The 57,671-nt window shown below is 71.9% G+C and carries 47 protein-coding genes (2 of these 47 only partly in view); 14 read left to right on the top strand and 33 right to left on the bottom strand.

Going from position 1 to position 57,671, the window contains the following annotated elements; all coding sequences use genetic code 11:
- The 4 genes in view from ADK67_RS13335 to ADK67_RS13320 are tightly spaced (at most 42 nt apart) and all read right to left on the bottom strand, a layout consistent with a single transcriptional unit that may run on beyond the window.
- Positions 1 to 391 carry the 5' end (the start) of an MFS transporter gene (locus ADK67_RS13335; RefSeq protein ID WP_231648164.1) on the bottom strand. 854 nt of this gene lie to the left of the window's left edge, so the window shows 391 of its 1,245 coding nt (coding positions 1-391); its start codon is at positions 389 to 391; its stop codon lies beyond the left edge, outside the window.
- Positions 388 to 1,734, bottom strand: a complete 1,347-nt coding sequence (locus tag ADK67_RS13330) for an opine metallophore biosynthesis dehydrogenase (protein WP_053716720.1) — start codon at positions 1,732 to 1,734, stop codon at positions 388 to 390. The genes ADK67_RS13335 and ADK67_RS13330 overlap by 4 nt, the downstream gene beginning before the upstream one ends.
- Before the next feature lie 28 nt (positions 1,735 to 1,762).
- Positions 1,763 to 2,545 (bottom strand): SAM-dependent methyltransferase, encoded by a 783-nt coding sequence (locus ADK67_RS13325; protein ID WP_231648163.1) that lies wholly within the window; start codon positions 2,543 to 2,545, stop codon positions 1,763 to 1,765.
- A 42-nt stretch (positions 2,546 to 2,587) separates the two neighbouring features.
- Positions 2,588 to 3,427 (bottom strand): hypothetical protein, encoded by an 840-nt coding sequence (locus ADK67_RS13320; protein WP_197289424.1) that lies wholly within the window; start codon positions 3,425 to 3,427, stop codon positions 2,588 to 2,590.
- Between the two features lie 301 nt (positions 3,428 to 3,728).
- On the opposite strand from ADK67_RS13320, the gene sigC reads away from it, so the two are divergent.
- Positions 3,729 to 4,280, top strand: a complete 552-nt coding sequence (gene sigC / locus ADK67_RS13315; RefSeq protein WP_231648162.1) for an RNA polymerase sigma factor SigC — start codon at positions 3,729 to 3,731, stop codon at positions 4,278 to 4,280.
- Between the two features lie 356 nt (positions 4,281 to 4,636).
- The gene (locus ADK67_RS13310) at positions 4,637 to 5,011 is read left to right on the top strand and encodes a hypothetical protein (RefSeq protein WP_053716719.1); all 375 of its coding nucleotides are present in this window, start codon (positions 4,637 to 4,639) and stop codon (positions 5,009 to 5,011) included.
- Positions 5,012 to 5,135: 124 nt separating this feature from the next.
- Here the strand turns inward: ADK67_RS13310 and ADK67_RS13305 are convergent, their stop codons facing one another.
- The 3 genes from ADK67_RS13305 to ADK67_RS53575 form a co-directional block, all read right to left on the bottom strand.
- The gene (locus ADK67_RS13305; protein ID WP_053716718.1) at positions 5,136 to 5,885 is read right to left on the bottom strand and encodes a zf-HC2 domain-containing protein; all 750 of its coding nucleotides are present in this window, start codon (positions 5,883 to 5,885) and stop codon (positions 5,136 to 5,138) included.
- A gap of 195 nt (positions 5,886 to 6,080) precedes the next feature.
- On the bottom strand, positions 6,081 to 7,115 hold the full coding sequence (locus ADK67_RS53580) for an RICIN domain-containing protein (protein WP_053716717.1): 1,035 nt from the start codon (positions 7,113 to 7,115) through the stop codon (positions 6,081 to 6,083).
- Positions 7,112 to 7,864 carry a beta-L-arabinofuranosidase domain-containing protein gene (locus ADK67_RS53575; RefSeq protein ID WP_231648161.1) on the bottom strand — a complete coding sequence of 251 codons (753 nt, stop codon included), beginning with the start codon at positions 7,862 to 7,864 and terminating at the stop codon, positions 7,112 to 7,114. The genes ADK67_RS53580 and ADK67_RS53575 overlap by 4 nt, the downstream gene beginning before the upstream one ends.
- Here ADK67_RS53575 and ADK67_RS55065 point away from each other — a divergent pair.
- On the top strand, positions 7,757 to 8,011 hold the full coding sequence (locus ADK67_RS55065) for a VOC family protein (protein WP_331459285.1): 255 nt from the start codon (positions 7,757 to 7,759) through the stop codon (positions 8,009 to 8,011). The two genes, ADK67_RS53575 and ADK67_RS55065, sit on opposite strands and share 108 nt — an antisense overlap.
- 210 nt (positions 8,012 to 8,221) lie before the next feature.
- On the opposite strand, the gene ADK67_RS13290 is transcribed toward ADK67_RS55065, so the two are convergent.
- Entirely contained in the window at positions 8,222 to 8,920 is a 699-nt protein-coding gene (locus ADK67_RS13290; protein ID WP_053716715.1) for a Clp protease N-terminal domain-containing protein, read from the bottom strand.
- 162 nt (positions 8,921 to 9,082) lie between these two features.
- Here ADK67_RS13290 and ADK67_RS13285 point away from each other — a divergent pair, with 162 nt between their 5' ends.
- Both ADK67_RS13285 and ADK67_RS13280 read left to right on the top strand, forming a co-directional pair.
- A complete protein-coding gene (locus tag ADK67_RS13285) occupies positions 9,083 to 9,586 on the top strand; it encodes a SigE family RNA polymerase sigma factor (RefSeq protein WP_053716714.1) in 504 nt (167 codons plus the stop codon).
- The gene (locus ADK67_RS13280; RefSeq protein ID WP_053716713.1) at positions 9,583 to 10,665 is read left to right on the top strand and encodes an LCP family protein; all 1,083 of its coding nucleotides are present in this window, start codon (positions 9,583 to 9,585) and stop codon (positions 10,663 to 10,665) included. The genes ADK67_RS13285 and ADK67_RS13280 overlap by 4 nt, the downstream gene beginning before the upstream one ends.
- On the opposite strand, the gene ADK67_RS13275 is transcribed toward ADK67_RS13280, so the two are convergent.
- The 10 genes from ADK67_RS13275 to sbnB all read right to left on the bottom strand — a co-directional run bounded on the left by ADK67_RS13275 (position 10,666) and on the right by sbnB (position 33,482).
- Positions 10,666 to 11,259, bottom strand: a complete 594-nt coding sequence (locus tag ADK67_RS13275; protein WP_053716712.1) for a hypothetical protein — start codon at positions 11,257 to 11,259, stop codon at positions 10,666 to 10,668.
- Positions 11,260 to 11,343: 84 nt separating this feature from the next.
- Positions 11,344 to 11,853 (bottom strand): flavin reductase family protein, encoded by a 510-nt coding sequence (locus ADK67_RS13270; RefSeq protein ID WP_053716711.1) that lies wholly within the window; start codon positions 11,851 to 11,853, stop codon positions 11,344 to 11,346.
- A complete protein-coding gene (locus tag ADK67_RS13265; protein WP_053716710.1) occupies positions 11,850 to 13,100 on the bottom strand; it encodes a cation:proton antiporter in 1,251 nt (416 codons plus the stop codon). The genes ADK67_RS13270 and ADK67_RS13265 overlap by 4 nt, the downstream gene beginning before the upstream one ends.
- Before the next feature lie 163 nt (positions 13,101 to 13,263).
- Positions 13,264 to 14,208 (bottom strand): ATP-binding cassette domain-containing protein, encoded by a 945-nt coding sequence (locus ADK67_RS13260; RefSeq protein ID WP_053716709.1) that lies wholly within the window; start codon positions 14,206 to 14,208, stop codon positions 13,264 to 13,266.
- A complete protein-coding gene (locus ADK67_RS13255; protein ID WP_053716708.1) occupies positions 14,208 to 14,432 on the bottom strand; it encodes an MbtH family protein in 225 nt (74 codons plus the stop codon). The genes ADK67_RS13260 and ADK67_RS13255 overlap by 1 nt, the downstream gene beginning before the upstream one ends.
- A 96-nt stretch (positions 14,433 to 14,528) precedes the next feature.
- Positions 14,529 to 15,734: a cytochrome P450 gene (locus tag ADK67_RS13250; RefSeq protein ID WP_053716707.1), complete on the bottom strand. Its 1,206-nt coding sequence runs from the start codon at positions 15,732 to 15,734 to the stop codon at positions 14,529 to 14,531.
- 17 nt (positions 15,735 to 15,751) lie between these two features.
- Entirely contained in the window at positions 15,752 to 16,567 is an 816-nt protein-coding gene (locus ADK67_RS13245) for an ABC transporter permease (RefSeq protein WP_053716706.1), read from the bottom strand.
- Entirely contained in the window at positions 16,564 to 31,425 is a 14,862-nt protein-coding gene (locus tag ADK67_RS13240; RefSeq protein ID WP_053716705.1) for a non-ribosomal peptide synthetase, read from the bottom strand. The genes ADK67_RS13245 and ADK67_RS13240 overlap by 4 nt, the downstream gene beginning before the upstream one ends.
- Entirely contained in the window at positions 31,422 to 32,423 is a 1,002-nt protein-coding gene (sbnA, locus tag ADK67_RS13235) for a 2,3-diaminopropionate biosynthesis protein SbnA (protein ID WP_053716704.1), read from the bottom strand. Before sbnA ends, ADK67_RS13240 begins: the two co-directional genes overlap by 4 nt.
- A gap of 36 nt (positions 32,424 to 32,459) precedes the next feature.
- Entirely contained in the window at positions 32,460 to 33,482 is a 1,023-nt protein-coding gene (sbnB, locus tag ADK67_RS13230) for a 2,3-diaminopropionate biosynthesis protein SbnB (RefSeq protein ID WP_053716703.1), read from the bottom strand.
- A 260-nt stretch (positions 33,483 to 33,742) separates the two neighbouring features.
- Between sbnB and ADK67_RS13225 the strand changes: the two genes are divergently transcribed.
- From ADK67_RS13225 to ADK67_RS13195, 7 genes are all read left to right on the top strand, one after another.
- The gene (locus ADK67_RS13225; RefSeq protein ID WP_053716702.1) at positions 33,743 to 35,335 is read left to right on the top strand and encodes a tryptophan halogenase family protein; all 1,593 of its coding nucleotides are present in this window, start codon (positions 33,743 to 33,745) and stop codon (positions 35,333 to 35,335) included.
- A gap of 183 nt (positions 35,336 to 35,518) precedes the next feature.
- Positions 35,519 to 37,018, top strand: a complete 1,500-nt coding sequence (locus ADK67_RS13220) for a hypothetical protein (protein WP_053716701.1) — start codon at positions 35,519 to 35,521, stop codon at positions 37,016 to 37,018.
- Entirely contained in the window at positions 36,978 to 37,781 is an 804-nt protein-coding gene (locus tag ADK67_RS13215) for an RCC1 domain-containing protein (protein WP_053716700.1), read from the top strand. The genes ADK67_RS13220 and ADK67_RS13215 overlap by 41 nt, the downstream gene beginning before the upstream one ends.
- 160 nt (positions 37,782 to 37,941) lie before the next feature.
- Positions 37,942 to 39,411 (top strand): hypothetical protein, encoded by a 1,470-nt coding sequence (locus ADK67_RS13210; protein ID WP_053716699.1) that lies wholly within the window; start codon positions 37,942 to 37,944, stop codon positions 39,409 to 39,411.
- Positions 39,371 to 40,168, top strand: coding sequence for an RCC1 domain-containing protein (locus tag ADK67_RS13205; protein WP_053716698.1), 798 nt, complete (start codon positions 39,371 to 39,373; stop codon positions 40,166 to 40,168). The genes ADK67_RS13210 and ADK67_RS13205 overlap by 41 nt, the downstream gene beginning before the upstream one ends.
- 46 nt (positions 40,169 to 40,214) lie before the next feature.
- Positions 40,215 to 40,766, top strand: coding sequence for a hypothetical protein (locus tag ADK67_RS13200; RefSeq protein WP_053716697.1), 552 nt, complete (start codon positions 40,215 to 40,217; stop codon positions 40,764 to 40,766).
- Between the two features lie 62 nt (positions 40,767 to 40,828).
- Complete coding sequence (locus ADK67_RS13195; RefSeq protein WP_063797589.1) at positions 40,829 to 41,401, top strand: hypothetical protein; 573 nt, start codon at positions 40,829 to 40,831, stop codon at positions 41,399 to 41,401.
- On the opposite strand, the gene ADK67_RS13190 is transcribed toward ADK67_RS13195, so the two are convergent.
- From ADK67_RS13190 to ADK67_RS13155, 8 genes are all read right to left on the bottom strand, one after another.
- On the bottom strand, positions 41,343 to 42,530 hold the full coding sequence (locus tag ADK67_RS13190) for an acyl-CoA dehydrogenase family protein (RefSeq protein ID WP_053716696.1): 1,188 nt from the start codon (positions 42,528 to 42,530) through the stop codon (positions 41,343 to 41,345). The two genes, ADK67_RS13195 and ADK67_RS13190, sit on opposite strands and share 59 nt — an antisense overlap.
- Positions 42,527 to 43,585 (bottom strand): hypothetical protein, encoded by a 1,059-nt coding sequence (locus ADK67_RS13185; protein ID WP_053716695.1) that lies wholly within the window; start codon positions 43,583 to 43,585, stop codon positions 42,527 to 42,529. Before ADK67_RS13185 ends, ADK67_RS13190 begins: the two co-directional genes overlap by 4 nt.
- The gene (locus ADK67_RS13180) at positions 43,582 to 44,406 is read right to left on the bottom strand and encodes a hypothetical protein (protein ID WP_053716694.1); all 825 of its coding nucleotides are present in this window, start codon (positions 44,404 to 44,406) and stop codon (positions 43,582 to 43,584) included. Before ADK67_RS13180 ends, ADK67_RS13185 begins: the two co-directional genes overlap by 4 nt.
- A gap of 2 nt (positions 44,407 to 44,408) precedes the next feature.
- Entirely contained in the window at positions 44,409 to 44,681 is a 273-nt protein-coding gene (locus tag ADK67_RS13175; RefSeq protein WP_053716693.1) for an acyl carrier protein, read from the bottom strand.
- A complete protein-coding gene (locus ADK67_RS13170; protein WP_053716692.1) occupies positions 44,678 to 45,979 on the bottom strand; it encodes a type III PLP-dependent enzyme in 1,302 nt (433 codons plus the stop codon). Before ADK67_RS13170 ends, ADK67_RS13175 begins: the two co-directional genes overlap by 4 nt.
- Positions 45,976 to 47,334: an ATP-grasp domain-containing protein gene (locus ADK67_RS13165; protein ID WP_053716691.1), complete on the bottom strand. Its 1,359-nt coding sequence runs from the start codon at positions 47,332 to 47,334 to the stop codon at positions 45,976 to 45,978. Before ADK67_RS13165 ends, ADK67_RS13170 begins: the two co-directional genes overlap by 4 nt.
- Before the next feature lie 19 nt (positions 47,335 to 47,353).
- Positions 47,354 to 48,280 carry a 3-oxoacyl-[acyl-carrier-protein] synthase III C-terminal domain-containing protein gene (locus ADK67_RS13160; RefSeq protein ID WP_053716690.1) on the bottom strand — a complete coding sequence of 309 codons (927 nt, stop codon included), beginning with the start codon at positions 48,278 to 48,280 and terminating at the stop codon, positions 47,354 to 47,356.
- A gap of 378 nt (positions 48,281 to 48,658) precedes the next feature.
- Entirely contained in the window at positions 48,659 to 49,693 is a 1,035-nt protein-coding gene (locus ADK67_RS13155) for a LysR family transcriptional regulator (RefSeq protein ID WP_053716689.1), read from the bottom strand.
- Positions 49,694 to 50,066: 373 nt separating this feature from the next.
- Here ADK67_RS13155 and ADK67_RS13150 point away from each other — a divergent pair, with 373 nt between their 5' ends.
- Positions 50,067 to 50,858 carry an ABC transporter ATP-binding protein gene (locus ADK67_RS13150; RefSeq protein WP_053716753.1) on the top strand — a complete coding sequence of 264 codons (792 nt, stop codon included), beginning with the start codon at positions 50,067 to 50,069 and terminating at the stop codon, positions 50,856 to 50,858.
- Complete coding sequence (locus tag ADK67_RS13145; protein ID WP_053716688.1) at positions 50,858 to 53,296, top strand: FtsX-like permease family protein; 2,439 nt, start codon at positions 50,858 to 50,860, stop codon at positions 53,294 to 53,296. The genes ADK67_RS13150 and ADK67_RS13145 overlap by 1 nt, the downstream gene beginning before the upstream one ends.
- Positions 53,297 to 53,300: 4 nt before the next feature.
- Here the strand turns inward: ADK67_RS13145 and ADK67_RS13140 are convergent, their stop codons facing one another.
- From ADK67_RS13140 to ADK67_RS13110, 7 genes are all read right to left on the bottom strand, one after another.
- Positions 53,301 to 54,287, bottom strand: a complete 987-nt coding sequence (locus tag ADK67_RS13140; protein WP_063797588.1) for a Gfo/Idh/MocA family protein — start codon at positions 54,285 to 54,287, stop codon at positions 53,301 to 53,303.
- Positions 54,288 to 54,429: 142 nt separating this feature from the next.
- Positions 54,430 to 55,128, bottom strand: a complete 699-nt coding sequence (locus ADK67_RS13135; protein WP_053716687.1) for a 2-hydroxychromene-2-carboxylate isomerase — start codon at positions 55,126 to 55,128, stop codon at positions 54,430 to 54,432.
- 1 nt (position 55,129) lies between these two features.
- Positions 55,130 to 55,864 carry a 3-oxoacyl-[acyl-carrier-protein] reductase gene (gene fabG, locus ADK67_RS13130; protein WP_053716686.1) on the bottom strand — a complete coding sequence of 245 codons (735 nt, stop codon included), beginning with the start codon at positions 55,862 to 55,864 and terminating at the stop codon, positions 55,130 to 55,132.
- Positions 55,861 to 56,313, bottom strand: coding sequence for a 3-hydroxyacyl-ACP dehydratase FabZ family protein (locus ADK67_RS13125; RefSeq protein WP_053716685.1), 453 nt, complete (start codon positions 56,311 to 56,313; stop codon positions 55,861 to 55,863). Before ADK67_RS13125 ends, fabG begins: the two co-directional genes overlap by 4 nt.
- On the bottom strand, positions 56,310 to 56,594 hold the full coding sequence (locus tag ADK67_RS13120) for a 3-hydroxyacyl-ACP dehydratase FabZ family protein (RefSeq protein ID WP_053716684.1): 285 nt from the start codon (positions 56,592 to 56,594) through the stop codon (positions 56,310 to 56,312). The genes ADK67_RS13125 and ADK67_RS13120 overlap by 4 nt, the downstream gene beginning before the upstream one ends.
- Positions 56,591 to 57,625, bottom strand: coding sequence for a beta-ketoacyl synthase N-terminal-like domain-containing protein (locus ADK67_RS13115; RefSeq protein WP_197289423.1), 1,035 nt, complete (start codon positions 57,623 to 57,625; stop codon positions 56,591 to 56,593). Before ADK67_RS13115 ends, ADK67_RS13120 begins: the two co-directional genes overlap by 4 nt.
- Positions 57,622 to 57,671 carry the end of a thioesterase family protein gene (locus ADK67_RS13110; RefSeq protein WP_053716683.1) on the bottom strand. The gene runs 913 nt beyond the window's last position, so 50 of the gene's 963 nt are visible here — the last part of the coding sequence; the start codon falls outside the window, past its right edge; its stop codon occupies positions 57,622 to 57,624. The genes ADK67_RS13115 and ADK67_RS13110 overlap by 4 nt, the downstream gene beginning before the upstream one ends.

Below are 57,671 nucleotides of genomic sequence, written 5' to 3'. Positions count from 1 at the left end.
CACCGATCAACAGGCAGAACGCGGCCAGGGCGGGCAACCAGGCAACCGTCCCGACCAGGGACGCCCCGGCGAGCAGCAACAACCCCCAGGCCGCGACCCGGCCCGGGGCGATCCTCCCGATCAGCGGTGCCACGGCCACGCCGACCAGCACGGCGCCGATCCCGCCCAGACCGCGCAACGCGCCCACCGTCGCATCGCTGTCCCCGGCGGCATCGGCGATCGGCACCAGGAACGTGCTGTACACGGTGAAGGGCAACAGCCCGAGCACCGAGGCGAGCAGGGTCGGCATCACCGCCCTGCTGATGCGCCAATCGCCCTGCGGCTCGTCGGTCACGGGCGCGGCGGCGCCGGTCCGCTCCGCCTGGTTGGCGTTGTCGGCTGTCGAACTCACGTAGTCGGGCTCCCCTGTCCTCGAACGTCCGGGTGGTCCGCGCTCACCGCGCCCTTCGTGATCTCTTCGCAGATCATGTCCAAGTCCTCGCGGAAGTCCCGCACCACGAAGGCGTCCGACAGCGGCTGGTCCGCGCGTACCCGGGCCGCTTCCCCCAACGCGCGCTCGTAGCGGGCGAGGAACTCGTCGATGGTCGGGCAGTCCACGCCGAGGTGCCGGGCGACGCCCTGGATCACCTTCGTCCGGTAGTAGTCCTCCTTCGGCATCCTCGGCACGTCCCACCGCCCCTCGCCGTCGACGAAGACGCGGCGGATGGGCACCGCCGAGAAGTCGAAGTACCTGCCGTCGGCGTCGGGTTCGGAGAACGGGTCGACCAGCAGTGAGGCGTAGCGGACGTACACCAGGTACTCCTGGTGCACGGGCGGCAACTGCTCGAACCGCTCGACGTCCTGGCGGGAGATGCTCTCCGGGCGGACCGGGTAGCTGTCGTCGACCATGAACCGGAGCAGGTTGACGCTTTTGATCCCCATATTCCCGACGATGGTGGTCACTTCTCTCCACTGGTTCACCATCTCGTTGACCAGGGAAGGCGTGATCGGTCCTTCGGGAACCAGCTTGTACACGTACTTGGTCGGTTCCGACTCGGAGAACACGGCGTTCAGCGAGATCTCGTTCATGAACAACGCCGGGTGGACGTACAGGGAGATGTTCCTCGTCTCCGCCTCCATCGGACCGTCCATGACACCCGTGGTCACGCCCAGCTGCCGATGGACGTCGCACAGCAGGTCGAGGTTCTCCGACCTTCCTCGGCTGGAGCCGATGTACAGCTTCTTCTTCACCGCCGCCGTCAGGACGTGGTGCGACGGACTCCCGTCCACCCACCGGGTGTCACCCAGGTAACTGGAGAAGCTGATCACCTCGGCGTCCACGTCGCAGCCCCGGAGGTAGTTCCGCACGAGGCTGTTCGAGCCGAAGGTGGGTGACACCAGGACGACGCAACGGATCCGGCTCAGGACTCGGCGGTCGATCCGGCGCAGAACCGGGGTGTACGCGTCCGCGGTCACCGCCAGGACGAGCGTGTGCCACTCGCCGGTGACCGTTTCGTACTCCCGGTAGAGCTCGTCGACCAGGCATTCACCGGCCGCCGCGCGGTGCTTGTCGTTCTGGACGTCGACCCGGGCGGTCCGGCCGCTCCGCTCCAGGTCCGAGAAGAACGCGGTCGAGCGGACGGACTCCCGACCCGCGATGCCGACCACGCAACCCAGCCGATTCTTCACCATGACGGCGAGCTGCACGGAGGTCGGTCCGGTGCCCGCGATCAAGACCCGCCCGAGGTCGCTCATCCATGCCCCGATCTGCGCGTTGGAACAGTCAAACCTTCACGTACAGCGCCACGTCGAAGATGTGCTCCGGACGAAGGACTTGTTCGACCAACGTCCACTTCCGGTGGTCGACCTCCTCCATCGGGTAGTTGAACAGCGATTTCAGGTGGTCGCCGTACCTCATGACCACGACCACGTCGTCGCGAGTGGACGAGTGGATCGCGTCCAAGAGCGCGTACTTCACCGCCACGGTGGAGCTGAAGATGATGTGGGTCGCTTCTCCGGTGAACGCCAGGTCTTCCACCGACATCCGCTCCAGCCGGATGTCCAGGCCGTGTCCCAGGGTCTTCACGACTCGTTGGCCGAGTTCGACGGCTTCGGCGTCGATGTCCACACCGACCACACCGGCGCCGGTGCGCGCGGCGATGTACAGCGGGGTCATCGGGAACGACCCCGAGCCGACCAGCAACACCTTGGACGAGGACGTCAACCGGAAGGCGCCGAACTCCACCTCGATACCGGACTCGATGTTGTCGAAGTACCCGGCCGACTCGGTGCGGCCGTCGAGGAGGTTCAGCGCGCGGTACTTCTCCATGATCGCCGCGCAGCGCGCGGACTGCGACCTCAACTCGGCCACGAGTCGCGCGAAGTCGGGCGAGCCTTCCCGTGCGAGCGCGGCCCAGGACTCGTGGTGGCGCGCGTCCGTCACGAAAGCGGAGTAGTCCCCCACGACCTGTTCCATTTCCAGGCTGTGACGGGCGGTCCCGTCGTACCGCCCTGCCGATTCCCGGAGCTTGCGCAAGTGCTCGCCCATCAGCAGCCGGAGCTCCACGATGCCATTCCCCTCCCTTGCCGACCGTTGACTGGACCGGAGTCAGGCTGCCTGCTGCAAGTACGCTGTTCCCTCGGCCACGATCCTGACGGCTCCTTCGACCCTGATCCCGGTCAGGCCGTCTCGCGCGTAGTCCGCCGTCACCTTCATCGTTCCCCCGGGTTGGATCACGCTCGTCGCGACGGACGCGTTGTTCTTCCAAGCCAGATAAGCCCCGAGCGAGGCCGTGCCCGAGCCGCAGCCCCTCTCCCAGACCATGCTGCCCAAGGGCGGCACGTGGACGAGTGGGGTCAAGTAGTTGGAGCCCGGGTCGTACAACATCACGCCGATCAGGGACACGTCCCAGGTCTCCCCGAGCCGTTCCGCCAACAACTGCGCCTTCTTCCTGGTGGCGCGGTCGAGCCGTTCGGTCTCGATCACCACGTGCAGCGAGTCGTCGTACCGCACGAACGCGGAACGGCCGCCGACGTCGCCGGCCGACGCGCCGTGCTCCACCACCCGTGGAACCGGCATCGCGAGTTCGCACACGTACCCGGCGCTCCGCCTCACGACCTGGCACCGGACGAGGCCTTCGGTTCCCGACGCTTCCAGCACGACGTCCATGGGGCGGCCGGTGTCCAGGCCCTCGTCGGCCGCCGTGAGAGCCGCCAGGGCCATGCACGCGTTGCCGCAGAACTCGCCCCCGGCCATGTGCAGGCTGATGTCCGCGTCGGGTGATTCCGGCTTCTGCACGAAGCCCACCTGCTCGGCGTGGACGTGCTCGTAAGCCATGATCTGCCGGGCTATGTCCCGGTACTCCTCCTCCGGGTGCTCCGTCCTGACGAGGAGGGTCATGTTCTGCGTCGGGCTCAGCTTCACGAAGTCGATCTCACGACTGATCAATGACCGCTCCCGGTGACGGAACCGGTAACCAGGGCGGCGAATCCTCAGCCGACAGGTCGGTGTGCGAGCGAGCGAGACCGTTCCCCACCGGACCCTCCCGAATCTCGTCGTTGGCTCAGTGCCGTTACGTCAGAGGAGTCGGGCGGCTGAACGAGGAAGTTCCCCTCCCACAATGACTGTGACCTGCATCACATAGGCGCTATGCCGGAATGGGTCTTCCTGGAGCGCCTTCCGCCGGCCACCAGTAGTCGCTCCATTCGGCTCACCGGTTCGCGACACCGTGTGGCTACGATCCGGAATCGTGAAAGCTTCCGACGACGAGGTGACGGGCTGGGCGCTCGACGCGCGTTCCGGCGACCGCGACGCCCTGGAGCGGTTCGTCCGCGCCACCCAGCGCGACGTGTGGCGCTTCGTCGCCCACCTGGCCGACGTCGGACTGGCCGACGACCTCGCGCAGGAGACCTACGCCCGTGCATTGCCGAGCCTGCGCCGCTTCGCCGGCCGTTCGTCCGCGCGCACCTGGCTGCTGGTCATCGCCCGCCGCGTGGTGATCGACCACATCCGCAGGGCGCAGGCGCGCCCCCGGTCGTCCTCGGGCGAGGAGTGGACGCAGGAGGCCGACCGCAAGGCGGCCGACACCGGCTTCGAGGACATCGTCGAACTCAACATGCTGCTCGACGCACTGGATCCCGACCGCCGCGAGGCCCTGGTGCTCACGCAGGTGCTGGGTCTGACCTACGCCGAAGCCGCCGACGTCGCCGGCTGCCCCGTCGGCACCATCCGCTCCCGCGTCGCACGTGCCCGCGACGACCTGCTGCGCGCCACCGGCGACGAGGCCACCGAAGCGGGGTGACACCCGTGCGGCCACGATGTGCCGTTTCACCGGACCGGTGTTGTCGTGAGGGTCGACGAGGCCGTTCTGCTCGCGGTGCCGCTCTCGGCGGGTGACACCTCGGGCCGGCCGCCGGGCGCGGTGTGGGGTCCTGGTGAGGCGGTCCAAGAGCCGAAGTTCGTGGTTGTGCGTGGCAGTGACTGCGACCGTGGTCGCCGACCCCCTGAAGCGGTCGATCACCGCCGGGAACCTGAACGCACCACCGCCCGACCACTGGAGTGTCGGCTCCCCGTTGGGAACGGCCAACGCCGCCCGCGTCCACGCAGGTGGCGACAGCCCGCTCGACGAAGGCACCGCGACCAGGCCGAAGGAGAACCATGTCCGACGGGCACCCGCGCGTCACCCTGTGCCGCACCTGCTGCTGCGGCACCACCCGCAAGCACTCCGACGTCGACCACGACCGGCAACTTCGCACCCTGCGCGCGGCCTTGGACGGACACCTCGACGTCCGCCAGTCCGACTGCCTGGGCGCCTGCGACCACTCCAACGTCTTCGTCATCCAACCCTCCCCCTCCGCGCGCGCCGCGGGCGCCAAACCCGTCTGGCTGGGTCGTGTGCTGGACGAGAAGGACTTGGAGGACGTGGTCGGCTGGCTTCGGGCCGGCGGTCCCGGCACCACCCCGCCGCCTTCGGTCAAGGACAAGACGATCACCCCGCCGAACGTGCGCACCCCACCGCACAGCACGACCTGAACGACAACCCGGCCACGCCCGTACGTCCCGTCTCCGAGCGAGAACAGCGGTATGCCACAGCCCGCGTGCGATCAGCGGTCACCGGGACGACGACCGCGCCCACCAGGCGGCGTGTCGTGATCGTTCAGGCGGCCCGTTTCCGGCTCACCGGTCGCAGGTGCCGCCACCCGCCGCCCGCGTCGGGGCGTTGCTCCGGCCGGGTCTCGGAGTCATCGTCGCCGTCGACCCGCGGACCGTCGGGAACGGCCGTGGCGGGGGTGCCGTCCTCGGGGGCTCGGTGCGTGCGATGAACGGCCACCAGCAACACCAGGCCGAGCACGAGAAAGGCGTGTGAGGTGATCCGCGAGAGCGGAGCCGCACCCGACACGAAGTCGTTCACGGAGAACGGCACGAGCACCGCGACGAACGCCGCCGTCACCGGCAGCAACCCCGAAGTCGCCCTCGGGCGCAGCGCGGTCCACAGCATGCCCAGACCGAGCGCGAGGTTCCACGCGGTGCTCTCGTTGAAGAGGTGCGTCGACACCTGCTCCCCACCGACATGCCCTGGATCGGCGTGGACGGTACCCACACCGAGCACCTGCGCCAACCCGAGAGCGAGCTGAGCGACCGCGACCCCGGCCAACCCCATCCGCCAGTACCACCCGCGCGTGACCGGCGGCGGGGGAGGTGCGGCGGCCAGCACGTCAGCGGTGAGGTCCGGCACATCGACCGCAGGTCGCAGGCGCACGCTCCGGGTGAGCGCCGCCGCGTCCTGCTGCCACTGCCGACAAGCGGCACAGGTGTCGAGGTGCGAGTCGGTCTCGTCGGCGGGCACGGGCCCGGCCTCGCCGTCCAGGCGTGCCGAGACGGCTTCGCGGCAGGTGTCGCAGTCCACAGCGAGATTGTCGCCCGCGGACGGAAGAAAGTTCCCGCCGGCGGGTGACTTGCCCTCGAACGGTTCATCCAGCCCGCCCTGTCGGACACCAACGTCGGCTGGAATTCCAGCCGGTGAAGCCCACAGAGCGTAGCCATTGTTACTTATTGTGACGCTGCCGGGGTTGAACGCCTGACGCCGTCATCGGCCGGGGCGTCACGCGGGCAGGAACCTCCACAGGTGGTCGGGGGTCCCGCTGTCGCTGAACTGCACGACCTGGGCCGAGTCCTCGAGCGACATGCCGTCGACGGCGAGGACCTTGCCCGAGTTCTTGTTCTGCACGCGCCACAGGCCGCCGGTGCTCGCCCGCAACCGCCACTGGTGATCGGCCGTCCCCGTGTCGGCGAACTGCACGACGATCGCCGAATCCGCGGTCGACATGTGGTCCACCCCCAGCACCTTGCCGGAGTTCATGTTGCGGATGCGGAAGCACCCGTCCGCGTCGGGCACGAACTGCCAGCGGTGGTCTGCCGTGCCGACGTCGGAGAACTGCACCACCCGCGCGGAGTCCTCGGTCGACATCCGATCGACGGCGAGCACCTTCGTGGAGTTGAGGTTCTGGATCTTCACGATGCCGTCCGGGATCACCCGCCACAGGTGGTCCTCGGTGCCGTTGTCGTCGAACTGGACCACACGCGCCGAGTCCGCGGTCGACATCCTGTCGACGGCGAGCACCTTGCCCGAGTTGACGTTGCGCAGCCGGAACCAGCCGTCGCCGTTGTCCAGCAGCTCCCACAAGTGGTCGCGGGTGCCGTTGTCGTCGAACTGGACGACCTGCGCGGAATCGGCGGTGGACATGCCGTCGATGCCGAGGACCTTGCCGGAGTTCTCGTTGCGCAGCTTCACGCGGCCGTTGCCGACGTCCAGCAGACGCCACTTGTGATCGGCCGTGCCGACGTCGGAGAACTGCACCACCAGCGCGGAATCGGCGGTCGACATGCCGTCGATGCCGAGCACCTTGCCGGAGTTCTTGTTCTGCACGCGCAGCACGACCCCCGCCGAGCCCCAACCACGCGTGCCGCCGGTCTGCGGGAACGCGGTGCTGGAGACGGGGCTGTCGTTGAGCGTGCCGACGACCTTCTCGCCGTCCGCCGTCCAGTCGGGGATCTCCTGCCCCTTGGCCGTGATCCGCAGCGGCGCGTCGGCCGGGGTGAACGGGTCGTCGACGTTGCCGCCGGTCGCCGCGCTCATCGGCTGTCCGGGCGCCAGCCCGACGTTCCAGCCAGACGCCGGTGTGACTTCGCACTCGGACCGTAGTTGTGGGGACAGCACCGGTAATCGCCGATGCCGGGCTTGTAGGCCGGCATCGCGAAGCCGTTCTGGAACTGGCGGCGGCGCTTGGGCGCGTTGTCCGGCTGCACGCTGTTGGCGCTGGTCACGTAGTGCGCGACCCGGCCCGCCTGGTCCAACGACACGGGCAGCAGGTTGAACGCGAGCTCTTCGGTGCGGTCGGCCCACACGGCGTCCCCGGTCAACCGGGTGAGCAGCTCGTGGCTGCCCATGAACTCCACGATCCCCCACGTCTCGAAACCCTGGCGCGGATCGCCGAAGCCGGGGCGGGCGTTCTCGTCCCCGACAAACCCTCCGCCTGGGAACTGTCCGTACTGGCGCATCACCGCATCGTAGTTGCGGCAGGCGGCCGCCCGGTGGTTGTCGTCGGCGGACAGCACTGAGAACTGGGCGGGTTCGCGGAAGCCCTGGGTGATGTTGCCGTTGTGCAACGTCGGCACGCCCGTCGTCCAGTCGGCCGAGTACCGGTGGGTGCGCCGGGTCAGGTCCAGCAGCGCGGTGTCGACCCGGGTGTCGCCGAGCACTCGGGCGTCACCGGTGACGTGACCGCGGTCGCCGTAGCCGCGCAACCAGTACGGCACCTCCTCCCCACCACCCCCGTCCGGGCGCACCCACCTGGTGGAGTCGAGAACCGTCCGCGACGGCCTCATCCACGCCGTCTTCAGATCGCCACCGAGGACGCGGGAGCGTTGTGGAAGCGGGCGACCGACGCCGGAACCGAGGTGTTCCGCCCGCTCGCCGACGTGTTCCGGGGTGAGCGGCACGGGCAGGTGATCGACCCGTTCGGCCACCGCTAGGGCGTCTCGCAGTGCCTGCGCGACGTCAGCCCGGAAGAGATCGAGCGCGAGGCCGCCAAGGCTTTCGGCGCCTGACCGCATCCTCCGACTCGCAGGGACCGCTATCTCGCTGCACGACGGCAACGACCCACGCGAGGACAACGGTTACGAGATCGCGGGCGTGTGGTGGGCCGACGGGGCAATGCGTGGAACTCCGGAGACTGCCCCACCTCAGGTGCGTTCCAGGCGCTCGATCCGCTCGACCAGTGGTTGGAGTTCCCGGCGGACCACGGCGGTGATGACGGCGGTCGGGTCGGGTTGGGCGGTGGTGGTGGCTTGGAGGTGGGCGAGGCCGCTCAGGGCCGCCACCACGGCTTGGCGGGTCGAGCGGGCGTCGGCGCCGAGGGTGCGGAGCACCTCGCCCGCTGTGCCGTCGGGTTCGGTGACGAGGCCGATCAGCAGGTGTTCGCAGCCGACGTAGTTGTGGCCGAGGGTGAGTGCCTCGGTGACGGCCAGTTCCAGCGCGGCGGCGGCGGTCGGGCTGTAGGCGGTCGGGGTGGCGTCGCCGGAGCGTTCGGGCAGGGTGACGCGGTCCGGGTCGACGTCCATCGCCCGCAGCACCCGCAGCGCGAGGTTCGCGCCCTCCGCCAGCACGCCGGCGAGCAGGTGCTCGGTGTCCACGGTCGCCGAACCGTCCGCGCGGGCCCGGTCCGCGGCCAGTCGCAGCGCGGTGCGCAGCCGGTCGGTGAACTTCGACTGGCGGGCCGCCGCGTCCTGTGACGCCGGCTCGTCCAGCCTGATCGCCCTGATCGTGCCGATCCGCCGCACGGCCTGCTCCAGCGCGCGCTGGCACACGGCCGACACCGGCACGCCCGCCTCCCTGACCTGCTCGGCGAGGTCGTCCGGCAGGTACACGTTGATCTTCGGCATGAACGCCTCTCCCCGGCCGACTGCAACTAACCCCATGTATACCCACAGAAGGGGTTATAGGCAACACGTGTCGGAGGTCACACCCGAGTGGTTCAACGTGAGACGTCCTCTGAAGGGTTTCCCGACCGCATACGGAAACCGACAGCGGCAGAAGGGGGCGACGTGCCGGCCGACTACGACCAGTTCGTCACCGATCGTCTCGATCGACTACTGCGGTACGCCACGGCGCTGACGTGCGACAAGCACCTGGCCCAGGACATCGTCCAGGACGTGCTGCTGCGCGCGCGGCAGAAGTGGGCGCGCATCGGCGCGGTCGACGTGCCCTACCTGTACGTCAAGCGGATGGTGACGAACGACTACCTGTCGTGGCGCCGCCGCCGGGCGGCCCGGGACGTGTCCTCGACCCACCTCGCGCTCGACGACCTGGCCCCCGCGGTCGCCGACCCGGCGGTGCGGCACGCCGAACGGGACGCGATGCGGGCCCGGATCGCCGTGCTGCCGCGCAAGCAGCGGGCCGCGCTCGTGCTGCGCTACTACGAGGACAGCACCGACGCCGAGATCGCCGGAATCCTGGGCTGCACGGAGGGAACCGTCCGCAGCCACATCTCCCGCGCGCTGCACACGTTGCGGGTCAACGAGAACACGCCGTCGGAGGTGCTGCGATGACCGACACCCGGCAAGAAGCTCTCATCCGCGACGCGATCGCGGCCGAGGCGGACCAGGCCGTCGACTACCGGGCCGTGCTGGCGAACCTGCACGGCAGGCAGCCCCGGCGGCGGCCGTTCGCGTTGTTCGCGGCGGCCGGGCTGACCGTCGCCGCCGCGGTCGTCGCGGTGGTCGTGCCGCTGGCCGTGGACCGGAGCGCGGCGCCGTCGGCGGTCGACCCGGCCGCGCCGCCCGGGACGACGACCGCGCGGACCGTGCTGCTGATCGGGCTGGACGGGTCGACGAACACCGACTCCGTCGTGCTGGCACGGGTCGGCGTGGACGGCGCGGTCAGCGCGGCGTCGCTGCCCCGCGACGCGCTGGTCGACATCCCCGGCGTCGGCCAGGGCAAGCTGAACTCGGCGTACGCGCGGGCCTACGCGGCGGCGGAGGCCGAGGGGCGCGACGGCGACGCGGCGGGCGTGGAGTCGCTCGCCCAGACCGTCGAGGCGCTGACCGGCGTGCGGGTCGACCACTACGCGGCGGTCGACATGGCGGCGTTCAGCACGCTGTCCGAGGCGGTCGGCGGGGTGGAGGTCTGCCTCAAGAGCGCGTCGCGCGACGAGTTCTCGGGCGTCGACCTGCCCTCCGGGCGGCAGTCGCTCTCGGGGCCGCAGGCTCTCGCGTTCCTGCGGCAGCGCCACGGGCTCGCGAACGGCGAACTGGACCGGGTCGTGCGGCAGCAGACGTTCCTGCGCGCACTGGCGGCGAAGGTGGCCGGGAGCGAGCCGGCGAAGCTGGCCGAGCTGGCGCGGCTGGCGGGGCGGCACCTGCGCGCCGACCCGGCGTTGAACCTGGTGGAGTTCGTCGGCCGGCTCACCCCGACCGTGCGGACCGCGATCATCCCGCTCGGCGAGGTGGTCGACTCGGAGAACGGCCAGGCGCTGTCGGTCGACCCGGTGGCGGTGCGCGCGTTCATGGCGGGGTTCTTCGCCGACGGCGCCACCGGCGTGCCCACCGGCGGGTTCTCCGTCCCGCTGCCCGCCACGGAGACCGAGAAGCCCGGCCGGACGCCGCGGCACGACGACTGCGTGCGCTAGCTACAGCGGCAGCGGCTCGGTGATCTGCAGGCCGGCGTCCACGCTCGCGACCAGGAGTTCCGCCTGGTGCGGTGAGTGGACGCCGGCCCAGCTGCGCAGCGGGCCGAGGAAGTCGACCAGGTCGCGCTGCGCGGCGCGCAGCATCGCGGGCAACGCGGTCCGGGGCACGTCCACGTGCGGCACGTCGCGCCCCGCGGCCACCCACACGCGCACCACGTCGTCGCCGACGTGCTCGACCCACGGCGCCGGCGGGTGACCGAGGTCGACCGGCGCCCGGTGTAACGCGTGCAGCCAGGTGCGCCACTCGAACAGGTCCGTCCCGCCGGGTTCGGCGCGCACGCCGTCGCCGCCGTCGAGCAGCAGCCCGCCGCGCCCGTACAGGGTGTCGAAGCCGATCAGCTCGTGCACCGCCGCGGCGGCGGTCCGGGCGTCCCGGCCTCCGCTGTGCAGGTACATCGTGCAGAGCACCGCGCCGACGTCGTCCTCGTCCACCGTCCCGTCCAGGTGCAGCCAGGCGCCGTTGCCGCCGGACACCGGCCACAGGTCGAAGTTCTCGGGCGCGTACCTGGTGATGACTGGCGAGAACCGGGCCACGTTCCCGAGGCTAGTGCGCGATCGCCCCGGCGACAGGGGCCGCCGGGGCGATCGTGGGTTCTCCAACTGCCGGTAGGGCTGGCCCTACCCCTGGTCGGCCCGCCAGACCTGGTATTCGCGCATCCCGTAGAGCAGCGGCAGGTGGCCGTGCTCCTGCTCGACCTGGAACGCCTGGCCGAACACCACCGTGTGGTCGCCGACGGCCTCCGTCCGGGTGACCTGGCAGTCGGCCACCGCGTGCGCGTCCTCCACCAGGTGCGGTCCGCCCGCGCGCGGTGGCAGGCGCCACGGGATCAGGTCGAAGCGGTCCGGCGCGCCGGAGGCGAACAGCTCCGCCACGGGCTTGGCGTTGCCGTGCAGGAAGTTCACCGCGAACGTGCCGCTGGCCAGCACGGCGTCCAGGGTCGGGCTGCCGTTGCGCAGGCAGACCAGCAGCGTCGGCGGCGACAACGTCACGCTGCACACCGAGGAGACGGTCATGCCGCGCGGCGCGTCGTCCTCGCCGGTGGTGGTGATGATGGCGACGCCGGTCGGGAAGTGCGACATCAGGGTGCGGAACTCCGCGATCTCGATCGCGGGCAGCGACTGGGTCATGACCTGCTCCCGGGCAACTCGGGTACCGGCACGGACTTCGGCGCGCGGGTGCGTTCGATGAGGGACAGCAGCGGACCGGTCATGCCGGTGGTCGCCAACGCCATCACCACGAGGGCCAGGAACAGCTGCACGGACAGCAGCCCGGCGCTGTACCCGGCTTGCAGCACGACGATCTCGGTCAGGCCGCGGGTGTTCACCAGCACGCCGACCGTCATCGCGGTGCGGCGGTCCTGACCGGCCAGCCGACCGCCGAGGTAGCCGCCGCCGACCTTGCCGACGATGGCCAGCGCGATGGCGATCGCGATGGCGGTCCACGGCACCGAGCCGCGCGGCGCGTTCGCCACGCCCATGCCCGCCACCACGAAGAACACCGGCACGAGGAGCCGGCCGAAGGCCATGACCGGCCGCACGGCCTTCTCCCACGCGCCGCCGGGGATCGCGAGGCCGACCGCGAACGCGCCGAACACGGCGGTCAGGCCCCAGTGCTCGAACTGGAACGCCACCAGCAGCGCCAGCCCGGCGACGGCGGCGCCGGTGGCGCGGGGGAAGCGCTCGGCGGCCGACATGGGCACGCGGCCGCGCAGCAGGATGCGGCCGACGACGGTCACCGTGACGCCGAGGGCGACCAGGACCAGGGACACCACGAGGCCGCCGGAGATGCCGACGGCCACCACGAGCAGCACCCACGCCGCCGAGTCGGTGACCACGGCGGCGGCCATGGCGAGCTTGCCCGCCGGGCTGTCCACCATGCCGCGGTCTTCCAGCACGCGGGCCAGCACGGGCACGGCGGTCACGCTCAGCGCGACCGCGATCATCAGCACCAGCGCGGGAGCCGGCGCGTCGCCGCGCAGCTCCGGGTCGGCCACCCAGAACACCCAGGCGGCCATCACCAGGCCGGTGAGCAGGGCGGGCACGAACGAGCCCGCGGTCACCCAGCCGACCGCGCGGGCGCCGAGGCCGGAGCCGCCGTGCCGCAGTTCGTGGGCCACGCCGACCAGGAACAGCACCAGGCCGACCTGGCCGATCACCTTCAGCGGGCTGACCACGTCGGTGGGCAGCACCGCGGCGAGGGTCGGCGCTCCGCCGACCGCGAGGACCGCGGGCACCACCAGGATGCCCGCCAGGATCTCGCCGATGACCTCGGGTTGCCGGGCGGCACGTGCCGCGACCCGACCCAAGTACGCCGCGACCAGCACGACCGCCAGGACGACGGCGACGTGCCCCGCGCTCAGCAGGACGTCGGTCATGGTCGCGCCTCCGGCGACCCGAGGACGTCCTGCCTGGTCATCGACAGCGCGCGGCTGCCCGCGAAGTTGGGGATGCGAAGGTGCACGGCCAGATCCCTTCCGATCGGTGGGTGGCGCCTCGGCGGTCCACGCCTCGGCGGTCGATGCGTCGGCGAACGGCGGGTCAACCCTGGGGCTGGCGCCCGACGAGGTTGAAGAACACGTCGTCGAGGGTCGGGCGGCGCAGCGCGAAGTCCGCGACGTCCACCCCCGCGTCCCGGAGCGCGACGGCGGCGGCCGCGATGCCGTCCATGCCGTCGCGCAGTTGCAGCTTCACCAGGCCCTTGACGGGGTCGGTGCTCGGTTCGTCCACGGCGAGCGGCGCGAGCACCGCCACCGCGGCGGCCACCCGGTCGGGCAGCGCGACGGCCACTTCCAGCCACTCCTGGCCGACCTTGCGCTTGAGCTCGTCCGGTGTGCCGTCGGCGATCACCTGGCCGGCGGCGATGACCACGATCTGGTCGGCCAGGTAGTCGGCTTCCTCCAGGTACTGGGTGGTCAGCAGCACGGTCATGCCGTCGGCGACGAGGCCGCGCACGGTGTTCCACAGCGACTGCCTGCTGGCCGGGTCGAGCCCGGTGGTCGGCTCGTCCAGGAACAGCACCTGCGGGTGGCCGACCAGGCAGCTGGCCAGGTCGAGCCGGCGGCGCATGCCGCCGGAGTAGGTGCCGACCGGCCGGTCGCCCGCCGCGACGAGGTCGAAGCGCTCCAGCAGCTCCTGCGCACGACGGCGCGCGCCCGCGCCGCCCAGGTGCAGCAGCCGGCCGAGCAGCACCAGGTTCTCCCGGCCCGTCAGCAGCTCGTCCACGGCCGCGTTCTGCCCGGCCAGGCCGATCCGGCGGCGCACCTCGCGCGGCTGCGCGACCACGTCGAACCCGGCGACCTTGGCCTGCCCGCCGTCCGGCACGAGCAGCGTGGCCAGCGCGCGCACCGCGGTGGTCTTGCCCGCCCCGTTGGGGCCGAGCAGCCCGAGCACCGAACCCGTGCGCACGGACAGGTCGATGCCGCGCAGCGCCTCGGTCTTGTCGTAGGTCTTGCGCAGCCCGGTGACTTCGATGGCGAGGTCCATCAGCTCGCCCTGCTCTCACCGGCGGAGGACTCGCGCAGGCTGCGGGGCCGCATGTCGGTCCAGTTGTCCTCCACGTACGACAACGCGACCTCGCGCGTCGACTCCTCGAGCGCCACGGCCCACCCCGCGGGGACCTCGGCGAACGCGGGCCAGAGGCAGTGCTGGCCTTCGTCGTTCACCAGCACGAGGAACCTGCCGTCCTGATCGTCGAAGGGGTTCGTCATTCGGTTCTCCGTACCCTCGGGCGGATGGGGGACCCCAGTTGGTCAATGCTTTCGGCCCGCGCTGACCGGGCGCTGACAGATCGGTGATGCGTCCCGCTACGCCGGCGTCAGCCGCACGCGCAGGCTGCTGTAGCCGTGGACGAAGTTGGAGTACAGGCGGGTCGGCGGTGCTTCGACGTGGATCTCCGACACCAGGTCCCGCAGCCCTTCCAGCACGGAGGACACGTGCGAGCGGCCCAGGTAGGCGCCGAGGCAGAAGTGCGGGCCGAAGCCGAACGCGATGTGGCGGTTGGGCGTGCGCCCCAGGTCGAACCGCGCCGGGTCGTCGAACACGTCCTCGTCGAAGTTCGCCGAGCTGTTCCACATCGTGACCACGTCGCCGTCGCGGATCAGCTGCCCGCCCAGCTCCACGTCGGTCACCGCGCGGCGGCCGAAGTGCATCGCGGGCGTGGTCCAGCGCAGGACTTCCTCGGTGGCCGTGGCGATGGAGACGTCGCCGTTCTTCAACGCCCGCCACTGGTCGGGGTTCTCGGCGAGGGCGAGGATCGCGCCGATGGACGACATCCGGCTCGACTCGTCCGCGCCCAGGATCAGGCTGTAGGAGTTGAACACCACCTCGTCCTCGGGCAGCGGCGCGCCGTCGACCAGGCCGTTCGCCAACGCGCTGAGCACGTCGTCGCCGGGGTTGCGGCGGCGCTGCGCGGCGAGGTCGGTGAAGTACAGCAGGATCTCGTTGCGGGCCAGCCACTCGTCCAGCTGGCTGTCCTCGGAGCTGATGCGGCTCAACGTGCGGTTGTTCCAGTCGACGAGCTTCGCGCGGTCCGCGGCGGGCACGTCCATCAGGTCGCCGATGGTGTTGATCGGGATGTGGTCGGCCACGTCGGTGGCGAAGTCGCACGACCCGCGCGCGATCACCTCCGACAGCAACGTCGTCGTGCGCTTGCGGACCTGCTCGGCCACGGATTCGAGGAACCGCGGCGAAAAGGACTTGAGCATCAGGTTCCGCACCGCGCGGTGGTGCTCGCCGTCGGTGACGGCCAGCATCTTGCCCGACGCGGAGTCGTGCCCCTGCAACAACGTGGTGAGCACGTTGCCGCGCTCGGACGTGAGCCGCTTGTTGTCCTTGTAGCCGGCCACGCAGTCGGCGTGGCGGGTCACCACCCAGAAGCCGGGGTTGTCGCCGCGCGGCTCGTTCCAGTGCACGGGGCTCTCCGCGCGCAGGTGGCGCCACAGCTCCGGCAGGTCGACGTCCAGGAACGTCTGCGGGTCGGCGAGGTCGAGGGTGGCCGGATCGGCGATCATCGCGCGGTGCCGTCCCTTCAGGCGTTGCGGTAGCGGCGGACGCTGAGCACGGACGTGACCAGGAACAGCAGCCCGAGCGACACGAGGATCACCAGGCTGGGGTTCTCGGCCGGGAACCCGGTGCCGGTCGGCGCGCCGTTGCCCCACAGGTCACGGCAGGCGCTGATCACGGAGCTGACCGGGTTCCACTGGGCGATGGGCTGGATCCAGCCGGGCAGCTTGTCCACGGACAGGAAACCGGTGGACAGGAACGAGAACACGACGGCGACCAGGCCGCCGACGGACTCGATGGTCTCCAGGTTGCTCATCGCCATGCCCAGCAGCACGCCGACCCACAGCACGGTGAAGGTGAACACCACGACGAGCCCGAACCCGGCCAGCGTCGGCAGCACGCCGTTGTGCGGGCGCCAGCCGAACAGCAGGCCGAACGCGACCACGACGACCAGCCCGATCATGCTGATCAGCAGGTCGGCGATGACGTGCCCGATGAGCACCGCGGACCGCGAGATGGGCAGCGACCGGAACCGGTCGACCAGCCCGCCCTGCACGTCGAGCGCCACCGCGATGGCGGTCGGCCCGACGGCGGCCAGGGCGCCCTGCATGACCACGCCCGCGAAGATGAACTCGATGTAGTTGGTGCTGCCCGGGATCTGGATGGCGCTGGAGAACAGGTAGCCCAGCGCGACCATGGTGATCAGCGGGTTGAGCGTGATGCCGACCAGCCGGCCGGGGTTGCGGCGCAGCCGCCGCAACCGCCTGCCCGCGATGGCCAGGACCTCGGTCACGGACGCCAGCGGCGGTGCCGCCGACGGCGGGATGTCCAACGTGGTCACGGTCGTGCCTCCCCGGTGTGGTTGCCCTGCACCCGGCGGAGCTCGTCCGCGATCGCCGCGCCGATCAGCGCCTGCGGTTCGGGGTGCATCATGTACTCGTGCCCGCACGGAACGCGGCGCACGCGAACCTGTCCGTCCACGTAGGACTTCCAGGCGTCGGCCAGCTCGGTGATCTCGTCCTCGGTCCGGTCCGCGGTCGCGGAGAACAGCACCAGGTCGCCGCGCAGGGTGGACGGCGTGAAGCTCTCCATGATCCGGCCGTGGTTGCGCACCACGGCGAGCATGGCCAGCAGGCGCTGCTCACCCAGCTCGGCCAACGGGTGCCGGTCGCGGCGCAGCACCTCGACCACGTCACCCGGCTTCAACTCGCGGCCCGCGAACTCGCGCCGGTCGTGCCCGATCTGCTCCATGACGCGCAGCAGCAGCTCGTCGTGGTCGAGTTCTTCGTCCTCGGTCCCAGTCCGGTGCGGGTAGCCGTCGAGGTTGGCGACGAGCGCCACCTCGTCGCCCTGCGCTTGCAGCCGCACGGCCATCTCGTGCGCCAGCACGCCGCCGAACGACCAGCCGAGCAGGTGGTAGGGCCCCTCGGGCTGGACGGACTTGAGGTGCGGGATGTACTCGGCGGCCACGTCCTCGATCGAGGACGGCAGCGGCGCCAACCGGCCGACGCTGGGCGACTGGATGCCGTAGATCGGCACGTCCGGGTCCAGCGACCGGGCCAGGCCCACGTACGGCAGGCTCGACCCCAGACCGCTGTGCAGCACGAACAGCGGCGGCTTCGACCCCGACGGCCGGATCGGCAGCACGACCGCGAACGGGTCGAGCGTGTCGTCACCGGTGTCCAGCGCGCGCACCTCGTCGAACACCCTGGCCACCGCCGAGGCGCCCGCCGACGGCACGTCCTGCTCCTCGGCGATCGACGCGAGCCCGGCCGCGGTCTTGTGCACGAAGACGTCCGCGATGGTGAACCGCAGCCCGGCCTTGCGCGCCCGGCTCACCACGCCGGTGGCCAGCAGCGAGTGCCCGCCCAGCTCGAAGAAGTCGTCGTCCACCCGCACCGACGGCACGCCGAGCACGTCGGCGAACACGTCGCAGAGCAGCCGTTCGGCGGCCGTGGCCGGTTCGCGGGACGGTGTGCGGTGGGCGAAGTCGGGCGCGGGCAGCGCGGCCCGGTCCACCTTCCCGTTGGCGTTCAACGGGAACCGCTCCAGCGCCACCAGCGCGGACGGGACCATGTAGTCCGGCAGCGTCTCGCCGATCCGCCGCCGCACGACGGCCGGTTCCGGCACCTCCGCGCCCGCGACCGGCACCAGGTACCCGACGAGCCTGCCGCCGGACGCCACCACGACCGCGTCCGCGATCTCCGGCACGGCCCGCAGCGCCGCCTCGACCTCGCCGAGCTCGATCCGGAACCCGCGCACCTTGACCTGGTGGTCGCGGCGGCCCAGGAACTCGATCTCGCCCTCGGCGTCCCACCGGACCACGTCGCCGGTGCGGTACATCCGCGCGCCCGGCCCGGCGAACGGGTCGGCCAGGAACCGGTCCGCGGTCAACGCGGTGCGCCCGAGGTAGCCGCGCGCCAGGCCGTCGCCGCCGATGTACAGCTCGCCCGGCACGCCGACCGGCACCGGCCGCAGCGCGTGGTCGAGCACGTACACCTTGGTGTTGCCGATGGGCTTGCCGATGGTCGGCTTGCCGCCGTCCACCTCGGCCACCGTCGACCAGATCGTGGTCTCCGTCGGCCCGTACATGTTGCGCACGTCGTGCGCGTGCTCGCGCAGCGCCGCGGCCAGCGACTCGCTCAGCGCCTCGCCTCCGGTGAGCACCACGCGCAGCCGGCGCAGCGCCGCCGGGTCGGCCTCGATCAACGCCTGCCACAGGCTCGGCGTCGCCTGCATGACGGTGGTGCGGGTGTCGACCACGGCCGCGCCGAGCGCGATCGGGTCGCGCACCACCTCGCGGTCGGCCACGATCAGCGTCGCGCCGGAGACCAGCGGCACGAACACCTCCAGGATGGAGATGTCGAAGCCGAACGTGGTCACCGCGAGCAGCCGGTCGTCCCGGCTCATGGCCAGCCGCAGCCGCATGTCCGCGATCAGGTTGCGCAGCGCCCGGTGCGGGACCACCACGCCCTTCGGCTTGCCGGTCGAGCCCGACGTGTAGATCACGTACGCCGGGTGCTCGGGCCGCAGCGGCGCGAGCCGGTCCCGGTCGGTCAGCTCCGCCGCGCCGCCGCGACCGCGCAGCAGCTTGTCCACCTCGGGCGCGTCGAGGTGCAGCCTCGGCGTGCCGTCGGGCAGGTCCGTGCCGCTGGTCGTGACGGTCAGGATCGGCGACGCGTCGGCCAGGGTGAGCCGGAGGCGGTCCGCCGGGTGGTCGGGGTCGAGCGGCAGGAACGCGGCGCCGGACTTGAGCACCGCCAGCGCCGCCACGACCAGGTCGGACGACCGGGGCACGGCGATGGCCACGATCTTCTCCGGGCCCGCGCCGCGCCGGATCAGCTCACGCGCGAGCCGGTTCGACCGCGCGCCCAGCTGCCGGTAGGTCAGCTCGCCGCCGGAGCCCGCCATGGCGGTGACGCCGGGGATCTGCCTGGTCCGGTTGGCGACCATGTCCGGCACCAGCGCCCGGTCGAACGGGCGCGCGGTGTCGTTCCACTCGACCAGGATCCGGTGCCGTTCGGCCGCGCTGAGCACGTCCACGTCGCTCAGCGGCGCGTCCGGGTTCGCCAGCACGGCGGTGAGCACCCGGATCAGCCGCTGCGCGATGGAGTCGACGGTGGCGCGGCGGAACAGGTCGGTGCGGTAGGCGAGCACGCCGTCCATGCCCGCGGGTGCGCCGTCGACCTGCCGTTCCACCAGGTCGAACGTGAGGTCGAACTTGGACCGCTCGGCCTTCATCGGCTCGACGGCGGCGTGCACGCCGGGCAGCCCCTCGGCGGCGTCGTCGTCGTTCTGGAACGCCAGCATCACCTGGAACAGCGGGTGCCTGGCCAGCGACCTGGTCGGGTTGAGCGCCTCCACCAGGTACTCGAACGGCAGGTCCTGGTGGGCGTAGGCGGCCAGGTCGGTCTCCCGCACCCGGCGCACCAGCTCGCGGAACGTCGGGTCGCCGCCGGTGTCGGTGCGCAGCACCAGCGTGTTGACGAAGAAGCCCACCACGTCGTGCAGCGCCTCGTCGGTGCGGCCCGCGATGGGGCTGCCCAGCGGGATGTCGGTGCCCGCGCCGAGCTTGGTCAGCAGCGCCGACACCGCGGCCTGCATGAGCATGAACACGCTCGCGCCGGTCTCGCGGGACAGCGCCTGCAGACCCGCGTGCAGCTCGGGCGACACGGCGAACTGGTGCACGTCGCCCTCGTAGTGGCTGACCGCCGGCCGGGGGAAGTCGGTCGGCAGGTCCAGTTCCTCGGGCAGGTCGGCCAACGCGTGCGTCCAGTACGCCAGCTGCTCGGCCAGCACGCTCTTCGGGTCGTGCTCGTCGCCGAGCCACTGCCGCTGCCACACCGCGTAGTCCGCGTACTGCGCGGGCAGCGGCTGCCACGACGGCGCCGCGCCCGTGCGGCGGGCCGCGTAGGCGGTGGCGAGGTCACGGGCCAGCGGCGCGGACGACCAGCCGTCGAACGCGATGTGGTGGAACACCAGCAGCAGCACGTGCTCCCGCTCCCCCACCTCGTACAGCCGGGCCCGCAGGGCGGGTTCCGCGCCGAGGTCGAAGCCGCGGTCGACCTCTTCGGCGAGGGTGGCCGCGATGTCGTCGGTGCGGCCGACCACGAGCGCGCCGGGCCGGGCGGGCAGCACCCGCTGGTACGGCACGCCGTCCACGTCGGGGAAGACGGTGCGCAGGATCTCGTTGCGCGCCACCACGTCGTCCACGGCGGCGGCGAGAGCGGGCACGTCCAGCTCACCGGTCAGCCGCACCGCCAGCGGGATGTTGTACGTGCCGGTGGAGCTCTCCTCGAGCTGGTTGAGGAACCACAGCCGGCGTTGGGCGAACGACAGCGGCAGGCCCTCGTCGCCGGACCGCTCGACCGGCCGCAGCGCGGGCCGCGCCCGGTCCGCGCCGACGACCAGCTTGGCCAGGCCCGCGACCGTGCGCGCCTCGAACAGCGCGCGCACGGGCAGCTCAACGTCCAGCACCGTGCGCACCCGGCTGACGACCCGGGTGGCCAGCAGCGAGTGGCCGCCCAGCTCGAAGAAGTCGTCCTCCACGCCGACCTCGGCGGTGCCCAGCACCTCGCCGAACACGCCGGACAGGATCTCCTCGACCGGTGTGCGCGGGCCCCTGCCCTTGGCGGTCGCCGTCGGGTCGGGCGCCGGCAGCGCCTTGCGGTCCACCTTCCCGTTCGGGGTCAGCGGCAGCGCGTCCAGCACCACCATCGCGGCCGGGACCATGTAGTCGGGCAGCGAGTCGGCCAACGCCTCCCGCACCGCCGTCACGTCCAGCGCCGAGCCGGGCGCGGCGACGACGTACCCGATGAGCCGCTTGTGGCCGCCCTGGTCGCCGCCGACGGCCACGGCCGCGTCGCCGACCTCGGGCACCGCGCGCAACGCGGCCTCGACCTCGCCCAGCTCGATGCGGTGGCCGCGGATCTTGACCTGGTGGTCGCGGCGCTCCAGGAACTCCAACTGGCCGTCCGGCCGCAGCACCACCCGGTCACCCGTGCGGTACATGCGCGTTGCCCCAAAAGAACCAGACACCGCGCCGTACGGGTCGGCCACAAATGTCACCGCGGTCTTGGCGCGGTCGCCGAGGTAGCCGCGGCCGACGCCGATGCCGCCGACGTACAGCTCGCCGGCCACGCCGGCGGGCACCGGGCGAAGGTCGTCGCCCAGCACGTACAGCCGGGTGTTGCGGACCGGGCGGCCGATCGGCACGCGGGCGCCGCCCAGCGGGTCGCCGTGCCGGATGATCGCGTGCGTGACGTCGTCGGAGCACTCGGTCGGGCCGTAGGCGTTGACCAGCGGGATGTCCGGGTAGCGGGCGAACCACCGGTGGCACAGGTCGGGCGGCAGCGCCTCGCCCGTGACGACCAGCCACCGCAGCCCCGGCAACGCGGGCGTCTCCTCGGTGATGTCCCACGCGTCCAGCGCCGCGCGCAGCAGCGACGGGACGACTTCGAGGATCGTCACGCCCTCGTCGGGGATGGTGGCGAACAGCGCGTTGGGGTCCACGGCGGTGTCGCGGCCGGTGACCCGGACCTGCCCGCCCGCCATCAACGCGGTGAGCATCTGCCACACCGAGATGTCGAACGTGACCGGCGCGTTGTGCACGATCTTGTCCGAAGAGGACACTTCGAGGTCGTCCACCTTGCACCACAGGTGGTTCACCATGCCCCGGCGGTGCACCATCGCGCCCTTGGGCTTGCCCGTTGAGCCGGACGTGAAGATCACGTACGCGAGATCGTCGGGCTCGCCGAGGGCAGGGGCCAACTCCGCGTCCACCGCGCCGTCGAGCACGACGATCTCCACGACACCGGCGATCTCACGGGCCAGCTCCAGGTGCGCCTCGTCCACCGCGATCCGCCGCGCGCCGCAGTCGGCCAGCAGCGCGGCGACGCGGGCGACCGGCGCCTGCACGTCCAGCGGCACGTACCCGCCGCCCGCGCCTAGCACGCCGAGCACCGCGGTGACGAACCCGACGCCGGGTGAGGCCAGCACGGCGGTCAGCCCGTCGCCGACCCGCCGGGAGAACGCGCTCGCCCGCCCGACCAGCTCGGCGTAGGTGACGCTGCCGTGGTCGTCGGTCACGGCCACCGCGTCCGGGTGCGCCAGCGCCAGCGCGCGGACGCGTTCGACCACGCCCTCGTACGGCTGCGGCCGGACCGGTCCGGTGCCGGCGGCCAGCACGTGCGCCCGCTCGGCCTCGTCGAGCACGTCGACCCGGCTCAGCGGCGCGGCGGGCTCCGTCACCACCGTGCGCAGGAACGCGACGAGCCGTTCGGCCAGCCGTCGTGCCGACGCCTCGGTGAACAGCTCGGTGCTGTACTCCAGCACGCCGTGCATCCCGGTCGGCACGCCCTCGGCGTACCGCTCCTCCAGCAGCACGGTGAAGTCGAACTTCGCCCGCTGCGACCGCACCGGCTCCACCCGCCCGGACAGGCCGGGCAGGTGCAGCGGGATGTCGTCGCTGCTGTTCAGCGCGAGCATGACCTGGAACAGCGGCTGCTTGTTCAGCGACCGCTCCGGGTTGAGCTTGTCGACCAGGTGCTCGAACGGCACGTCCTGGTGCTGGTAGGCGGCCAGGTTCGTGTCGCGGACCCGGTGCAGCAGCTCGGCGAACGTCGGGTCGCCGCTGGTGTCGGTGCGCAGCACCAGCGTGTTGACGAAGAACCCGATCAGGTCGCCGAGCTCGTCGTCGGTGCGGCCGGCGGTGGGCGTGCCCAGGGGGATGTCCGTGCCCGCGCCGAGCTTGGTCAGCAGCGCCGACAGGGCGGCCTGGAACACCATGAACACGCTCGCGCCCGCCTCACGGGCCAGCGCGACCACCCGGTGGTACAGCTCGGCGTCCACCTCGAACCGCAGCTCGTCGCCGTCGTAGTTGCTCACGGCGGGCCGGGGGAAGTCGGTGGGCAGCTCCAGTTCCTCGGGCACGCCCGCCAACGCCTGGGTCCAGTAGGCGAGCTGGCGCGCGAGCAGGCTCTCGGTGTCGTGCTCGTCGCCGAGCAGTTCCCGCTGCCACAACGCGTAGTCCGCGTACTGCACGGCCAGCGGCGACCAGTCGGGCCGGGTGCCCGCCACCCTGGCGCGGTAGGCCGTGGCCAGGTCCTGCACCAGCGGCGCGATCGACCAGCCGTCGAACGCGATGTGGTGGAACACCAGCAGCAGCACGTGCTCCGAGGGCGCGACACCGAACAGCCGGGCCCGCATCACGGGCTCGGTGGCCAGGTCGAAGCCGCGGTCGGCCTCGGCGGTGAGCACGTCGGACAGCTCCGCGCCGGGCAGCCGGGTCAGCGGCAGCTCCGGGTAGTCCGCGGGCACGTCCACCACGCGCTGGTACGGCGTGCCCTCGACGTCCGGGAACACCGACCGCAGGATCTCGTGCCGCTGCACGAGGTCGCGCAGCGCGCCGCGCAACGCGGGCAGGTCCAGGTCGCCGGACAGCCGCAGGGCCATCGGCACGTTGTAGGTGCCGGTCGTGCCGTCCTCGAACTTGTCCAGGAACCACAGCCTGCGCTGCGCGAACGACAGCGGGATCCGCTCGTCACGGGGGAAGGGGCGCAGCGCCGGGCGCGCGTCGGACGCGCCGCCGACCTGCTCGGCCACGCCGGCGACCGTGCGCGCCTCGAACAACGCCCGGATCGGCAGCTCGACGCCCAGCGCGGCACGGGCCCGGCTGATCACCTTGGTGGCCAGCATGGAGTGGCCGCCCAGGGCGAAGAAGTCGTCGTCGATGCCGACCTGGGGCAGTTGCAGCACGTCCGCGAAGACGCCGCACAGGATCTCCTCGACCGGGTTGCGCGGACCGCGGCCCCGCGCCTGGCCCGCGAAGTCCGGCGCGGGCAGCGCCTTGCGGTCCAGCTTGCCCTGCGTGGTCAGCGGCAGCTCGTCCAGCACGACGATCGCGGACGGCACCATGTACTCGGGCAGCGCCTCGACCAGCCGCTCGCGCAGCCCCGCCGGGACGGTCTTGCCCTCCTCGGTGACGATGTAGGCCACCAGCTTCCGATCGCCTTCGTCATCCTCACGCACGACGGCCACGGCGAGGTTGACGTCCGGGTGGGCCAACAGCGCCGACTCGATCTCGCCCAGCTCGATCCGGAACCCGCGCAGCTGCACCTGGTCGTCGGCCCGGCCGAGGTAGTCGAGCTGGCCGTCCGGGTGCCACTTCACCAGGTCGCCGGTGCGGTACATGCGGTCGCCCGGCCCGCCGAACGGGTCGGCGACGAACCGCTCCGCGGTCAGGCCGGGCCGGTTCAGGTAGCCGCGGGCGAGGCCGCCGCTGACGTACAGCTCACCCGTGACGCCGACCGGCACGGGCTGGAGCAGCGAGTCGAGCACGTACACGCGGTGCGCGGCGGTGGGCCTGCCGATCGGCGGTCGCCCGCCCGGCGACAGCGGTCCGCCGACCGTCGCGGCCAGCACGGACTCCGTCGGCCCGTAGCCGTTGAACATGCGGTGGGTGACCGACCAGCGCGCCACCACCTCCGGCGGGCACGCCTCGCCGGCCACGACCATGGTCAGGTCGGCGGGCAGCACCGTGCCCTCGGGCATCCCACCCGCGACCACGGGCGGCAGCGCGGCCAGGTTCACCCCGTTGTCGTTGATCAGGTCGATCAGGGCCTGGCCGGGTCCGCGCGCGTCGTCGCCGGCGACCACGACCGTGCCGCCGCCGCACAGCGCGAGGCCCATCTCCCAGACCGTGGCGTCGAAGCTGTAGGAGGCGAACTGCAACACCCGCGTGTCGGGCGTGACCTGGAACTTGTCGATCAGGCTGAGCACCATCGCGACGAAACCGGCGTGGTCGACCACGACGCCCTTGGGCTTGCCGGTGGACCCGGAGGTGTGGATGACGTACGCCGGGTGGTGCGGGCGCAGCGGCGCCACGCGGTGGTCGTCGGTGAGGTTGCCGTCCGAGTAGCCGTCGAGCTCGATCGCGTCGATGGCGACCACCTCGACGTCCACGTCCAGCGTGACGGCCACGTCCACAGTGGACAGCAGCACGCTCGGCGTGGCGTCGGAGATCAGGTAGTCGACCCGGTCGGCGGGGTACTTGGCGTCGATGGGCAGGTAGGCCGCGCCCGCCTTGAGCACCGCGAGGACGGCGACCAGCATCTCCAGCGAGCGCGGCATGGCCAGCGCGACCACGCCCTCCGGTCCGACGCCGCGGGCGACGAGCATCCGGGCGAGCCGGTTCGCGCGGGCGTTCAGCTCGGCGTAGGTCAGGCGCTCGCCCTGGAAGACGGCCGCGGTCGAGCCGGGCGCCTCCGCGGCACGTGCCTCGAACAGGTCGTTGACCACGACGTCCGGCACGGGGGTGATCGCGCCGCCCCACTCGTGCAGGATGCGGGCGCGTTCGTCGGCGGCCAGCAGGTCGAGCTGACCGACGCGCGCGTCCGGGTCCTTGACCAGGGTGTGCAGCAGGCGCGTGAAGCGGTCGACCACGGACCGGATGTGGTCCTCGCCGAAGATGTCCGCCCGGTACTGGGCGAGCAGCCGCACCTCCCGGCCGGGGTACACGGAGAGCGCGAACGGGTACTCGGCGACCAGCCTGCCCTCGGCGCCGGTCAGCCGGACGCCCGGGATGATCCCGGACAGGCCGTCGGTGTCCATCGGGTAGTTGTGGAAGCTGACCACGGTGTCGAACAGCTCGCCGACGCCGCCGAGCTGCTGCACCTCGGCCAGGCCGAGGAAGTGGTGCGGGGTCAGGTCGAGCTGCTCGTCCTGCACGCGGGCCAGCAGGTCGGCCACCGAGGCGGCCGGGTCGAGCCTGACCCGGACGGGCAGCGTGTTGAGGAACAGGCCGACCATCGACTCCATGCCCGGCAGGTCGACCGGGCGGCCCGAGTGCACCGCGCCGAACACCACGTCGTGCCGACCGGTGAGCCGGCCGAGCAAGAGCGCCCACGCGCCCTGCATCACGGTGTTCAGGGTCAGGCCGCGGGCCCGTGCCCAACTCGACAGCTTGCGGGTGAAGTCCTCCGGCAGGTCCACGACCAGCGACGCGGGCGGGTCCGTGACGCGCGGCCGGTCGGCCGGGCCGATCCGGGTCGCCTCGTCGACGCCGTCCAACGCGGTCCGCCACGCCTCGCGCGCGGCTTCCTCGTCCTGCCCGGCCAGCCACTCCAGGTAGCCGCGCGACGGCGCGACCGGCGGCAGGGCGTTCAGGTCCGCGCCGTTGGCGGTGAGGGTGAACAGCTCGCGGGCGAAGATCGGCATCGACCAGCCGTCCACCAGGATGTGGTGCACGGCCCAGATCAGCCGGAACCGGTCGTCGGCCAGCCGGACCGCGGTGAACCGCAGCAGCGGCGGGTCGGCCATGTCGAACCGGCGCACCCAGTCGGCGTCGGTCAGCCGCGCCAGCTCGCGTGCGGCGTCGTCGGGGTCCATGCCGGTGAGGTCGACCTCCTCCCACGGCAGGGCCGCGGTGACCGGGATGACCTGCACCGCGTCGCCGGACGGGCGGGAGTGGAACGACGCCCGCAGGTTCGGGTGCCTGCGCAGCAGCGCTTCCGCCGCGGCGCGGAACGCCTCGACGTCCAACGCGCCCTCGACGTCCACGACGACCTGGAGGGTGTAGACGTCGGCGCCGTCGCGGTCGAACTCGGCCTGGAACAGCAGGCCCTTCTGCAACGGCGACAGCGGCAGCACGTCCAGCACCGAGCCGGTCTCGCGCTCGATGTCGGCGATCTCCCGCTCGGTCAGCTCGACCAGGTCGAAGTCGGACGGGCTGTGCCCGCCCGCGCCGGGCAGCGCGGCGTGCTCGACGAACGCCTCCAACGCGCGGAACCACGTGCGCGCGATGTCCTCGACGTCGGTCTCGGACAGCAGTTCGTCGGCCCACAGCCAGTCCGCGACCAGGTTCGGCCCGTGCGGGCCGTCCTCGGTGACCGGGGTGACGGCGAGCGCGTGCCGCAGCGGCATGTCCGGGTGCACGCCCGTGCCGATGGCGGTGCCCGCGTCCAGCGACCACTCGGCGCCCGCGCCGCCGGGGGTGGCGAACCGGCCCAGGTAGTTGAACCCGAGCTGCGGCGTGCCGAACCGGGCCAGCGCGCCGACGGTCTGCGGGTTGAGGTAGCGCAGCAGGCCGAAGCCGATGCCGTGGTCGGGCAGGGCGCGCAGCTGTTCCTTGACCCGCTTGATCGCGGTGCCCGCGCTCGCGCCGCCCGCCCAGAGGTCGGCGCGGTCCAGCTCGCCCGGGTCGACGCGCAGCGGGAACACGCTGGTGAACCAGCCCGCCGTGCGGGACAGGTCCAGCTCGTCGGCGACCTGCTCGCGGCCGTGGCCCTCGACCTCGACCAGCACCGCCGAGTCGGCCGCGCCGAGCCGCTTGCGCCGCCAGTCGGCGACCGCGACGGCGAGACCGGCCAGCAGCACGTCGTTGATCTCGGCGTGGAAGACGGCGGGCACCTTGGTCAGCAGGGCCGCAGTCTGCTCGGTCGGCAGCACGAGCCGCAGCGACCGGGCGGTGCCGTAGGTGTCGCGGGCCGGGTCGAGCGGGCGGCTGCCCAGCGGGACGTCGCCGCGTTGGACCTGGCCCGCCCACAACGGCAGCTCGGTGACGCGGGCACTGGCGCGGGCGTGCTCGGCGAGCACCTTCGACCAACGGCGGTAGGACGTGCCGACGGGCTGCAACGGCCTGCCGGCCACCGCGTCGGCGAGGTCGGGCACCAGGATGCGCCACGTGACGCCGTCCACCACGAGGTGGTGGACCACGAGCACCAGCCGTGCCTCCAGGCCCGAGTCCACCAGCACGGCCTGCACCACGCGGCCCTCTTCGGGCGCGAGCGCGGCCCTGGCGCGGGCGACCTCCTCGGCCACCGCCTCGTCCAGGTCGTCGGACTCGGCGACCTGGGCGCGGCGGACGAGCTTGGTGGCCCGGATCGCGCCGACCGGCAGCACTTCCATGCTCCACAGGCCGGGCAGCGGCACGCTCAGCTTGGCGCGCAGCGCGTCGTGGTGGTCGATCACGGTCTGCACCGCGCCGGCCAGCTTCACCGCGTCCAGTCCGGTGGGCACGTGCAGCACGACGTACTGGCTGTACTGGCGGGTGACGTCGGTCAGCTCGGACAAATCCTCGCGGAGCTGGTGCGCGATCGGCGTCAGCTCGATCTCGCCCACGCCGTCGTCCGCCACCACCGCGTGCCCGCTCGCGTCGGAGGCCATCGCGGCGATCGCGGCGGGCGTGCGGTGCTTGAGCACGTCACGCGAGGTGAACACGACACCGGCCCGGCGGGCCCGGCTGACCACCTGGATGGAGCTGATGCTGTCGCCGCCCAGGGTGAAGAAGTCGTCGTCCGGGCCGACATCGCGCAGGCCGAGCACTTCGGCCACGACCTCGCACAACACCCGTTCACGCGGGGTGCGCGGCGCGCGGGACGTGCCGACCGTGAGGTCCGGCGCGGGCAGGGCCTTGCGGTCCACCTTGCCGTGCGCGGTCAGCGGCATCTTCGGCAGTTCGACGAACACCGACGGCACCAGGTAGTCCGGCAGCACCTCGCCGAGCCGCGCCCGCAGGTCGCCGAGCGACCGGCCGTCGGCGGCGACGACGTACCCGACGAGCCGCTTGCCGCCGGACGCGTCCGACACCACCCGCACGGCGGCGTCGGCGATGCCGGACAGGCCGCGCAGGGTCGTCTCGATCTCGCCCAGCTCGATCCGGTGGCCGCGCACCTTCACCTGGTGGTCGCGGCGTTCCAGGAACTCCAGCTGCCCGTCCTCGCGCCGAACGACGCGGTCGCCCGTGCGGTACATGCGACCACCGGAAAAGGGGTCGGCGAGGAACGTGGCGGCGGTGCGCTTCGGGTCGGCCAGGTAGCCCAGGCCCACGCCGGCGCCGCCGACGTACAGCTCGCCGGGCACGCCGGTCGGCACCGGGCTCAGGTCGTCGCCCAGCACGTACAGGCTCGTGTTGCGGACCGCGCGGCCGATCGGCACGCGCGTGGTGCCCGCCGCGTCCTCGATCGTGACGAACGCGTGCGTGACGTCGTCGGAGCACTCGGTCGGCCCGTAGGCGTTGACCAGCGGCACGGTCGGGAAGCGGGCGAACCAGCGCAGGCACAGGTCCGGCGGCAACGCCTCGCCGGTCACCACGAGGTGCCGCAGCGACGGCAGCTTGGGCCGCGCCTCGACCACGTCCCACGCGTCCAGCGCGGCCCGCAGCAGCGACGGCACCAGCTCCAGCACGCTGATCCGCTCGTCGGCGACCAGGCCGAACAGCTGGTCCGGGTCGGCCGCGGTCTCCCGGCCGACGACCCGCACCCGGCCGCCCACGACCAGCGGCACGAGCATCTGCCACACCGAGATGTCGAACGTCAGCGGCGCGTTCTGCACCACGCTGTCGCGGTCGGTCAGCCCCAAGTCCTCGACCTTGGCCAGCAGGTGGTTCACCATGCCGCGCCGGTGCACCATCGCGCCCTTGGGCTTGCCCGTCGACCCGGACGTGAAGATCACGTAGGCCAGGTCGTCCGGACCGCCGAGCACGGGCGCGAGGTCGGTGTCCTCGGCGCCGTCCAGGACGACGGTCTCGACGCCGATCTCCTGCGCCGCCGCGCGGTGCGCCGGGTCGACCACGAGGAGCTTGATCCCGTTGTCGCGCACCAGTTCCGCCGTGCGGACGGCAGGCGCACGTGTGTCCAGCGGCACGTAGGCGGCACCGGCGCCCAGGACGCCGAGCATCGCCGAGACGAACCCCGCGCCGGGCGCGGCCAGCACACCGACCAGGTCGGCGCCGACGAGCTTGCGGGACAACGCGCTGGCCCGTGCGACGAGGGAGGAGTACGTGACGTCGAAGTCGTCCTCGACCACCGCGACGGCGTGCGGGCGCTGCGCGGCAAACGCGCGCACCTGCTCCACCACGTCGGTGAACGAGTCGGGCCGGGTCGCGCCGGTCGTCGCGCCGAGCCACGCCGACCGCTCGGCCCGGTCCAGCACGTCCAGCCGCGCCAACGGCTCGTCGTCGTCCGCGCGGGCGAACCGGTCCAGGAACGCGGTGAAGCGGGCCAGGTGCTCCCGCGCCTCCTCGTCGGTGTACAGCTCGGGGTTGCCGTTGAGGTGGACCTCCAGCCCGCCGTCGGGCGCGTCCACCACGGTGAGCATCAGGTCTTCGATGAGGCCGGTCGACAGGTTGTTGACCTCGACCTCGCAGTCGCCGAGCGCGAACGTCGTCTGCTGCGGCAGGATGTTCACGAACGGGCCGAACGGCCGCCGGTCGTCACTGGCCAGGCCCAGGCCGCGGCGGATCCGGCTGACCCGGTACCGCTGGTGCTTGAGCGCCTTGGCCAGCTCGCGGGACGTGCGGCGGAGCAGGTCCGAACGGGTCTCGCGCGGGCTCACCCGCACCCGCAGCGGCAGGTAGTTCGCCACCATCCCCGGCACCGCGCGCATCGTCGCGCCCATCCGGGCGGTCGCGGGCAGGGTCAGCAGCACGTCGCCGACACCGGTCAGCCGCTGGGTGTAGACGGCCACCGCGGACAGCACGACGGCAGGCCACGTGGACGCCGACCGGCTCGCCAGCTCGCGCAACGCCTCCGCGGTGTCCTTCGACAGCACGTCCGTGCGGCGCAGGAAGCCACGCACCTCGGGCCCGGACACCGTGCGCGTGGACAGGCTCACCAGGTCCGGCGTCTCGTCGAACGCGTTCGCCCAGAAGTCCTTGTCCTTCGCCGCCGCCGCGGACTCCTCGTACGCGCGCTCACCGTCCAGCAGCGCGCTCAGCGGCGGGATCGGCTTGCCGTCCACGCCGGCGTACAGCTCGGCCAGCCGACGCCAGAACACCACCTGGCTGTACCCGTCGCACAGCAGGTGGTGGATGCGCATGTAGAAGAAGTGCCGGTCCTCGGCCACCTTGATAACGGCGAGCCGGAACAGCGGGAACTCGTCCAGCGAGAACGGCGTGGCGAGGTCGGCGCGCATCCAGTCGGCGGCCTCGTCGGCGGTCAGCGCCAACTCGGTGAGCGGCAGCTCGGGCAGCGGCGTCACGACCTGCCGCGGCGCGCCGTCCACCTCGACGTACCGGGTGTGCGTGCACTCGGCCTCGTCGACCATCCCGCGTGCGGCGGCGATCAGGGCGCGCACGTCCAGCGGGCCCCGGATGTCGAGGTAGCCGGCCGAGTTGTAAGCGACGCCCCGCCCGTTGAGCTTCTCGTCGAACCAGATCTCGGCCTGTCCGGCGGAAAGGGGCAGGTTCACCGCTTCGGTCATGGCATTCTCCTCGCAAGCGTCGCGGGATCGGCCGCGGCGAGCTGGTCGCCGAGCAGGTCCGCGCCGTAGATGTCCGCGATCCACTGGTCGTGGTAGACGGTGTCCAGGTAGCGGTCACCGAGGTCCGGCGCGATCGCGACCGCGGTCACGTCCCCGTCGGGCCGGTTGCGCGTGAGCCAGTCGGTGGCGCCGGACAGGACCGTGCCGGTCGAGCCGCCGAACAGGAAGCCGTGCCGCACCAAGGTCCGGCAGGCGCGCACCGTGTCCCGCTCCGCCACGTGCAGCACCTCGTCCACGAAGGACTCGTCCAGCAGGGGCGGGCGGACGCTGGTGCCCAGGCCCGGCAGCATCCGCGGCTGCGGCGGCGTGCCGAAGGTGACCGAGCCGACCGAGTCGACCGCCACCACCCGCACCGACGGCTTGTTCTCCTTGAAGTACCGCGCGCAGCCCATCAGCGTGCCGGTGCTGCCCGCGCCGATGAACACCACGTCGACCTCGGGGAAGCTCTTCAGGATCTCCGGGCCGGTGCTCTGGTAGTGCGCCATCCAGTTCGCCGGGTTGGCGTACTGGTTGAGCCAGATGTGGTTCTCGTTCTCGCACAGCCGCTTGACGTGGGCGATGCGGGCGCCGAGGTACCCGGTCTCCGGGTCGGGCTCGGTGATGATGTGCACCTGCGCGCCCAACGCCTCCATCAGCTGTCTGGTGGCGAGGTTGCAGCGCGCGTCGGTGACGCACAGGAACCGGTAGCCGCGGCTCGCCGCCACCAGGGCCAGCGCCACCCCGAGGTTGCCCGACGAACTCTCCACCAGCGTGGCGCCCTCGCGCAGGGTGCCCGCGCGCACCGCGGCGGACACCATCTCGTTGGCGGCCTTGAGCTTGATGGACCCGGCGAAGTTGAACCCTTCGCACTTGAGGTACAGCGGGTGGCCCGAGAGCCGCCGGAGGTCCACGTAGAGGTCGTCCACGTTGAACTCCTGGGGCGTCGATATCACTGGCATGCGCCGACTCCTAGGCGAGGTGCACGGTCAGGCGGCTCAGCGCTTGCCGTAGCGGTCGAGGTCGAAGAAGAAGTCCGGGACCACGGCCAGCTCGCCCGCCCGCGACACCTCGTCGTAGACGTGCTTGCCGACCGCCAGGTCCAGCACGCCGAGGCCGAACGGGGAGAACACCAGCGGCCGGTCCGCCGGTGGCGTCACCGCGCCGGTCATGACGTCGTGCAACGTGCCGGACAGGAAGTCGCGGTTCCCGGTGAGCTGCTCGGCCAGGTGCGGCGAGGTGTTCGCCTTCAGGCAGTGCTCCACGTCGTCCACCACGTTCGTGGACGCGAGGATCACCTCGGGCGACAGGTCGCGCAGCGACACGTGCAGCACCAGCGGGTTGTGGTCGAACCACGCCGGGTCGGTGACGTGCGGCGTGCCCGCGACGGTGGCGAACACGACCAGGTCGCTGGACCGGATCAGGCTCTCCGCGCTGTCGTGGACCTGCACCACGCCGTCGCCCGCGCCCCGGGCGTACTCGCGGAAGCCGTTCGCGGAGTCGGCGCTCAGGTCGTGCACGCCCACCTCGTCGAAGCTCCACCCGGTGGCGGTCAGGTAGGTGTGGATGTAGCGGGCGATCAGGCCGGTGCCGACGAACCCGACCCTGGCAGGCCGGTTCCGGCCGCGGCTGAGCCAGTCCGCGGCGAGCGCGGCGGACGCCGCGGTGCGCACCGCGCTGACGATGGAGCTCTCCAGGCAGGCGATCGGGTAGCCGGTCTCGCGGTCGTTGAGGATCAGCACGGCGGACGCGCGCGGCAGGCCGGCGGCGACGTTCGCGGGGAAGCTGGAGATCCACTTCATCCCGTGCACGCCGATGTCCCCGCCGATCGACGCGGGCAGCGCGATGATCCGCGAGGAGGGGTCTTCGGGGAACCGCAGAAAATAGGACGGCGGATTGACCGTGTCACCTTCACCGTGCCACCGGTAGGCGGCCTCGATGAGTTCGAGAACGTGCTTCTCGCGGCCTCGCAATACCTCGTTCACCTGAGCGCCGGAAATCACCGCGAAGGCAGGTGTCACGTTACCGTCCCTTTCTCGTGCAGGCCTGAAGAGCAGCGCCGACCCGTCCGGGCAGCGGTCCCGACAACATGCTTGCGAACACGGCTGACAACCCGCTGACACGTCACTGACGGCGGCCGATATAGAAAATCCATAGCTATTTGGGTTCAGGTTGTCCCGACACGAAAATCTCGGGCACTCGCCCTTCGAACACCGGCAGCACTGCGACGAACGTCGGTTCCGCGGCCTTTGTCGTGATCATGACGGGAGGACAAACCTCGATGGAAGATCGTAGGATCAAGAAGGTCGTGGTGCTCGGTGGCGGCACCGCGGGCTGGATGGCCGCGTCGTACCTCGGCAAGGCCCTGGGCCCGGCCGTGACCATCACCGTGCTGGAAGCGCCCGCCATCCCCAAGATCGGCGTCGGCGAGGCCACCGTGCCGAACCTGCACAAGACCTTCTTCGACTTCCTCGGCATCGCCGAGGAGGACTGGATGCGGGAGTGCAACGCCAGCTTCAAGATGGGCATCAAGTTCACGAACTGGCGCACGCCGGGCGTCGGTGAGTCGACCGGTCGCCCGTACCAGGGCACCACCGACCACTACTACCACCTGTTCGGCCTGCTGCCGAACCACGAGAACCAGCCGCTGTCGCACTACTGGACGCACAAGAAGCTGGCCGGCCAGACGGACGAGCCGTTCGACTACGCCTGCTACCGCGAGCCCCCGATCATGGACCAGAACCTCTCGCCGAGGTTCCTGGACGGCACCAAGTGGACCAACTACGCGTGGCACTTCGACGCGAACCTGGTCGCCGACTTCCTGCGCCGCTTCGCGACCACCAAGCAGGGCGCGATCCACATCGAGGACAAGATGGTCGAGGCGGTCATCGACCAGCGCGGCCACGTCTCGGCGCTCAAGACCGAGGCCGGGCGCACCATCGAGGGCGACCTGTTCATCGACTGCTCCGGCTTCCGCGGCCTGCTCATCAACCAGGCGATGAAGGAGCCGTTCCTGGACATGAGCGACCACCTGCTCAACGACAGCGCGGTCGCCGCCCAGATCCCGCACGACGACGCGGTCGACGGTGTCGAGCCCTACACCGGCGCCATCGCCATGTCGTCCGGCTGGACGTGGAAGATCCCGATGCTCGGCCGCTTCGGCAGCGGCTACGTGTTCTCCAGCCGGTTCCAGTCGCGGGACGACGCGACGCTGGAGTTCTGCAACATGTGGGGCCTCGACCCGGAGAACACCCAGCTGAACCAGGTGAAGTTCCGCGTCGGCCGCAACCGCCGGGCGTGGGTCAAGAACGTGGTCTCGATCGGCCTGGCGTCCTGCTTCCTGGAGCCGCTGGAGTCGACCGGCATCTACTTCATCTACGCGGCGCTGTTCCAGCTGGCGAAGCACTTCCCGGACAAGAACTTCGACTCGATCCTGCAGGACCGCTTCAACGCGGAGATCGAGACGATGTTCGACGACTCCCGCGACTTCGTGCAGGGGCACTTCAGCTTCGCGCCCCGCAACGACACGGCGTTCTGGCAGGCGTGCAAGGAGCTGGAGCTGGCGGACGACTTCAAGGAGAAGGTCCGCATGTACAAGGCCGGTCTCGCGGTCAACATGCCGATCACCGACGAGTCGACCTACTACGCCAACTTCGAGGCGGAGTTCCGCAACTTCTGGAACAACTCCAACTACTACTGCATCTTCGCCGGGCTGGAGTACCTGCCCGACCACACCCTGCCCGCGCTGGCCGCGCGGCCCGAGGTGCTCGACTCGGCCGAGCCGGTGTTCGCGGAGATCAAGCGGAAGCAGAAGGAGCTGCTGAGCACGCTGCCCAGCACGTACGAGTACCTCAAGCAGCTGCACGGCAAGTAGCGCTTCCCTCCCCCGGGAAAGACGAGCCCACCGGTACCCCCCGACCCGGTGGGCTCGTCGCCGTGCGGGCACCCGTGCGAACGCAGCGTTCCGCCCTCCTCACCACCGGTCACGGGACTTGTGCGTGATCGACCCGGGTTCCTACGCTCTGCCGACCGTCTTGGTGCTTTTGGGGGGAATTCCGTGATCAGACCGGGTCTCGCGGTGCTGGCCGTCCTGGTGGCGTCGGCGGCGCACGTGGTCGTGCCCGCCGTGGCGGTGGCCGAGCCCGTCGCCGCGCCCGCGTTGTCGAGGTACACCACCGTCACGCCGGCACGGGTGCTCGACACCCGCGGGGGCGTCGGCGCGCCGGCCGGTCGGGTCGGCGCGGGCGGGACCGTGACGGTGGACCTGTCGGGCCGACTGCCGGTGACGGCCACCGCGGTCCTGCTCAACGTGACGGGGCTGGCCGCATCCACGTCGACCACCATCACGGCGTTCCAGACCGGGACGACCCGGCCGGGCACCGCGGCGGTGAACCTGTACACCAACGAGAGCCGGGCCGGCTCGGTCACCGTCCAGGTCGGGCCGGACCGCAAGGTCGACCTGCACAACGCCGCCGGCACGCTGGACCTGGTCGCCGACCTCAGCGGGTACTACGCCACGGGCAGCGGCGCCAAGTACCGCCCCACGGCGTCGGCGGAGCTGTTCGACGTCGCGCTCGGCGCGGCGGCCACGAGGACCGTGGACCTCGCGGCCCGCGTGCCGGCGGGCGCGACCGCCGTCGCCGTCGCCCTCACCGCCGGGCAGACGACCGCGCCGACCTCCGTCACGGCATGGCAGGCGGGCACCGCGCGGCCGGGCACGTCGGTCGTGACCATGGCGGCCCGACGCACGGTCTCGAACCTCGCCGTGGTGGCGCTGGGCGCGGACCGCAAGCTCTCCCTGTTCAACGAAGCGGGCACGATCCGCGTGATCGGCCAGCTCGTGGGCTACTACGGCGCCGACGCCGACGGGGCCTTCGTCCCGGTCACGCCGCACCGCGCGCTCGACACCACCACCGGCCAGGGCAACGACTCCGGCGTCGCCGGACCGCTCAAGGCAGGCGAGTACCTCGATGTCGACGTGACGGCGTCCGCGCCGGCCCTCCCGATCCTCGGCGCCGTGTTCAACCTGACCGCCACGCAGGGCACCGGCACGGCGCGGATCAGCGTGTCCCAGAGCCTGGGCGGCTACACGACGCGCACCCTCTACGCGGAGGCCGCGCGGACGGCGACGACGCAGGTGTTCGGGGAGTTCGACACCTGGCAGGAGATCGGGGTGGTGAACTCCGGCACGTCCGGCTCCGTCCACCTGCTCGGTGACGTCACCGGCTACTTCGTGGACACCTGCGTGGGCAACGCCGGCTGCGTGTTCGTGTGGGGCGCGGGCGTGACGGGCCAGTTCGGCGACGGCACGAGCGGCTACCGCGCCGAGCCGGGCGCGATCCCCGACTTCGGCGACGTGGTGGCCGTCGCGGGCGGCGTCTGGGAGAACATGGCGCTGCGCGCGGACGGCACGGTCTGGGTGTGGGGCTACAGCGACGCGGTGCCGGGGCTGACCGCGTACCGGCCCCAGCGCGGCCGGTCGCGGCAACGGCCTGGCGCTCGGGTCGGACGGCACGGTGTGGTCGTGGGGCCGCACCGCCTACGGCCAGATCGGTGACGGCGTCGACCACGAGGCGGACTACCTGACCACCCCGGTCCGCGTCGCGGGGCTGACCGACGTCGTCGCCATCGCCTCCGGCTACGACAACGGCTACGCCGTCAAGTCCGACGGCACCGTCTGGTCGTGGGGCGACAACACCTGGGGCAGGCTGGGCAGCGGCGTGGCGTGCGACAAAGCCGTGCCGGGCACGTGCCAGTCCAACGTTCCGGTGCAGGTCGTCGGCATGACCGACGCGGTCGCCGTGGCCGACGAGGGTTACGCCCTCAAGCGGGACGGCACGGCGTGGGTGTGGGGCAGCAACCACTACGGCCTGCTGGGCAACGGCTCCACGGACAACCAGGCGCAGAGCCTGGTCGCCCTTCAGGTGCCGGGCCTGACCGACGTCGTGGAGGTCAAGGGCGGCATCGACAACCGCTACGCCCTCAAGGCCGACGGGACGGTCATGGCGTGGGGCAACAACCTGCACGGGCAGATCGGCAACGGCTCGACGAGCACCGAGCACGTCCGCTCGCCGGTCGCGGTGTCCGGTCTGACCGGCGTGGTGACGATCGCGTTGGGCGAGGCGCACAACGGCTACGCCGTCACGTCGGACGGCTCGCTGTGGGCGTGGGGCGACAACCTGAACTTCCAGCTGGGCCGGGCCAGGGACCAGCCGCGCACCTCCGCCGTGCCGCTGCGCGTGGACCGGGTGAGCGGGATCGGCGTCACCCGGATCTCCGCGTACGCCTACGGTCTGCTCGCCTTGGTGCCTGCCGGCTGACTCCCGATGCCACCGGGCGTCGCGACCGCCATCGCGACGCCCGGTGCCCCTTCCTCGAACTCGTGCGTGCTCGGCTCGGATCCTCAGTAGGCTCTGCCGACCGTTCTTGGTTCATTGGGGGGATTTCGTGATGAGACCGGGTCTTGCGGTGCTCTCTGTCGTGGCGGTGTTAGCGGCGGGCGTGGTCGCCGGGTCGGGCGGGGCGGTGGCCGAACCGGCCGCGACGTCGACGCCCGCGTTGTCCCAGTACACCGCCGTCACGCCGGCACGGGTGCTCGACACCCAGGCCGGTGCGTTGGTGGGTGCGGGCGGGACCGTGACGGTGGACCTGTCGGGCCGGCTGCCGGTGACGGCCACCGCCGTCGTGCTCAACGTGACCGGGCTGGCCGCGTCCGCCGCGACCTCCGTCACCGCCTACCAGACCGGCACGACGCGGCCGGGCACCGCGGCCGTGAACCTGCACGCCAACGAGAGCCGGGCCGGTTCCGTCACGGTCCGGGTCGGGCCGGACCGCAAGGTCGACCTGCACAACGCCGCCGGCTCGCTGCACCTGGTCGCCGACCTGAGCGGGTACTACGCGACGGGCAGCGGCGCGAAGTTCCAGACCACCGCGACGGCGGAGCTGTTCGACGTCGTGCTCGCCACGGCCGTCACGACCACCGTCGACCTCTCGGCCCACGTGCCGGCGGGCGTGACCGCCGTGGCCGTGACCCTCACCGCCGGGCAGTCCTCCGCGCAGACCTCGGTCACGGCGTGGCAGGCCGGTTCCGCGCGTCCGGACACCTCGGTCGTGACCGTGGCGGCCCGGCGCACCGCCTCGAACCTCGCCGTGGTCGCGGTGGGCGCGGACCGCAAGGTCAACCTGTGGAACCAGGCCGGGACCGTCCGCCTGATCGGGCAGCTCGCGGGCTACTACGGCGCCGACGCCGCCGGTGCCTTCGTCCCGGTCACGCCGCACCGCGCGCTCGACACCACCACGGGCCTCGGCGCCGCCGGACCTCTCGTGGCCGGCGGGTACCTGTCGTTCGACGCGACGGTCGCCGCACCCGCCCTGCCGATCAGCGGCGTCGTGGCCAACCTGACCGGCACGCAGGGCACCGCGGCGGCGCGGATCAGCATGTCGCAGAGCCCGGCCGACCCGACCGCGCGGACCCTCTACGTGGACGCCGCGCGGACCGCGACGACGCAGGTGCTCGCGCCCCTGTTCGACCGGCGGGTCAAGCTGAGGAACGTCGAAACGTCGGGGTCGGTCCACCTGCGCGGTGACGTGACCGGCTACTTCGTGCAGACGTGCCCGGGCGTCGCCGGCTGCGTGTTCGCGTGGGGCGCGGGCGTGAACGGCGAGTTCGGCGACGGCACGAGCGACTACCGCGCCGAACCGAAGCCGATCCCGGGCTTCGGCGACGTCGTGGCCGTCGCGGGCGGTTCCTCGGAGAACATGGCACTGCGCGCGGACGGCACGGTGTGGGTGTGGGGCCACGGCGAAGCGGTGCCCGGCTGGACGGCGTACCGGCCCGTGCGGGTGCCCGTGCCGTCCGGGATCACCGGCCGGTCGCGGCAACGGCCTGGCGCTCGGGTCGGACGGCACGGTGTGGTCGTGGGGCCGCACCGCCTACGGCCAGATCGGTGACGGCGTCGACCACGGAGTCGACTTCTTCACCACCCCGGTCCGGGTCGCCGGGCTGACCGGCGTCGTCGCCATCGCTTCCGGTGACGACAACGGCTACGCGGTCAAGTCCGACGGCACCGTCTGGTCGTGGGGCGACAACACCTACGGCAACCTCGGCAACGGCGTGATGTGCGACCGGACCGTGCCGGCCACGTGCCAGTCGAACGTGCCCGTGCAGGTCGTCGGCATGACCGACGCGGTCGCCGTGACCGACGAGGGCTTCGCCCTCAAGGCCGACGGCACGGCCTGGGTGTGGGGCGCCAACCACTACGGCCTGCTCGGCAACGGCACGACGGACAACCAGGTGCGGAGCCTGGTCGCCCTCCAGGTGCCGGGGCTGACCGACGTCGTGGAGATCAACGGCAGCAACGCCAACCGCTACGCGCGCAAGGCCGACGGGACGGTCGTCGCGTGGGGCAGCAACCTGAACGGCCAGATCGGCAACGGCTCGACCAACACCGAGCACGTCCGCACGCCCACCCCCGTGTCGGGTCTGACCGGCGTGGTCGCCATCGCGTCCGGCGAGGCGCACAACGGCTACGCGCTCACCTCGGACGGCTCGCTGTGGGGGTGGGGCGACAACCTGAACTACCAGCTGGGCAGGGAGTCTCCGCGCAGGTCCGCCGTGCCGCTGCGCGTCGCGGAGGTGAGCGGGATCGGGGTGCGCGGCATCTCCGGGTTCGAGTTCGGCCTGCTCGCCCTGGTGCCGGCCGGCTGACTCCCTCCCCGACGTCGCGACCTTGCTCGCGTGGGAACCTTGGCGCATGACCCCGCGGCGGATCGTGGTGCTCGGCGTGAGCGGAGCGGGCAAGTCGACGTTGGCGCGCGAACTGGCCCGCGTGGTCGACGGACCGCACGTCGAACTGGACGCGATCCAGCACGGCCCGGACTGGACCACGCCGCCGGACGACGAGTTCCGGGCTCAGCTCGCGTCGGCCACCGAAGGGCCTGTTTGGGTGGTCGACGGCAACCTCGCCAAGCTGACCGCGGACGTGCTGTGGCACCGGGCCGACCTGATCGTGTGGCTGGACCTGCCGCTGTGGGTGGTCGTGCCGCGTCTGCTGCGCCGCAGCGCGGTCCGGATCGCGCGCCGGACCGTGCTGTGGAACGGCAACCGGGAACGGCTGGACTTCCTGGTCGGCCGGGACTCGGTGGTGGCCTGGGCGGTGCGGGCGCGCCGCCGGCACCTCGCCGAGTACCCCGGCCGGTTGGCGCTGGTCGGGGTGCCCTGGGTGCGGCTGCGGTCGGCCGCCGGGGTGGCGCGCTGGCTGGCCGGGTTCAGCGCGGCGAGCCGTCACGGTCCGGCTGCCCGGTGACCCCTCGGGCGACGGGGCTAAAACAGGGCGACGCCCGGCCGTTCCGCTGGGACGCTTGGCGCATGTCCTCGCGGCGGATCGTGGTGCTCGGCGTGAGCGGAGCGGGCAAGTCGACGTTGGCGCGTGAACTGGCCCGCGTGGTCGACGGGCCGCACGTCGAACTGGACGCGATCCAGCACGGCCCGGACTGGACTCCGCCGCCGGCCGAGGAGTTCCGGGCGCGGCTCGCGGCGGCCACCGAAGGGCCGGCGTGGGTCGTCGACGGCAACTACATCGACCTGACCGCGGACGTGCTGTGGCACCGGGCCGACCTGATCGTGTGGCTCGACCTGCCGTTGTGGGTCGTCGTGCCGCGACTGCTGCGCCGCAGCACGGTCCGGATCGCGCGCCGGACCGTGCTGTGGAACGGCAACCGGGAACGGCTCGACGCGCTGGTCGGCTCCGACTCGCTGATCCTGTGGGCGGTGCGGGCGCACAAGAGGCACCGCACCGAGTACCCCGGCCGGTTGGCGCTGGCCGGGGTGCCCTGGGTGCGGCTGCGGTCGGCCGCCGGGGTGGCGCGGTGGCTGGCCGGGTTCAGCGCGGTGAGCCGACGCCCACCCGGAACGGGTCGTCCCGGTCCAGCTTCCCGGTGAACAGGCCCTGGAACAGGTTCAGCTTCTGCATGTTCGACGTGCCCTCGATGAACTCCAGGCCGCGGGCGTCGCGGACCAGCTTGTCCAGCTGCGGGTGGTCGAAGCGGGCGCCGACGCCGAAGAACTCGCAGGCGGCGCGGGTGGCGTCGAGCGCGAGCTGGGACGCGCGGGTCTTGGCCGCGGACGCCAGGTAGCCGTCGGACGTCCGGGCGTCGACCGCCCGTGCCGCCAGGTGCACGAGCGCGCGTGCCGCCGTGATCCGCCTGCCCAGCTCGTCGAGCCGGTCCCGTTCGTCGCGGCGCAACGTCGTGCGGTTGTCGCGGACGTACTCGTGCGCCGCCCGCGCGATGCCGAGCGCGATCGCCGCGACACCCGGCCGGAGCAGGTTGAACGTCTGCACGAACGCCCACATGCCGCGCCGTGACGGGGAGAGGTGCCGTCCGACGAAGCGGGACGCGGGCACGTGCACGTCGTCCAGCGTGATCGCGCTGATCCGCGCGCCGCGCAGGCCGATGGTCTCCAGCGCGGTCGCCGAGAACCCGGGCGTCGGCGTCTCCACCAGCACCGCGTTGATGCCGAGCGGTCCGGAGCCGACGCGGGCGAACACGACCCCGAGCTGCGCCCGGCAGGCGTTGCCGACGTACCGCTTCTCGCCGGAGAGGACCGCGCCACCGTCGACCGGGGTCAACGTCGACGTCAGCCCGCCCGCGTCCGAGCCGCGATCCGGCTCGGTGAGCGCGAAGAACGTCCACAGCGGCTCGGCGAGCATCCGCCCGTAGAACCACTCCTTCTGCTCGTCGTCGGCGAGCAGGTCGACCAGGACGCCGGCCAGCAGCGGCCCGGGCGAGGCGACCAGCATGCCGACGTCGGCGCAGGCCAACTCCTCCATGATGATCGCCCGTTCGAGGGCGAGCGTGCCGTAGAACCGGTTGCCCGCGATGGGGATCGGGACGTTCCCGTACTCCGGCGGGATGCCCATGGTCGACAGGTAGCGGACCGCGGGGAGGTCGAAGTGCGCGCGGATGAGCTCGGGGTCGCGGTCGAGCGCGAGCCCGAGGCGCCGAAAATCCGCACCCCACTCGCGCACCTGGTCCCGCAACGCGACGAGCCGCGCATCCAACCCGCTCACGACTCCCCCCTCCGGAACCGCACACCACCGACGTCCTCGGCACCGCCCGCCCCGCCACCTGCCAACCCGCCACCGACCGACCCGCCGACCGCGCTGCCACCGACCGCACTGCCATCGGCAAGCCCGGCCCCAGCCTGACCTGCCGCGCCGCCACCGCCGGCGTCGGCCGACCCGGCACGAGCGGACCCGGCGTCGGCGGACCCGTTCGAGGTGGCACGCGCGTCCGGAGTCACGGGGGTGGCGGCACGCGCGCCCGACTCGGGTGCGGGTGCGTCCCAGGCGGGGTCGGTGGTCGGGGCGGGCACGTAGGCCTCCGCCAGCAGCTCCGACAGGTGGGCCACCTGCCCCGGGCCGCCGACCAGGTACCCGCTCGCGCCGAGCAGGTTCACCAGCCACCGGTCGGCCGCGGTGATCCGGGCGTGCAGGTGGGCCAGGATCACGCCCGGCAGCTCGCCCGCGTCCACGCCCGTCAGGACCGCGCGCACCTCCAGGTGCTCGATCAGGCCGTCGGCGACGGTCGACTTCACCATCTGCTGCTGCAGCAGCGTGGTGTTGCCGGTACGCCTGCCGTTCAGGTAGCGCATGCACGTCTCGCGCAACGCCTCCGACAGCCCCAGCCGCAGCCACACCAGGCCCAGGGCCCTCGCCGCTCGCTGGTCGGACGTACCGGGGTCGAACGTAGCTGGGTCGGTCTCGGGGTCCGCTGCTCTCAACCGAGGTACGAGAACACTGTTTCCGTACATTTTCGGGCCATCTTCACCCGATCGTGTACCCAGCACCCGCAGCAGCACGACCGCCCCACCAGGCAGGTCCATCGTATCCACAGTGGACTCGTCCAGGCCACTCCGGTCCACCACGACGCCGTCCACCCACACCCGGTCCGCCGACGCCGCGACCTCCTGCGGCACGACCGCGTGCCCACCCGGCCCGCACGGCAGCAGCCCCGGCGTCACCAGCGAACCCAACACCGTCAACGCGGGCGCCAACCCCTCCTCCCGCGCCGCCAGGTGGCAGCGCGAGAGAGCCGCGGCGCCCAACCGCACCGACGTCGTCACCGGGCCTCCCCCACCACGGCCATGCCCAGGTCACCGGTCACCACGTCGTGCTCAACGAGCACCACGCGCCCGAGCGACTCGGCCAGCCCTTCCCACAGCGACGTGCACGGGTACCCGGCCGGCGCGGACCGCACCGTCCCGCCGTGCCGCACCAGTTCCGGGTCGATCCCCGCGCCCGCGACCACGGCCACCCGCTCGTCCGAACCCACCAACGACGCCAGCCCGGAGGCGACGGCGTCCGGCAGCTCGGCGACGGCGACCCCGGGCGTGTGCACCAGCGACAACGGCGCCCCACCGGGCTCCAGCAGCAACGCCACCCCGGCGTCACCGGCCGGCCGGTCGTCCACGTCGTACGGCAACGTCGACTGGTCGGCGATCACCACCAGCGCACGCGAGAACCCGTGCCGCGCCGCGTAATCCGTGGCGATCCGCAACGCCGTGAACGGCGCGCACCGGCCGACGTCGGACACCGAGAACGACAGCGGCGCACCGGGCACGGCCTCCGCCAGGTACGTCGCCGCGGCCAGCCGGCAGTCCAGGTCCGGGGTCGCGTGGGCGACGATCGCCAGGTCCACCGGCCCCAACGGCTCCAGCCCGGCGTGCAGCGATCGGGTCAACGCGGTGAACGTCGTGCCCGGCGAGGTGAGCACGTCCGGCCGCACGGCGACCCCGTAGAGGGACGTGAGGTCGGTGAAGTGGCGCAACGAGAACTCGTCGTCCAACGTGCGGTCGGGGGTGACGCGGGTCCGCACGACCCGCGCCAGCCCCAGCGTCCGCACACCCGACGACCGCGACAGCGTGGGCGCGGAGGTCCGGTACACGGCTAGCGGTCCATTTCCGCGGCGACGAAGTCGGCCAGCGAGCGGACCGTCTCGAAGTGCGCCATCTCCAGGTTGTCGGTGTCGAACTCGACCTCCAGCGCCTCCTCCAGCTGCATCAGCAGCTCGAAGACGCCGGTCGAGTCGAGGCCGAGTTCGTCGAACAGCCGGGACTGCTCGGTCAGGTCCGGCAGCTCGTAGTCCAGCACCTGGGCCAGGACGGCGGTGATGGCGCCGACGATCCGCTCGCGCGAGGCGACGGTGGTGGATTCGCTCATGATGCGGTTCCTTCGGTGAGAGCCGTGGCGGCGGCGCGATCGGGGAGGTGTTGGTGGCGCAGCAGGTCCTCGGTGTCGTCACGGGTGCGCACCAGGTGCGCGCGTCCGCCGTGGACGAGCACTTCCGCCGGGTAGCCGTGGCTGAGGAACAGCACCGGCGAGGCGGTCGGGCCGTAGGCGCCGGAGCGCAGCACGCCGACGAGGTCGCCGGGCCGCACGGGCGGCAGCTCGACCTTCTTGCCGAGGGTGTCGTTGGGGGTGCACAGCGGTCCGGTGACGTGCCAGCTCTCGGTGGCGGGCTCGTCGATCCGGTTGAGCACCCGCATGGGGAAGTTCCGCTTGACGAACGACCCGATGCCCACCGCGGCCATGTGGTGGTTGGTGCCGCCGTCGGCGACCGCGAACCGCTCCCCCATCGACTCCTTCACGTACCGCACGCGCACGACGTACGTGCCGGACGTGGCGGTGAGGTAGCGGCCGAGTTCCATCACCAGCCGCGTGCCGGGGTGCCGGTCGGCGAACCCGTCGATGACCGGGTTGACGCGGGCGGCGAGCAGGGCGAGGTCGAGGTCGCGTTCGCCGTCGAAGTAGGCCACGCCGAGGCCGCCGCCGATGTCGACCAGCTCCAGCGCGATGCCGAGGTGGTCGGCCAGCCGGTCGGCCAGCTCGAAGATCCGCTCGGTGTTCTCGGCGACCGCCTCCTCGGACAGGATGCGGGTGCCCATGTAGACCTGCACGCCCATGAACCGGACGTTCGGGTGCCGTGCCACGAGGTCGTCGGACGCGAACAGCTGCGACTCGTCGATGCCGAACTGGCGCGGCTTGCCACCCATGGTCAGGCCGGAGCCCTTGACCGAGAAGCTGGGGTTGACCCGCAGCGCGACCGGCGCACGCATCCCGCGCAGCGCGGCGAACTCGTCGATCAGCGCCAGTTCGCCGAACGACTCGCACACGATCGCGTAGACGCCCTCGTCCAGGCAGGCGGCCAGCTCGTCGGCGCTCTTGCCCGGCCCGAGGAAGATGATGTCGGCCGGGTCGACGCCGGCGCGGCGCGCGGTGACCAGCTCGGCCATCGACGACACCTCGGCCCGCGCGCCGCGGGAGTGCAGCACGGACAGCACGCCGATGTTGGGGTTCGACTTGAGGGAGAAGAAGAACTCCAGCCGCGGGTGCATCAGCTCCTTGAGGCCGTCCACCCGGGACTCCAGCTCGTCGCCGTCGTACAGGTACAGCGGTGTGCCGTACCGTTCGGCGATCTCGGTGATCCCGATGCCCTGTACCTCGAACTCAGCGCTCACGGTCGCGCCTCCAATCGGGCGGTGATGTCGTCGTCCAGGCCGCGCAGCTCGTCGTCCGACGACGCGACGAGCAGGCCGTAGAGCCGCCCGTCGAACGCCGAGTCGGCGCGGTGGCCCGCGTTGACCGTGGCGAAGTTGTTGACCAGCAGGCCGGTGCCGCCGGCCCGGTCGAGCAGCAGGCCGCGCAGCAGGTCGCGGACCTCGGCGAACGGCAGCCTGCGGTGCAGCCGCACGGGGTAGTGCCTGGCCAGCGCGATCTGCCCGGGGCCGACGAACCGCTCCTGCACGCGTGCCTGGTAGGTGGACATGTTGTTGCGGGCGTTGATCTCGACGACGGGGTAGAGGCCGTCGTCGGGGTCGACCATCGCGTCCACGCCGACCACACCGAAGTAGCCGTCCGCGGCGAGCTTCTTACCCAGCCGGTGCGCGGTCTCGGCGAGTTCGGCGACCTGGCCGGCGGTGAGCCTGGCGGGCATCCGGTGTCCTTTGTGGACGCCGCCTTCGGTGTGCAGCTCCTTGACGAAGTCGAACCGCACGTCGCCGTCGCGGGCCACGGTGAACTGGTAGTTGAGGTCGGCGCGCTTGGCGACCCACTCCTCGACCACGAACGCGAGCCGCGGCTGCCCGGACTTCTCCACCTGCTTGGCGACCATGCCGAGCAGCCGGTCCATCCGGCGTTCGCTCTCCAGCACCGCGATGCCCTTGCCGGAGACGCCCAACGCCTCCTTCACCACGACCTTGCGGCCTTCGGCGACCAGCGCGCGTGCCCGGTCGAACGCCTCGCGCAGCTCGTCCACGGTCTCGCAGGCCCACCCGGCGGGCTGGCGCAGCCCCAGTTCGTCGGCCGCGCGTCGGCTGTAGACCTTGCTGTTGACGGCTTTGCACGTCACGGCGTCCGGCGCGGCCAACGGCATCCCGGCGCGTTCGGCCAGCTCGACCTCCAGGTCGGACACTCCGTGCGCGGTCAGCCGCACGCCCTGCTCGGCGAGCCCGGCGAGCGTCTTCACCGTCACCGGGTCGGCGAGGGCGTCGGCGGTGACCGTGCGGCGGGGGTCGGAGTCCGCGACCACGTGCACGGTCGGCAGGTCGATGCCCAGCTCGGTCAGGTAGGCCAGGTAGACGGGGTCGGGCGCGGCTTTGAGCACCACGTGGTCGTCGCCGCCGGCCAGCAGGAGCGCGAACTCGTCCATGTGGTTGACCACGGCCGCGCCGCTCTCGGCCGACAGCCGGGGCAGGGTGTGCTCGCCGAGCGCCCACCGCTCCTCGACCTCGAAGTTGCCGAGGAACGCGAGCGAGGCGTCCGGCGTGCCGAGCAGCGCCGTCTTGAGCCTGCGGGTGAAGTCGGGTTCGTCCATGTGTGCGCTCCGGGACATCTCAGTGCTCCAGGACCATCGCGGCGAACGTCTGACCGAGGCCGGCGGCCGTCATCAGGTACTTGTCGCCGGGCTTGAGCAGGCCGAGCTCGGTCACCGTCTGGTAGTTGATGAACGGGTCGGCGCAGAAGCAGTGGCCGGTGGCGCCGAGGTTGTCCAGGAAGAACCGGTCGTTGGGCAGGCCGAGGTTCTTCGCCGCGACCGTCCACGACACGCGGTTGACGTTGTGGGGCAGCACCAGGTCGATGTCGGCGACGCCGATGCCCGCCTCCTCCGTGGCCGCGCCGACGACCTCGGCCAGCGCGTCCTGGTAGATGCGGCGGGCGTCCTTGGCGATCTCCGGGGTCAGGTCGATCACGCCGTCGTCGCGGCCGTGGATGCGGCTGGCGTAGCCGCGCACGTGGTCGCGGTCGCCGTCGGCGGCCACCAGGACGGCGGCCATGCCCTCGCCCATGATCGACGTGTCGCGGACCCACTGGGTGAACGGCGTGAACGTCTTGTCGCCGGCCAGGATCAGCGCCAGCGCGTCCGGGTCGCCGTCGGCGGCCAGCAGCGTGCCGGCCACGTCCATGGCGAGCAGGCCGGTGGCGCAGCCGTGGTCGGCGACCGCGAGCGTCTTCGCGTGCTGGAGGTTGAGCGCCTCGCGGACCTCGTGCAGCGGGCTGACCGGGTAGGGCGCGGTGGTGCGCATGCCCTTGGCGCGGATGAGGTAGCGGACGCGTTCCTCCTGGCCGCGCAGCCCGTCCAGCTTCTCGGCCGCCGCGATCAGCAGCTGCGCCTCGGAGAGGTCCGACTTGCAGATCCGGTCGAGGCCGTAGAGCCGGGTGAACCGGCGCACCTGCTGCTCGTCGAGGCCCAACGGCTCCTGCAGGTCCGCGACGGCCACCGTCTCCGGCAGGTGACTCGAGACCGCCACCAACGCCGTCATGTGCGTCCTCCTCGCTTGCCCTGGTCCGTTGCCGGATCAAGGTTCGCAAGGCCCACTGACACCGTGCTGACACACCACTGACCGCCGCGTGTCGAACCTCCAGGTCCCGCGTGTCGAACCTCCAACCCGCGAGAGTCCTACGTTCGCGTCGCGAGAGTCCTACGTTCAGGACCCCTGAATTCAACGCTCAGGTCGGGGCGCGGGGTGCCTGAGCGTTGAACTCACGGGTCGCGAACGTAGGACTCTCGCGACCTGAACGTAGGACTCACGAGGTCTGGGGGTTCGACACGCGCGACCTGAAGGTTCGACACGCGCGGGTGGCATGGCGAAGGCCACCTCGACCGTGGTCGAGGTGGCCCTTCATCCCCAGTGGACTCCTCAGGTGGCGGCGGTGCGGGTGGCCTCGCCCGGCTGCTGGTCGCCGGTCGAGTCGCGCGGCCACCACCGGGTCGGCCGCGGCAGGAACGCGGCCAGCTCCGGGAAGTCGGTCGGCCGCTCGGTCATCCAGTTCCAGTAGCGCGGGATCGTGCGGGCGTACTCGCAGTAGTACCGGCGCAACGCGTCGATCAGCTGCCGCAGCGTGTTCGGGTGGATCGACCCCGGCCGCCACACGAGCAGCAGCCTGCTGCGCAACGGTTCGGTCATCGCCACCAGGCTCACGTCCGACGTGGACCCGGTCGGCGTGGCCAACGCCGCCGCACCCGCGTCGCGCACCCAGCTCATCGCCTCGGCGTGCCCGCCCGCGTAGTGCATGACCTCCGGTGTGGGGTGGTCGAGCTTGCGGAACAGGTGCTCCTCGACGACGTGGAACCAGTGCCCCGGCACGTGGTGCACCCAGCTCAGGGACAGCATGTGCCTTCGGCTCACCGTAGTCCTGCGCGCGAGCGCGTGGTCACGCGGCAGCGCCAGCCAGATCGGCTCGCGGACGATGATCTCCTTGGCCAGCGCGGGATCCAGCTCCCGCACGCCGTCCACCGCCTCCGGGCTGGGCACGAGCGCCGCGGTGAGCTCGCCGCGGCTGACCGCGTCCACGCCGAGGGCCGGGTCCAGCGTCACCGTCTGCACCTCGACCGAGGGCAGCGACGACTGCAGCGCGCGCCGCAGCGTCACCGGCGTCCATTCGGCGTTGCCGATGCGGAGAATTCCGGAGGACAGCGAGGACGCCTCGGCGACCACCGCATCCGCCCGGGTGGCGAGATCCGCCAGCATCGGGATTAATCGCTCTCCCAACGGCGTCGGAGTAATCCCGAAGGCCGAACGCACGAACAGGTCGCCGCCAACCGCCTTCTCGATCCGTCTCAATTGGGCGGTGAGGCTCGGTTGGGGCAGGGACAGCTTCGCCGCGGCCTTCGAGATGCTGCCGGCCTCGGCAAGGGTGGTGACCACCCTGGCATGACGTATCTCCAGGTGCATGCATCCAACCCCTTCGCGTCGTTACTCGGGGTCCACTAACTCCGGCGGGTTCGGGGATTTCCCGGCCCCACCTCGTTCGTGCCGGGCGGCCGTTCCAACGTACCCCACGGGTGAACGCGAGAGGAGTAGTTCACGTGACAGCCAACTATTCGTTGAGTTCTCAACAGAAATTATGGAATCGGTGGCTACGATCCCCGGCACGTACCTACTCAAAAGTCGGTTACGCGTGGTCTCCGCACCACTGCGGAGAGGAACACCACCGGCAGGCCCGACGGCCGATGCGGGGGACAGCACCAGTGCCGTCCCCTTGATCACGTCCGTATGGTCTGCGGCGCGTGCACACACCGATAGGTCCCACGTGGGGAGCAAGAACGTGAATCTATCTCCGATTCAAGGCGCGGATGACGTCGTCCGACTGCATTCCGTCCGCAAGGTTTACGGCAACGAGCGGAACGGCGTAGTGGCCCTTGATGGAGTCACGCTCGGCATCGCGCGGGGCACCTTCACAGCGGTGATGGGCCCCTCCGGTTCGGGCAAGAGCACCGCGCTGCACTGCGCCGCCGGCCTCGACCGGCCCACCTCGGGGTCCGTGCTGCTCGACGGCCAGGAGATCACCGGCCTGAGCGAGCGCGAGCTGACCCGGTTGCGCCGCGAGCGCATCGGCTTCGTCTTCCAGTCGTTCAACCTGCTGCCCGCGCTGACCGTGGTGGAGAACGTCGGGTTGCCGCTGCGCCTGGCGGGCCGCCGCCCGAAGCGCTCCCAAGTGGACGACGTGATCGCCCGCGTCGGGCTCGCCGACCGCCGCCACCACCGCCCCGGCGAGCTGTCCGGCGGCCAGCAGCAGCGCGTGGCCATCGCCCGCGCGCTCATCACCGAGCCGGCGGTGATCTTCGGCGACGAGCCGACCGGCGCGCTCGACACCCGCACCGCGCTCGAAGTCCTCGCCCTGCTGCGCCAAGCCGTGCGCGACGTGGGCCAGACCGTGGTGATCGTGACGCACGACCCGGTGGCCGCCGCGCACGCCGACCGCGTCGTCTTCCTCGCCGACGGCCAGATCGCGGGCGAGCTCACGTCCCCGACCGCGCACGCGGTCAGCGAGCGGATGACCCAGCTGGGCGCGTGGGCCGACGTGCCCGCCGGCGACCTGGCCAACGGGGTGCGCTGATGCTGCGCCTCGCGTTGCGCACGTTGCGCTACCGGATCGGCGGGTTCGCCGCGTCCTTCATCGCGCTGTTCCTCGGCGCGGCCATCGTGATGGCGTGCGGCGGCCTGATGGAGACCGGCATCCGCAACGCAGTTCCGCCGCAACGGCTCGCGGCGGCGCCGCTGGTCGTCACCGGCGATCCGTCGTACCTGGAGCGTTCCCCGATCGACGCCGCGCTGGCCGCGAAGGCCGCGGCGGTGGACGGTGTCGCCGAGGTCGTCTCGGACGTCGCGTTCCCGGTGACGCTGCCCGACGGCGCGGAGGCGACCGGCCACACGTGGTCCGGCGCACGCCTCGCGCCGTACGCGGTGGACCAGGGCCGCGCGCCGCAAGGGCCGGGCGAGGTCGTGGTGGACGCGAACTCCGGCGTGGACCTCGGCGGCACGGTCGCGTTGGGGATCGGCCCGGACGACGTCGACTTCCGGGTCGTCGGCGTCGCCAAGGCGTCGGTCGAGGCCAAGGCCGTGTTCTTCGCCGACGACGAGGCACGGCGGCTGTACGCGAAACCCGGCAAGGTCGACGTGATCGGCGTGCTGCTCGAACCGGGCGCCACGGCGGACGGCGTGCGCGAGGACCTGGCCGCCGCGGTCGCCGACCGGGACGTGACGGTGCTCGCGGGCGACGAGCGCGGGCTCGCCGAGTTCCCGGACACCCAGGGCGGCGGCGAGGCGATCATCACGCTGTCCGCGGTCTTCGGCGGTCTGGCGATCATGGTCGCGATGTTCGTCGTGGCGGGCACGCTCGGCCTGTCCGTGCAGCAGCGGCACCGCGAGATGGCGTTGTTGCGGGCGATCGGCACCACGCCGGGCCAGCTGCGCAGGCTGGTGCTCGGCGAGACGGCGTTCGTCGCGGTGCTCGCGACCGCGCTGGGCTGGCCGGTGAGCGGGTACCTCGGCGAGTGGCTGCTGGCGCAGCTGTCCGGCGCGGGCGTCGCGCCGCAGGCGATGGCGTACCGGCAGGGCTGGGTGCCCGTGGTGGCCGGTGTCGGCATCTCGTTGCTCAGCGCCACGATCGCGGCGTTCGTCGCGGGACGCGGCGCGGCGGTGGCCCGGCCGACCGAGGCGCTGATGGCGGCCAGCCTGCAGACGCGCTGGTTCAGCGTGCCGCGGCTGGTGTTCGCGCTGCTGTGCCTGGGCGGCGGCACGGCGTTGAGCATCATCACGGCGCTGGTCATGTCCGGACCGGTGGCGGCGAGCACGGCCGGTCCCACGGCGATGCTGTGGGCGTCGGGCATCGCGCTGCTCTCCCCCGCCGCAGCGAAGGTGCTGATCGCGATCCTGCGCCGGCCGGTGCGCGCCCTGTCGGGCCTGTCCGGGTACCTCGCGGTGCTCAACACCGGGGCACGGCGGGTGCGCGTGGCCAGCGCCATCACCCCGGTCATGCTCGCCACGGGCCTGGCCACCGCGTTGATCTACCTGCAGACCACGCAGGCGGGCGCGGCGACCGGCGCGTTCGCGGAAAGCCTCCGGGCGGACGTCGTGGTGACCAGTTCCACCGGCGGCGTGCCGCTGGACGTGGTGGACGAGGTGCGCGCGCTGCCGGGCGTCGAGGCGGCGTCGGCCGTGGTCGACACCGAGGCCTACTTCCCCGACCACGAGGACGGCGACGACGAGATCACCGTGCTCGGGGTGACGCCGAGCGGTGTCACGCAGACCATGGGCGTGGACATCACCGCCGGGTCGTTGGACGACCTGCGCGGCGACTCGGTCGCGCTGCCCACCGGCTGGGCGGAGGACCTGAACGCCGCCGTCGGCGACACGGTCAAGATGAAGCTCGGTGACGGCGCCGTGGTCGACCTGGAGGTCGCGGCCGTGCACACGGGCTCGTTCGACGCGGCCCTGATGCCCGCGGAGCTGGTCGTCGCGCACACCTCCATCGGCGAGGCGTCGCAGATCCTGGTGAAGGGCCCGGAGTCGGCGCTGACGCCGCTGACCGAGCGGAACCCGGACCTCCAGGTCGCCGACCGCGAGCAGGCGCTGGCCGCGGGCGGCGGCGGCGAGCAGACCGGCGCGTGGGTGAACTACCTGCTGGTCGGCATGATCCTGGCGTACACGGTGATCTCGCTGGTGAACACCCTGGTGATCGCGACCGGTGAACGGCGGCGCGAGTTCGCGCTGCAACGGCTGATCGGCGCTACGCACGGGCAGATCCTGCGGATGGTCGGCGTCGAGTCGGTGGTGATCGCGCTGGGCGGCATCATCCTGGGCGCGATCGTGTCCCTGGTGACGCTCATCCCGTTCGCCATCGCGTTGAACGGCACGTACTGGCCGCAGGGCCCGATCGGGATCTACCTGGTCGTGGTGGGCGGGGCGACCGGCCTGACGCTGCTGTCCACCGTGCTGTCCACGGCGTACGTGCTGCGCACCCCGCCGGTGGAAGCCGCGGCGGCGTTGGACTGACGGGTCACGGCCGGCGTCGGAGGTCCACTTCGGCGCCGGTCGCGGCCGACCGCACGAGCGCCTGGCCCACCCGGGCGGTGCGCGCGGAGTGCGCGGGCGACACCAAAGGCGTGACCCGCTCCCGGACCGCCTCGGCGAACGCGGCGGCCTGGTGCTCGTAGGCGTCGGACGCGGGCACGACCTCCTCGCGCACGCCGTCCAGCGTGACGACCGTGATCAGCCCTTCCTCGTCGGGCCGGGTCCACGCGTTGCGCACGGAGATCGAGCCGCGCGTGCCCTGGAACTCGTAGGCCGCGCGCGGCCCGTACTCCAGGCTGTAGTCCAGCAGGGCCCAGCGGCCGTCGCCGAAGTCGAGCGTCGCCACCGCGCTCAGGTCGACCTCGCGCGAGTGGAACGTGGCCCGCACCGAGCGCGGCTCGGCGTCGAACGCCCACAGCGGCACGTCGAACGCGTAGCAGCCGACGTCCCACGTCGCGCCGCCGCCCAGCGCCGGGTCGAACCGGATGTTGCCCTCGACCGCGGTCGGGTACGCGAACGCCGACCGCACCACCCGCAGCTCGCCGATCTCGCCCGAGGCGAGCAGCGCGGCGGCACGCGCCTGCTGCGGGTGGAAGCGGTACATGTACGCCTCCATGACCACGAGGTCGGCGGCGGCGCGCTCGACGCGCACGCAGTCCTCTTCGGACAGCGCCATCGGCTTCTCCACCAGCACGTGCTTGCCCGCGTCGAGCGAGCGCAACGTCCACGGCACGTGCTGCGTGTTGGGCAGCGCGATGTACACCGCGTCCACGCCGGGGTCGGCCAGCAACGCGTCGTACCCGTCGTGCACCCGCGCACCGAACGGCCGCGCCACCTCCTCGGCCGCCGCCCGCCTGCCGACCCGGCTCGCCACCGCCACCACGGCGTTGCCCGCCGTCCGGTGGAGCGCGGGCAGCACCCGGCCGGCGATGTGGGCGGTGGCCCCGAGGACACCCCAACGCAGCGGCTTCACCTCAAAAGCTTAACCGCTTCACCGCGTGTCCTACCTTCAGAACGCGCGTGTCGTACCTTCAGACCGCGCGAGTCCTACGTTCACGTCGCGCGTGTCCTACGTTCAGAACGCGTGAATTCAACGCTCAGAACGCCGGACAAGATCAGCCGCAGCCGCCCGCGTGCCCTTCGTCGGACGATCGCCCCAGGCCGACCGCGCTGGACGAGGCGGGCAGCACGGCCGCCGGCGCGAGCTTCGACCGCACGTGCGCCACGAAGTCGGGCAACCGGTCGACGCCCCAGAACCGGGTGAACCGGTGCACGAAGAACGGCACGCCGAACGCGCCGTCCTTGCAGATCTCCATCAGCAGCTCGACCCCGCGCGCCCGCAGCTCCGGGTCCTCGCTCGCACCCGACACCTCGGCCGGGTCCAGGCCCAGCTCGACGGCGAGCTCCCCGACCGTCGAACGGGAGCAGATGTCACGCCCCTGCTCCCACCGCGCCCGGTACGCCGCCGCGATGTACTCCGGCCCCACGCCCTCGCGCAACGCCACCAGGTACCCGAGGTGCGGGATCTCCCACACCGGCTCACGGTCCACCGGCCACTTCAGCTCCAGCCCGCGTGCCGCCGCCAAGCGGGCCACGTCCTGCAGGATGTAGAAGTGCTTCGCCCGGGACATCGCCGCGTACGGGAACTGCTCGCCCCGCTCCTCCAACGCGCGCTCGTTGCGCGGGTCGGGCTCCCAGAACGGCTTCCACTCGACCACGTCCGCCACGTCCCGGTACTCGCGCAGCAGGTCGTGGTACGCCAGCCAGGAGTACGGGCTGCGCAACGAGAAGTAGAACCGCGGCTCGCGCGCCACCTCAGATCACCAGCCCGCCGTCGACGCCGAACACCTGGCCGGTGACGTAGGACGCCTGGTCCGACACCAGGAACGACACCAGGTCGGCCACCTCCTCCGGCCGGCCGAACCGACCCAGCGGGATCTGCGCCGCCATCCGGGACGCGAAGTCCTCGCCCAGCCCGGCCACCATGTCGGTCTCGATGAACCCCGGAGCCACCGCGTTGACCCGGATGCCGTACTTGCCGACCTCCTTGGCCAACGCCTTGCTGAACCCGATGATCCCGGCCTTGGACGCCGAGTAGTTGGTCTGCGTCGCGTTGCCGTACACGCCGGCCACCGACGACAGCGTCACCACCGAGCCCGCCTTGCGCTTCATCATCGCGAACACCGCGGCCTTGGCCAGGTGGAACGTGCCGTCGAGGTTGACCCGCAGCACCCGCTGCCAGTCGTCCTCCTTCAGCAGCACCAACGGGTTGTCGCGCACGATCCCCGCGCACGACACGACCGCGTGCAACGGTCCGAGCGCGCGTTCCGCGTCCTTGACGAACCGGTCCACCTCGCGCTTCTCGGCCACGTCCACCTGAGCGGTGAACACGGCCGCGCCCGCGGCGGCGGCCTCCTTCTCCACCACCTCGGCGGCGTCGCGGTTCGACTGGTAGCAGAACGCCACGTCGAACCCGTCCCGCGCGAGCCGGGCCACCACCTGGTGCCCGATGCCCCGCGACCCGCCGGTCACCAGCGCCACGCGCCTCATGCCAGTTCCTCCGCCCTGCGCCGTGCCATCGTGAACGAGCCGATCTCCAGCACCTTGCGTCCCGCGACGAGGCTGTGGCCCGCGAGGATCGCCGCGTCGGCCACCTCCCGCACCAGCCGGACGTGGTGCTCCACCACGTCGCCGGGCACCACGTCGCCGTGCACGACGACGTCGCGGATGCCGCTGATCAGCTCGACCTTGTCCGCCAACACATCCGGGTTCGGGTTGTCCCACCGGGTCAACAGGACCGCGGACTGCGCCCACGACTCCATCAGCAGCCCCAGCGGGTACGCGTCGGCGACGTCGGCGCCCGCGTAGCACGGCTCACGTCCGCTGACCGCCTTGAGCGTCACGATGCTGCTGCCCGGCTCCACTTCGGACACCCGGTCCACCAGCAGCACGGGGAACCGGTGCGGGATGATCGCCCGGATCGCCGCCAGGCCCGTCACGTCGTCACCAGCCGCAGCTTGAACTCCGCCACCGTGCCCGCGCCGGTGGACACCTTCGCCGCGCACCGCACGTGGTCCTCCTCCGCGGTCAGGTCCGTCTCGACGGTCAGCGTGTCGCCGGGGAACACCGGCCGCACGAACTTCGCCCGGTCCAGCCCGATCACCCGGTGGCCGGGCAACGCCGCCGTGACGTGGTCGAGCACGAACAGCCCCGGCATGATCGGGAAGCCCGGGTAGTGCCCGGCGAACACGGGGTCCGCCGGGTCGACGTAGAAGCTCATGGCAGGTCCAGCACGACGCAGCCGACCGTGCCGTCCCGTTCGACGCCGGTCACCAGCGCGATGCCCGACCGGCCCGCCGCGACCGCCGCCGCGAGCTGGAAGCTCGCCACCGCCGCCGACGTGTCGCCCACCAGCGGCACGCACCGCAGCCACTCGGGCGTGCGGCCCAACGCCTCCACCACGGCCGACTCCTCGGCGCCGTCGGTGGACACGAACACCACGTCCGCCGGGTCGACGGCGGCCTCGGCCAACGCCGTGCGCACGCACTCCCGCAACGCCTCCGTCGCGCCGCCGGGCTCGAAGAACCCGCGGAACCGGGTGGTCACGACGCGGGCCAGCACCGGCCGTCCCTCCCGGCTCGACTCGCGTTCCAGCAGGAACACCGCGCCGCCCTCGCCGAGCGGACCGGCAGTGCCCTCGCTGCCGCGCCACTCCAGCCACGCGCGCTGCTCGGAGTACTCCTCGGCCGCGCCGACCAGCACCCGGTCCGCGTGCCCGCCGCGCAGCAGCCGCGCCGCGTAGTTCAACGCCAGCAGCCCGGTCAGCGCGCCGCCCGCGATGGTCGTGTTCGGACCCTTGATCTTGTGCCAGATGGCGCTCTGCCCCGCCGCGCGGTTCATCACCGTGTTGGGGAACAACGCCGGGTCGACGTGGTAGGGCTTGTCGCCGGTGAGGCCGTCCCGGGTGAAGTCCATGATGGACTGCACGCTGCCGGAGCCGGTGCCCAGCACGACACCGACCCGTTCGGGCTGCTCCAGCAGCGCCGGACCGCACTCCTCCAGCAACCGGCCGACGGTGCTGACGGCCAGCGCCGTGACCCGGTCCATGGTGCGCGTGCCCTTCTTGCCCAACGCGCCGGCCGCGCTGAAGTCCGGCACCAGCGCCGCCTGCTCGAACGGGCCGCCGGGGGCCGGGGCGAGCGCCGGGACGCCCGCCCGCACACCGCCCGTGAACGCCTCCGAGCCCATCCCGAACGGCGACACCGCCGACCACGCCGAGATGACCAGCGCGTCCACCAGAGACGCCGTCACGACACACCACGCCCGCTGAGCGAACCCGCCTTGCCGGTGATGGCGC

Source organism: Saccharothrix sp. NRRL B-16348 (assembly GCF_001280085.1).
In the GTDB taxonomy this organism is placed as follows: domain Bacteria; phylum Actinomycetota; class Actinomycetes; order Mycobacteriales; family Pseudonocardiaceae; genus Actinosynnema.
This window is presented reverse-complemented; position numbering and strand designations above follow the sequence as displayed.

Coding starts and splice junctions, on each gene's coding strand:
- ADK67_RS13265 (WP_053716710.1), bottom strand. CDS start 13,100: ATGACCGACGTCCTGCTGAGCGCGGGGCACGTCGCCGTCGTCCTGGCG.
- ADK67_RS13270 (WP_053716711.1), bottom strand. CDS start 11,853: ATGACCCAGTCGCTGCCCGCGATCGAGATCGCGGAGTTCCGCACCCTG.
- ADK67_RS13240 (WP_053716705.1), bottom strand. CDS start 31,425: ATGACCGAAGCGGTGAACCTGCCCCTTTCCGCCGGACAGGCCGAGATC.
- ADK67_RS13160 (WP_053716690.1), bottom strand. CDS start 48,280: ATGACGGCGTTGGTGGCGGTCTCGAGTCACCTGCCGGAGACGGTGGCC.
- ADK67_RS13175 (WP_053716693.1), bottom strand. CDS start 44,681: ATGAGCGAATCCACCACCGTCGCCTCGCGCGAGCGGATCGTCGGCGCC.
- ADK67_RS53580 (WP_053716717.1), bottom strand. CDS start 7,115: ATGAGCGCGGCGACCGGCGGCAACGTCGACGACCCGTTCACCCCGGCC.
- ADK67_RS13165 (WP_053716691.1), bottom strand. CDS start 47,334: ATGGACGAACCCGACTTCACCCGCAGGCTCAAGACGGCGCTGCTCGGC.
- ADK67_RS53575 (WP_231648161.1), bottom strand. CDS start 7,864: ATGAGGCCGTCGCGGACGGTTCTCGACTCCACCAGGTGGGTGCGCCCG.
- ADK67_RS13145 (WP_053716688.1), top strand. CDS start 50,858: ATGCTGCGCCTCGCGTTGCGCACGTTGCGCTACCGGATCGGCGGGTTC.
- ADK67_RS13280 (WP_053716713.1), top strand. CDS start 9,583: ATGACCGACACCCGGCAAGAAGCTCTCATCCGCGACGCGATCGCGGCC.
- ADK67_RS13260 (WP_053716709.1), bottom strand. CDS start 14,208: ATGGACCTCGCCATCGAAGTCACCGGGCTGCGCAAGACCTACGACAAG.
- ADK67_RS13330 (WP_053716720.1), bottom strand. CDS start 1,734: ATGAGCGACCTCGGGCGGGTCTTGATCGCGGGCACCGGACCGACCTCC.
- ADK67_RS13225 (WP_053716702.1), top strand. CDS start 33,743: ATGGAAGATCGTAGGATCAAGAAGGTCGTGGTGCTCGGTGGCGGCACC.
- ADK67_RS13195 (WP_063797589.1), top strand. CDS start 40,829: ATGTCCTCGCGGCGGATCGTGGTGCTCGGCGTGAGCGGAGCGGGCAAG.
- fabG (WP_053716686.1), bottom strand. CDS start 55,864: ATGAGGCGCGTGGCGCTGGTGACCGGCGGGTCGCGGGGCATCGGGCAC.
- ADK67_RS13255 (WP_053716708.1), bottom strand. CDS start 14,432: ATGACGAACCCCTTCGACGATCAGGACGGCAGGTTCCTCGTGCTGGTG.
- sbnA (WP_053716704.1), bottom strand. CDS start 32,423: ATGCCAGTGATATCGACGCCCCAGGAGTTCAACGTGGACGACCTCTAC.
- ADK67_RS13250 (WP_053716707.1), bottom strand. CDS start 15,734: ATGATCGCCGATCCGGCCACCCTCGACCTCGCCGACCCGCAGACGTTC.
- ADK67_RS13155 (WP_053716689.1), bottom strand. CDS start 49,693: ATGCACCTGGAGATACGTCATGCCAGGGTGGTCACCACCCTTGCCGAG.
- ADK67_RS13310 (WP_053716719.1), top strand. CDS start 4,637: ATGTCCGACGGGCACCCGCGCGTCACCCTGTGCCGCACCTGCTGCTGC.
- ADK67_RS13120 (WP_053716684.1), bottom strand. CDS start 56,594: ATGAGCTTCTACGTCGACCCGGCGGACCCCGTGTTCGCCGGGCACTAC.
- ADK67_RS13290 (WP_053716715.1), bottom strand. CDS start 8,920: ATGCCGAAGATCAACGTGTACCTGCCGGACGACCTCGCCGAGCAGGTC.
- ADK67_RS13200 (WP_053716697.1), top strand. CDS start 40,215: ATGACCCCGCGGCGGATCGTGGTGCTCGGCGTGAGCGGAGCGGGCAAG.